The organism is Mesorhizobium muleiense (assembly GCF_900099905.1).
In the GTDB taxonomy this organism is placed as follows: Bacteria; Pseudomonadota; Alphaproteobacteria; order Rhizobiales; family Rhizobiaceae; genus Mesorhizobium; species Mesorhizobium muleiense.
The window spans coordinates 1-45,700 of the sequence record NZ_FNEE01000035.1; the positions used below are offsets into that span (position 1 = coordinate 1).

Annotated in this window: 41 protein-coding genes, 2 tRNA genes and 2 rRNA genes; 26 read left to right on the forward strand and 19 right to left on the reverse strand. The window is 62.7% G+C overall.

The window, feature by feature from the left end; genetic code table 11:
* The 3 genes from BLT09_RS31495 to BLT09_RS31505 form a co-directional block, all read left to right on the forward strand.
* Positions 1-268 (forward strand): 23S ribosomal RNA (locus tag BLT09_RS31495); the annotation flags it as partial.
* Between the two features lie 76 nt (positions 269-344).
* A 5S ribosomal RNA gene (rrf, locus tag BLT09_RS31500) occupies positions 345-459 on the forward strand.
* A 242-nt stretch (positions 460-701) separates the two neighbouring features.
* Positions 702-778, forward strand: a tRNA-Met gene (locus BLT09_RS31505).
* Between the two features lie 164 nt (positions 779-942).
* On the opposite strand, the gene BLT09_RS31510 is transcribed toward BLT09_RS31505, so the two are convergent.
* Together BLT09_RS31510 and BLT09_RS31515 are read right to left on the reverse strand one after the other, a co-directional pair.
* Positions 943-2,496, reverse strand: a complete 1,554-nt coding sequence (locus BLT09_RS31510; protein ID WP_091600393.1) for a Fic family protein — start codon at positions 2,494-2,496, stop codon at positions 943-945.
* A 182-nt stretch (positions 2,497-2,678) separates the two neighbouring features.
* Positions 2,679-3,506, reverse strand: coding sequence for a MurR/RpiR family transcriptional regulator (locus BLT09_RS31515; RefSeq protein ID WP_091600422.1), 828 nt, complete (start codon positions 3,504-3,506; stop codon positions 2,679-2,681).
* Positions 3,507-3,658: 152 nt separating this feature from the next.
* On the opposite strand from BLT09_RS31515, the gene BLT09_RS31520 reads away from it, so the two are divergent.
* From BLT09_RS31520 to BLT09_RS31585, 14 genes are all read left to right on the forward strand, one after another.
* Complete coding sequence (locus BLT09_RS31520) at positions 3,659-4,480, forward strand: N-formylglutamate amidohydrolase (protein WP_091600394.1); 822 nt, start codon at positions 3,659-3,661, stop codon at positions 4,478-4,480.
* Between the two features lie 21 nt (positions 4,481-4,501).
* Entirely contained in the window at positions 4,502-6,016 is a 1,515-nt protein-coding gene (locus BLT09_RS31525; RefSeq protein ID WP_091600395.1) for an amino acid permease, read from the forward strand.
* 93 nt (positions 6,017-6,109) lie between these two features.
* The gene (locus BLT09_RS31530) at positions 6,110-7,480 is read left to right on the forward strand and encodes a glutamine synthetase family protein (protein ID WP_091600396.1); all 1,371 of its coding nucleotides are present in this window, start codon (positions 6,110-6,112) and stop codon (positions 7,478-7,480) included.
* Between the two features lie 60 nt (positions 7,481-7,540).
* Positions 7,541-7,984 (forward strand): DUF7662 domain-containing protein, encoded by a 444-nt coding sequence (locus tag BLT09_RS31535; RefSeq protein WP_091600397.1) that lies wholly within the window; start codon positions 7,541-7,543, stop codon positions 7,982-7,984.
* The gene (locus tag BLT09_RS31540; protein ID WP_091600398.1) at positions 7,981-8,397 is read left to right on the forward strand and encodes a type II toxin-antitoxin system VapC family toxin; all 417 of its coding nucleotides are present in this window, start codon (positions 7,981-7,983) and stop codon (positions 8,395-8,397) included. Before BLT09_RS31535 ends, BLT09_RS31540 begins: the two co-directional genes overlap by 4 nt.
* Positions 8,375-9,814: an aldehyde dehydrogenase family protein gene (locus tag BLT09_RS31545; RefSeq protein WP_091600423.1), complete on the forward strand. Its 1,440-nt coding sequence runs from the start codon at positions 8,375-8,377 to the stop codon at positions 9,812-9,814. The genes BLT09_RS31540 and BLT09_RS31545 overlap by 23 nt, the downstream gene beginning before the upstream one ends.
* Before the next feature lie 18 nt (positions 9,815-9,832).
* Complete coding sequence (locus tag BLT09_RS31550; protein WP_091600399.1) at positions 9,833-11,005, forward strand: iron-containing alcohol dehydrogenase; 1,173 nt, start codon at positions 9,833-9,835, stop codon at positions 11,003-11,005.
* A 243-nt stretch (positions 11,006-11,248) separates the two neighbouring features.
* Positions 11,249-12,355 carry an ABC transporter substrate-binding protein gene (locus BLT09_RS31555; protein WP_091600400.1) on the forward strand — a complete coding sequence of 369 codons (1,107 nt, stop codon included), beginning with the start codon at positions 11,249-11,251 and terminating at the stop codon, positions 12,353-12,355.
* Positions 12,356-12,512: 157 nt separating this feature from the next.
* Positions 12,513-13,502, forward strand: coding sequence for an ABC transporter permease (locus BLT09_RS31560; protein WP_027153284.1), 990 nt, complete (start codon positions 12,513-12,515; stop codon positions 13,500-13,502).
* Complete coding sequence (locus tag BLT09_RS31565) at positions 13,499-14,290, forward strand: ABC transporter permease (protein ID WP_091600401.1); 792 nt, start codon at positions 13,499-13,501, stop codon at positions 14,288-14,290. Before BLT09_RS31560 ends, BLT09_RS31565 begins: the two co-directional genes overlap by 4 nt.
* A gap of 31 nt (positions 14,291-14,321) precedes the next feature.
* The gene (locus tag BLT09_RS31570; RefSeq protein WP_091600424.1) at positions 14,322-15,386 is read left to right on the forward strand and encodes an ABC transporter ATP-binding protein; all 1,065 of its coding nucleotides are present in this window, start codon (positions 14,322-14,324) and stop codon (positions 15,384-15,386) included.
* Positions 15,387-15,595: 209 nt separating this feature from the next.
* Positions 15,596-17,146: a cation:proton antiporter gene (locus tag BLT09_RS31575; protein ID WP_091600402.1), complete on the forward strand. Its 1,551-nt coding sequence runs from the start codon at positions 15,596-15,598 to the stop codon at positions 17,144-17,146.
* A gap of 95 nt (positions 17,147-17,241) precedes the next feature.
* Positions 17,242-18,156: an endonuclease/exonuclease/phosphatase family protein gene (locus BLT09_RS31580; protein WP_091600403.1), complete on the forward strand. Its 915-nt coding sequence runs from the start codon at positions 17,242-17,244 to the stop codon at positions 18,154-18,156.
* Between the two features lie 7 nt (positions 18,157-18,163).
* A complete protein-coding gene (locus BLT09_RS31585) occupies positions 18,164-19,009 on the forward strand; it encodes an EamA family transporter (RefSeq protein WP_091600404.1) in 846 nt (281 codons plus the stop codon).
* Positions 19,010-19,139: 130 nt separating this feature from the next.
* Here the strand turns inward: BLT09_RS31585 and BLT09_RS31590 are convergent, their stop codons facing one another.
* The 13 genes from BLT09_RS31590 to BLT09_RS31655 all read right to left on the reverse strand — a co-directional run bounded on the left by BLT09_RS31590 (position 19,140) and on the right by BLT09_RS31655 (position 34,041).
* Positions 19,140-19,454, reverse strand: coding sequence for a Dabb family protein (locus BLT09_RS31590; RefSeq protein ID WP_091600405.1), 315 nt, complete (start codon positions 19,452-19,454; stop codon positions 19,140-19,142).
* 10 nt (positions 19,455-19,464) lie between these two features.
* A complete protein-coding gene (locus BLT09_RS31595) occupies positions 19,465-21,093 on the reverse strand; it encodes a GMC family oxidoreductase (RefSeq protein WP_091600406.1) in 1,629 nt (542 codons plus the stop codon).
* Positions 21,094-21,105: 12 nt separating this feature from the next.
* Positions 21,106-21,867, reverse strand: a complete 762-nt coding sequence (locus BLT09_RS31600) for a 3-ketoacyl-ACP reductase (RefSeq protein WP_091600407.1) — start codon at positions 21,865-21,867, stop codon at positions 21,106-21,108.
* A gap of 208 nt (positions 21,868-22,075) precedes the next feature.
* Positions 22,076-23,578 carry a GMC oxidoreductase gene (locus BLT09_RS31610; protein ID WP_091600408.1) on the reverse strand — a complete coding sequence of 501 codons (1,503 nt, stop codon included), beginning with the start codon at positions 23,576-23,578 and terminating at the stop codon, positions 22,076-22,078.
* 5 nt (positions 23,579-23,583) lie between these two features.
* Positions 23,584-24,699 carry an ABC transporter ATP-binding protein gene (locus tag BLT09_RS31615; protein WP_091600409.1) on the reverse strand — a complete coding sequence of 372 codons (1,116 nt, stop codon included), beginning with the start codon at positions 24,697-24,699 and terminating at the stop codon, positions 23,584-23,586.
* Between the two features lie 4 nt (positions 24,700-24,703).
* Positions 24,704-25,648 (reverse strand): carbohydrate ABC transporter permease, encoded by a 945-nt coding sequence (locus BLT09_RS31620; protein WP_091600410.1) that lies wholly within the window; start codon positions 25,646-25,648, stop codon positions 24,704-24,706.
* Positions 25,645-26,601, reverse strand: a complete 957-nt coding sequence (locus tag BLT09_RS31625) for a carbohydrate ABC transporter permease (protein ID WP_091600425.1) — start codon at positions 26,599-26,601, stop codon at positions 25,645-25,647. Before BLT09_RS31625 ends, BLT09_RS31620 begins: the two co-directional genes overlap by 4 nt.
* 165 nt (positions 26,602-26,766) lie before the next feature.
* Positions 26,767-28,020: an ABC transporter substrate-binding protein gene (locus BLT09_RS31630; RefSeq protein ID WP_091600411.1), complete on the reverse strand. Its 1,254-nt coding sequence runs from the start codon at positions 28,018-28,020 to the stop codon at positions 26,767-26,769.
* A 59-nt stretch (positions 28,021-28,079) separates the two neighbouring features.
* A complete protein-coding gene (locus BLT09_RS31635) occupies positions 28,080-29,591 on the reverse strand; it encodes an aldehyde dehydrogenase family protein (protein ID WP_091600412.1) in 1,512 nt (503 codons plus the stop codon).
* Between the two features lie 26 nt (positions 29,592-29,617).
* Positions 29,618-30,394 (reverse strand): enoyl-CoA hydratase/isomerase family protein, encoded by a 777-nt coding sequence (locus BLT09_RS31640; protein WP_091600426.1) that lies wholly within the window; start codon positions 30,392-30,394, stop codon positions 29,618-29,620.
* On the reverse strand, positions 30,387-31,988 hold the full coding sequence (locus BLT09_RS31645; protein ID WP_091600413.1) for an acyl CoA:acetate/3-ketoacid CoA transferase: 1,602 nt from the start codon (positions 31,986-31,988) through the stop codon (positions 30,387-30,389). The genes BLT09_RS31640 and BLT09_RS31645 overlap by 8 nt, the downstream gene beginning before the upstream one ends.
* Positions 31,985-33,001, reverse strand: coding sequence for a Gfo/Idh/MocA family protein (locus tag BLT09_RS31650; RefSeq protein ID WP_091600414.1), 1,017 nt, complete (start codon positions 32,999-33,001; stop codon positions 31,985-31,987). Before BLT09_RS31650 ends, BLT09_RS31645 begins: the two co-directional genes overlap by 4 nt.
* Positions 32,998-34,041, reverse strand: coding sequence for a LacI family DNA-binding transcriptional regulator (locus BLT09_RS31655; RefSeq protein ID WP_023798089.1), 1,044 nt, complete (start codon positions 34,039-34,041; stop codon positions 32,998-33,000). The genes BLT09_RS31650 and BLT09_RS31655 overlap by 4 nt, the downstream gene beginning before the upstream one ends.
* Before the next feature lie 239 nt (positions 34,042-34,280).
* On the opposite strand from BLT09_RS31655, the gene BLT09_RS31660 reads away from it, so the two are divergent.
* From BLT09_RS31660 to BLT09_RS31675, 4 genes are all read left to right on the forward strand, one after another.
* Entirely contained in the window at positions 34,281-35,435 is a 1,155-nt protein-coding gene (locus BLT09_RS31660) for a dihydrodipicolinate synthase family protein (protein ID WP_091600415.1), read from the forward strand.
* A 143-nt stretch (positions 35,436-35,578) separates the two neighbouring features.
* Positions 35,579-36,541, forward strand: coding sequence for a GDP-L-fucose synthase (fcl, locus tag BLT09_RS31665; protein WP_091600427.1), 963 nt, complete (start codon positions 35,579-35,581; stop codon positions 36,539-36,541).
* Between the two features lie 518 nt (positions 36,542-37,059).
* Entirely contained in the window at positions 37,060-37,221 is a 162-nt protein-coding gene (locus BLT09_RS35320; protein ID WP_167366593.1) for a type I restriction-modification system subunit M N-terminal domain-containing protein, read from the forward strand.
* Positions 37,218-37,733: a hypothetical protein gene (locus tag BLT09_RS31675; protein WP_091600416.1), complete on the forward strand. Its 516-nt coding sequence runs from the start codon at positions 37,218-37,220 to the stop codon at positions 37,731-37,733. The genes BLT09_RS35320 and BLT09_RS31675 overlap by 4 nt, the downstream gene beginning before the upstream one ends.
* A gap of 296 nt (positions 37,734-38,029) precedes the next feature.
* Here the strand turns inward: BLT09_RS31675 and BLT09_RS31680 are convergent.
* Positions 38,030-38,104: transfer RNA gene (locus BLT09_RS31680), tRNA-Val, on the reverse strand.
* A gap of 118 nt (positions 38,105-38,222) precedes the next feature.
* A complete protein-coding gene (gene cpdR, locus BLT09_RS31685) occupies positions 38,223-38,585 on the reverse strand; it encodes a cell cycle two-component system response regulator CpdR (RefSeq protein WP_006199474.1) in 363 nt (120 codons plus the stop codon).
* Positions 38,586-38,732: 147 nt separating this feature from the next.
* Between cpdR and BLT09_RS31690 the strand changes: the two genes are divergently transcribed.
* From BLT09_RS31690 to BLT09_RS31700, 3 genes are all read left to right on the forward strand, one after another.
* Positions 38,733-39,689, forward strand: coding sequence for an N-formylglutamate amidohydrolase (locus tag BLT09_RS31690; protein ID WP_091600417.1), 957 nt, complete (start codon positions 38,733-38,735; stop codon positions 39,687-39,689).
* Between the two features lie 468 nt (positions 39,690-40,157).
* Positions 40,158-40,931 carry a histidinol-phosphatase gene (hisN, locus tag BLT09_RS31695; RefSeq protein ID WP_091600418.1) on the forward strand — a complete coding sequence of 258 codons (774 nt, stop codon included), beginning with the start codon at positions 40,158-40,160 and terminating at the stop codon, positions 40,929-40,931.
* A 121-nt stretch (positions 40,932-41,052) separates the two neighbouring features.
* Positions 41,053-41,595, forward strand: coding sequence for a DUF1579 domain-containing protein (locus BLT09_RS31700; RefSeq protein ID WP_236473628.1), 543 nt, complete (start codon positions 41,053-41,055; stop codon positions 41,593-41,595).
* Positions 41,596-41,726: 131 nt separating this feature from the next.
* Here BLT09_RS31700 and BLT09_RS31705 read toward each other — a convergent pair whose 3' ends face one another.
* Positions 41,727-42,701, reverse strand: a complete 975-nt coding sequence (locus BLT09_RS31705; protein ID WP_091600419.1) for an alpha/beta fold hydrolase — start codon at positions 42,699-42,701, stop codon at positions 41,727-41,729.
* Between the two features lie 561 nt (positions 42,702-43,262).
* Between BLT09_RS31705 and BLT09_RS31710 the strand changes: the two genes are divergently transcribed.
* A complete protein-coding gene (locus tag BLT09_RS31710) occupies positions 43,263-43,727 on the forward strand; it encodes an Hsp20 family protein (protein ID WP_023798077.1) in 465 nt (154 codons plus the stop codon).
* Between the two features lie 70 nt (positions 43,728-43,797).
* Here the strand turns inward: BLT09_RS31710 and BLT09_RS31715 are convergent, their stop codons facing one another.
* Entirely contained in the window at positions 43,798-44,850 is a 1,053-nt protein-coding gene (locus tag BLT09_RS31715) for a threonine aldolase family protein (protein ID WP_091600420.1), read from the reverse strand.
* 575 nt (positions 44,851-45,425) lie between these two features.
* On the opposite strand from BLT09_RS31715, the gene BLT09_RS31725 reads away from it, so the two are divergent.
* A partial coding sequence (locus BLT09_RS31725; protein ID WP_139172723.1) for a hypothetical protein occupies positions 45,426-45,700 on the forward strand: 275 nt, incomplete at its 3' end.

Here is a 45,700-nt window from a genome sequence, read left to right on the forward strand (position 1 = left end):
CCGTGGGTGTAGGAATATTGAAAGGATCTGTCCCTAGTACGAGAGGACCGGGATGGACGGATCTCTGGTGGACCTGTTGTGGCGCCAGCCGCATAGCAGGGTAGCTATATCCGGACGGGATAACCGCTGAAGGCATCTAAGCGGGAAACCCACCTTAAAACGAGTATTCCCTGAGAACCGTGGAAGACGACCACGTTGATAGGCCGGGTGTGGAAGAGCGGCAACGCTTGAAGCTTACCGGTACTAATAGTTCGATCGGCTTGATCGTTCTCATTCCCTATGCCCATCGTGAAAACGATGGTTGGCACAGAAAACAGCTTCTCGAGCAACGTGCGCTTTGCCGACCTGGTGGTTATGGCGGAGCGGCTGCACCCGATCCCATTCCGAACTCGGCCGTGAAACGCTCCAGCGCTGATGGTACTTCGTCTCAAGACGCGGGAGAGTAGGTCGCTGCCAGGTCTGCAAAACGCACGTTGCAAAAATCCAGTCTTCTCCTTACAAAACAGGCCCGCCAATCGGGAACTCGGGCCGCGCAAGCGGCCCTTTCAGTTGGCGAAAGCTTGATTCCAGTGAGCCAAGGCTTACTTCTGACGTTGACGCGGGGTGGAGCAGCGCCCCGTCCGCCCGCAAAGGCCGAAGGCCTCGAGGACGGACAAAACAAAAAGTCCGGGCTGCCCGGCCGGCATTCGCCGTCTGGTTGACGCGGGGTGGAGCAGCCCGGTAGCTCGTCAGGCTCATAACCTGAAGGTCACAGGTTCAAATCCTGTCCCCGCAACCAAACAAAAACGGCCCGCATCACGCGGGCCGTTTTGCGTTTGCAGCCTGGCGCGCACGCCTTCTCCGGCGCGGAAGCGATCAGGCGGTCGAGTTGAGGTCGCCAACGGAGCGGTTCGATTGCCGGAAGTGACGAAAGCGCCGCGATAGATGTTACCCATGGAACAATCATGCCTGCAGGCCGGGTCCGAAGGTTTGGTGGTAGATCGCCTCGATCCGCTCCGCCTCGTCATCCGTTAGAGCGGCGAATTCCCTTTCACGGGCGCGGTTCGAAAGGCGGCCGCCGTTCTGATGAAGCAAGCGAAAGAGCAGATCGGTTAGACGCTCGGGCATGTCGATGAAGGCATCGACCTGCTGCCGGAACTGATCGTAGCGGCGCAGGAAGGCGGTCTCGTCGGGAATATCCTTTTCTATCGTCCGCCGGACGCAGGCGTAGAGAAATTCGGCGTGGGGCGTCGCGTCGAAGAAGCGGTAGAAATCCCCAGTGTCGTTCAGGACGCGGACATTGAATTGCGGCGTCGGCTGCCATTCGATCAGCGGCAGCAGGCGCTGCGAATAACTCTCAAGCACGCCCCGGTACTCGTCGATTTTCTCCAGTATCGCGGCCGAAACAGGGGACACTAATCCTCGCGGGTTCAAGCCGCGCGCGGCAAGGACATGATGGATCAGGTAGCGGTGAATGCGGCCGTTTCCATCTTCGAACGGGTGGATGTAGACGAAGCCGAATGCGAGGATCGCCGCGACGATGACCGCATCGAGGCTTTGGGCGGGGCCGCGGTCGAACGCGACCATGCCGTCGATCAACGATTCCAGGTCCTCGGGCCGGGCGCTGATGTGATCGGGCAGCGGCATGCGGTTGTCGCGGTCATGCCCGCCGACGAAGCCGCCCTCCTGCCGGAAGCCGAGCTTCACGAAGCGGGCATCGCCGAGCACGATCCTTTGCAGGCGCAGCAGTTCATCGCGGTCAAGCGGCTGACGACCGGCCTCGCCGATGGCGCGGCCCCAGCGCTGGATGCGGTCCTGCGGCGGACGCTCGCCCTCTATCGCATAGCTTGATCGCGAGTCCTTGAGCAGAAGGAAAGCGGCCGTCCGAGCAAGCAGGTCGCGCGGCACGTTCGCGACGATCGCCTGCGCACGCCGAGGCAGGTCGAGGCCGATGAATTCTTCAAGGGCTTTGGTGCGGAACACGAGCGGGCAGAAATACGGCGTGCCGGGCAGGTTGTCCTTCACGCGGTAGCGCGGAGCGGTCTTGCCCCGCGCCGCCCATTGCAGTTCGGGGTCGACAACAGGAACATAGCGTCCGGCGGTCGCGTCGGGGAGATCGAGGCGCGTGTCCGTCAGCCACTCATAGAGAAACCAGATCCGGCGGGCGTAGCTGCCGGTCGGGCTTTTGCGAACAAGCGCTTCAATCGGTGCGGTTCCGGTCGCCAGAAATAGCTGCTTGAGGATTGCCAGGTCCAGTCCTTCGTATTTGAGAGCGAAGGTCAGGTGGCCTTCAAGGGTTGAATGCGGCGCATGCCGGGGCGTCATGATGCGCCAGCCGTCCCGCTCGGTGATGCGGTGATGCTCGCCGGTGGCGGAGAGAGTCCGCGGCAGAGGCACGGCAAGCCCATAGGCCCCGATCAGCGCGCTGTAGCCGGCAAGAGTCGCGGTTTCAGGAAGGCGCAGTTCCTGAAAAACGTTCACCGGCCCTGAAAATTGATGCTCCTGCGGAGCAGCCATGAAAACCGTACCTCGCGTTCGAATTTTGGTACGATCCACCAAAATCCCTGAAAAATGATTCTAACTTATGAGAAATGATGCGTCAAATGCGTATCTCGCGAAAAGTGATTCTGAGGGTAGCTGAAAAACTGCTTGAAAATACTTTTTGCTGCTGGTCGGGTTCGTCTGTTCAGCCCGCGCCTCTACCGCAGGCTTTCCAACTCGCGGATGCGTTTGGCGCCGTCGGCCTCGAGCTGCCGGGTGACGGCGCCGATCAGCGTTTCGGCCACGACGAAAAGGGCTGCCGAAGAATCCCAGGCCGAGGGCACGGCGGTGCGCCCGGCGATGACATGGCGGGCAAAGCGGGCGATTGGCGACAGCCACTGGTCAGTGAACAGCACGATCTGCACGCCGCGCTGGTGTGCCGTCTCGGCGAAGCGGACCAGGCTGTCCTGGTAGCGCCTGATGTCGAAGATCACCAGCACGTCGCGCTTGCCCATGTCGATCAGCCGATCGCGCCAGACGCTTTCCTGTCCGGCGAGGTGAAAGATGTTGGGCTGGATGATGGCGAGGTGGGCGGCCATGTAGCGCGCCAGCGGATCGGTGAAGCGGCCGCCGATCAGGAAGGTTTTGCCGCGTCGGTCGGCAAGCTTTGCGACGATGTCGGCAAGCTGCTTGTCGGACAGGTGCCTGAACGTTTCGCGCATGTTGTCGAGCGTCGCCTCCAGCATCGGCGACACCGCGCCGCCGTTCGGCGATGGCGGGTTGAGAGTGCGCGATGCCGGCGACTGCAGTTGCGCCGCGAGTTCGTCCTGCAGCGCCGACTGGAATTCCGGGTAGTTCTGGAAGCCGAGGCGGGCGACGAAACGCAGGATCGTCGGCGAGGAGACGCCAGCGGCAGCTGAGAATTCGGCGACCGTCTTCAGGCCGATCAGCGGATAGCTCGCGATCAGCGTCTGCGCTGCGCGGCGCTCGCCCGCCGGCATCGTGCCGATGCGGTCCGAGATCAGTTCGGCAATGCTCGAAATCATCTTTTCCCCATGCCCGGCCGTTTTGCCGAAATCGCATTTGACCCGAAATCGCGTTTGACAAAGCCGGACAAACTGTATGAAATCATCCACAGGGACGCAATGAGGCAAAATACGTAACATACGATACAGCGCTCCCCGGGGACGACAGGATAATGGAGACAGCACGGCCCGCCAGCCTTGCATCGCCTGAAGCCGTAGGGGTGACGAACCCCGGCGGATCGAGCCCTTTCGTGCTGACCTGCGACCACGCCTCCAATTTCCTGCCGCCGGAATTCGGAACGCTCGGCCTTGCTGCCAAAGAGCTTTCCCGCCACATCGCCTGGGATCCCGGCGCGTTGCCGGTGGCCCGCCGCATGGCCGCGGCGCTTGACGCGACGCTGGTCGAGACCCGCATTTCGCGGCTTGTCATCGACTGCAACCGCCCGCTCGAGGCACCCGATCTGGTGCCGCCGGTCAGCGAGACTACAACCATTCCGGGCAATACCGGCCTGTCGCAAAAGCAGCGCGCCGCGCGCATCGCCCTGTCCTGGCAACCTTTTCACGATGCGGTCGCTGACATCATCAACACAAGGCTGGCGCGCGGGCTCGAGACGCGGCTGGTTTCAATCCATTCCTTCAACCCGGTCTACAACGGCAAGAGCCGGCCCTGGCACATCGGCATCATCCATGACGAGGATCGTCGGCTGGCAGCGCCGCTTGTCGCCGCGCTGCAGCGGCTCGCCGGCGTCACAGTCGGCATCAACGAACCCTATTCGCCGGCCGACCGTGTCTATTTCACGCTGGAACGGCACGCGCGCCCGCGGGAGCTACCCTGCGCGATGATCGAAATCCGCAACGACGAAATATCCGACGAAGCCGGGCAGCGAAAATGGGCGGATCTGCTCACGGGGATTTTTTCCGATCTCGAGCCGTCATCCGGATCCCAGGGATCTGGCCGGCGCGGGCTCGGCCATCCGGTGGAACCGGTCAACTGACAAGAAGAAGGGGACTTTCAAATGGCAGGCGGTAATACGAAGCAAGTTGGCAGCGTCGCATACGCGAAGCGCGACAAATCTTATTTCGAGGACCGGCAACTGGTGCGTCACGCCAATGTCTGGCATCTGTGGGCGCTCGGCGTCGGCGCCGTCATATCCGGGCATTTTTCGGGCTGGAATTTCGGATTCGGGACAGGCGGCTGGGGCGGCATGCTGGTGGCCGGCATCATCATCGCCATCATGTATGTCGGCCTCGTCTTCTCGATCGCCGAGATGAGCCCGGCTTTGCCGCACACCGGCGCTGCCTACTCCTTCGCCCGGACGGCGATGGGGCCGTGGGGCGGCTTCATCACCGGGCTTTGCGAAAACGTCGAGTATGTGGTGACGCCCGCCGTCATCGCCTTCTTCATCGGCTCCTATATGGGAGGCATCTGGTCGGTCGCCTTTCCCGACTCCAGCGTCTGGCCACCACTCTGGTGGCTGGTGACCTATGGGCTGTTCCTGGCGTTGAATATTTTCGGCGTCGCGCTGTCCTTCCGCGTCACGCTGATCGTCACGCTGCTGTCGCTGGCCGTGCTGATTGTGTTCTGGATCAGCGCTATCCCGAGTATGGACTTTTCGCGCTGGGCGCTGAACATCGGCGTCGGCCCGGACGGAGCGGCGATGGAGCTTCCCGAAGGCAATGGCTCGATGTTCCCGTTCGGCTTGTCGGGCGTGCTGGCAACGTTGCCTTTTGCGGTGTGGCTGTTCCTGGCGATCGAGCAGCTACCGTTGGCGGCGGAAGAATCGGTCGACCCCAAGCGCGACATGCCGCGCGGCATTATCGCCGGCATGCTGACGCTGATGGTCTCGGCCTTCATGATCGTGCTGCTCAACCCGTCGGTCGTCGGCGTTGGTTCGTTCAAGCTCGCGACTTCCGGCGAGCCTTTGCTTGACGGCTTCCGGGCGATTTATGGCGACTCGGGCGCAGTGCTGCTTGGCGTCATCGCGCTGATTGGATTGATAGCAAGCTTCCACACCATCATCTTCGCCATGGGCCGCCAGGTCTATTCGCTGAGCCGCGCCGGCTATTTCCCGTCGGCGCTGTCGGTCACCCACAAATCGTACAAGACGCCGTATGTGGCGATGTTTGCGGGCGCCATCGTCGGCTTCGGCATCATGCTGATCATGTGGTTCGCGCTTGGCGGCGCTACGGCCGGTTCGCTCATCGGCTCGGTGTTGCTGAACATGGCGGTGTTCGGCGCGATGTTCTCCTACATCCTGCAGGCGGTGTCCTTCATCCTGCTGCGCCAGAACCAGCCAAACATGGAACGTCCCTATCGCAGCCCGCTCGGCGTCCCGGGCGCCGTGCTGACGATCATCATCGGCGTGGTCACCCTGCTCTACCAGATTCAGGACGCGAACTTCACCAAGGGCGTGGTCTGGGTGGCGCTGTGGTTCGCCATCGCGATCGTCTATTTCGGGCTGGTCGGCCGTCACAAGCTGATCCTGTCGCCGGAAGAAGAGTTCGCGCTGGAGCACGCGCAGAAAGCCTGACCTGTCTCGGTATCTCAACTACCCGGCCGCTTCCTGCGGCCGGGTCCAGATTTGAACTCTCGAAGCGCCACAAAGGCGGCGGAGCTTGCAAGAATGGCCGGAAATTTCTCGTTCGATCAGTTGAAAAAGGCGGTCTCCAGCGGTGAGGTCGACACCGTGCTGGCGTGCATTGTCGACATGCAGGGGCGGCTGGCGGGAAAGCGGTTCCTGGCACAGTATTTCGTCGATTCCGCCCATGACGAGACGCATGGCTGCAACTATCTCCTGGCCGCCGACATCGATATGGAACCGGTGCCCGGCTACAGGGCGGCGAGCTGGTCGAAAGGCTATGGCGACTTCGTCATGAAGCCGGATCTGTCGACGCTGCGGCGCATTCCATGGCTGGAAAAGACGGCGCTGGTGATCTGCGACGTGCTCGACCACCACACCCATGACGACCTGCCGCATTCGCCGCGCGCCATCCTGAAGAAGCAGGTCAGGCGGCTGACCGAGCGTGGCTATCTCGGCTATTTCGCCTCCGAGCTCGAATTCTATCTGTTCAGCGAAACCTACGATTCCGCCCGCAAGAAGCACTGGCAGGGCCTCGACACAGCCTCGCCCTATATCGGCGACTACCAGATCGGCATCACCACCAAGGAAGAAGGCGTCATGCGCCGGCTGCGCAACGAGATGCAGGCGGCCGGCATTCCGATCGAGAACTCCAAGGGCGAGTGGGGTCCGGGCCAGGAAGAAATCAATGTCCGCTATGCCGAGGCGCTCGAGATGGCCGACCGCCACGTCATCCTGAAGAACGGCGCCAAGGAAATCGCCGAGTCCGAAGGCAAGGCGGTCTCGTTCATGGCCAAGTACAATTACGGGCTGGCCGGCAATTCCAGCCATATCCACAATTCGCTGTGGAGCGCCGACGGCGAGACGCCGCTTTTTTACGACAGAAAGGCCGAATGGACACTGTCGACGCTCGGCCAGCAATGGGCGGCGGGCCAGCTCAAATATGCCAGGGAATTCACCTGGTTCCTGGCGCCCTACGTCAACTCCTACAAGCGCTTCCAGGCCGGCACCTTCGCGCCGACCAAGATCATGTGGAGCGAGGACAACCGCACCGCCGGTTTTCGCCTGTGCGGCGAGGGCACCAAGGGCATCCGCATGGAGTGCCGCATCGGCGGCGCCGACCTAAACCCCTATCTCGCCTTCGCCGCGCTGATCGCGGCCGGCCTTGCCGGCATCGATGAAAAGCTTGAACTGCAAAAACCCTTCGTCGGCGATGCCTATCAGGCCTCGCAGCTGCCGGAAATTCCGAAGACCCTGCGTGACGCCACCGAGACGCTTGCGAAATCGGAGATGCTGAAGCAGGCGCTCGGCGACGGCGTGCTCGAGCATTATGTCCATACGGCGCACTGGGAGCAGTTCGAATACGACCGCCGCATTACCGATTGGGAACTGCACAGGGGGTTCGAGCGTTATTAGAAAGATAGTAAGATACTATCAATACCTTGACCGAAAATGCGGCTTGAGCTAGGTTGTGCGATGACCGAAGGAACCAAATACCATCCGCTTTTCGAGCATCTCCTGTTCTCGGGCCAGGGCCAGATGTCGATGAGCTTCGCAGAGATCGAGCAAGTTATCGGTGGCCGCTTGCCGCCGTCGGCACGACAGCGGGAGGAATGGTGGGCGAACAGCCCGAGCGGGCACAGCCAGGCGCGCGCCTGGTTGCGAGCAAACTACCGGGCGTCTCGTGTCGATCTTGCGAACGAGCGGGTGGATTTCAAACTGGAGGGATGGCCCGAAGGTTATCGAAAGCCGAATATGGCTACCACAGACAAGACTCGTTCGGGAATGGCGGAACCAGCGCAGGCCAGCTACGAACTTCCGCTGGGAAATACCGACCATCCTCTTTTCGGCATATGGACAGGCAAGGTCACGCTTCTCAAAGGACATGATTACACGAGGCCGGCCTTTGAGCTGCCGTGACGCACAGGCTGTTGCTCGACACTTGCGCGATCATATGGATAGCGCTGAACGAGCCAATCACGCCGGAAGCCAAGATTGCCATCAACGGCGCCGCGGCTGTTGACGAGAAGGTCCGGGTTTCCCCCATTTCGGCCTGGGAGTTGGGCCTGCTGAGCGCCAAGGGCCGGCTGGCGGCAGCAAAGTCGCCAGCAAGCATTTTTGGGGAAGTGATCGCCACGCCAGGCATCAAGGTCGAGGCTCTTTCGCCGGAATTGTTGATTGAATCGTCTTTCTTGCCTGGATCGCTCCACGGCGATCCGGCGGATAGGATATTGATCGCGACAGCGCGGGCGTTCGATTTGACGCTCGTGACCCGCGATCAGTCAATACTGGATTATGCAAGAGCCGGGCATGTTCGCGCCCTTGCCTGCTGACGCTTTGCCTTCGATATATGGAGACGCCCACTTGGAAACCGTAAAACTCAAATCCCCCGTCGATGGTTCGATCTATGCCGAACGGCCCATCGCCACGGACCAGGCGATCAATGCGGCGGTCGAGCGTGCCAAGGCGGCGCAGGAGAAATGGGCCGAGACGCCGATCGTCGAGCGCGGCAAGTACATGCTCGCCATGCTGGAAGCGCTGGTCGCCGTGACCGACGAGATCGTGCCGGAGATCGCCTGGCAGATGGGCCGCCCGGTGCGCTATGGCGGCGAGTTCGGCGGCGTCAGGGAACGCACCAGCTACATGGTCGAGATTGCGGAAGCGGCACTCAAGCCGGTGATGGCCTCCAATCCCAAGGATGGGTTTCGCCGCTATGTGAAGAAGGTGCCGCTCGGCGTGGTCCTGGTGATCGCGCCGTGGAACTATCCCTATCTCACCGCCGTCAACACGATCGTGCCGGCGCTGATGGCCGGCAGCGCCGTCATCCTCAAGCATGCGGCGCAGACGCTGCTGGTCGGCGAACGCTTTCAACAGGCGTTCGACAAGGCAGGCCTGCCCAAGGGTCTGTTCCAGAACCTCGTCATGAACCATGCGCAGACCGAAACACTGCTCGGCTCGGGCAAGATCGACCATGTCAATTTCACCGGCTCGGTCGCCGGCGGCCGCGCCATCGAAAAGGCCGCAGCGGGCACCTTCATGACGCTCGGCCTTGAACTCGGCGGCAAGGATCCGGCCTATGTCCTGGCCGACGCAAAGATCGACCATGCCGTCGCCAACCTGGTCGACGGCGCCTTCTACAATTCCGGCCAGTGCTGCTGCGGCATCGAGCGCGTCTATGTCCACGAGAAGGTCTATGACGAATTCGTCGAAGGCTTCATCGCCGAAACCAGGAACTATGTCGTCGGCAATCCGCTCGACCAGGCGACGACAATGGGGCCGATGGCACAGGCGCGCTTTGCCGACCTGATCCGCGAGCAGAAGGCCGAGGCGCTGCGCAAGGGCGCCAAAGCGCATATCAACATGAGGGTGGCCAACGACGAGCAGGGCTCGCCCTATCTGGCGCCGGAAGTGCTGACCGAAGTCGATCACCAGATGAGCGTCATGCGCGAGGAGAGCTTTGGGCCGATCGTCGGCATCATGAAGGTGCGCAACGACGAGGACGCGATCGCGCTGATGAACGACAGCCCCTACGGTCTGACGGCCTCGATTTGGACCAGCGACACCGAGCATGCGGCGGCGATCGGTGATCGCGTCGAGACCGGCACCGTGTTCATGAACCGCTGCGACTATCTCGATCCGGCGCTGGTCTGGACCGGCGTCAAGGACACCGGCAAGGGCGCGGCGCTGTCGGCCATCGGCTACGACAATCTGACGAGGCCGAAGTCATATCATCTGCGTGAAGCCATCTGATTTTTTTGAAAGACGGAAATGACAAAATTGATTTCCAAATGGAACTATCCGACGACCGTGCGCTTCGGCGCGGGGCGCATTAAGGAATTGCCTGATGTGCTTGAAGCCACCGGCATCAAGCGGCCGCTGTTCGTCACCGATCCGGGGCTGGCCAAACTTCCGGTCGTCGCTTCGACGTTGAAGATCCTCGACGATGCCAAGGTACCCTATGGCGTATTTTCCGAGGTCAAGCCGAACCCGGTGGACTCCAACCTGACCGCCGGCATTGCCGTGTTCAAGAAGGGCAGGCATGACGGCGTCATCGCCTTCGGCGGCGGCTCGGCGCTCGACCTCGGCAAGCTGATCGCCTTCCAGGCCGGCCAGACGCGGCCGGTCTGGGATTTCGAGGATATCGGCGACTGGTGGACGCGCGCCAACTCCGACGCGATCGCACCGATCATTGCCGTGCCGACCACGGCCGGCACCGGCTCGGAGGTCGGCCGCGCCGGCGTCATCACCAATGAAGCGACCCACACCAAGAAGGTGATCTTCCATCCGAAACTTTTGCCGGCCATCGTCATCGCCGATCCGGAACTGTCGGTCGGCATGCCCGGCTTCATCACCGCCGGCACCGGCATGGATGCGCTCGCCCATTGCCTCGAAGCCTATTGCGCGCCGGGCTATCATCCGATGGCCGACGGCATCGCCGTCGAAGGCGTGCGGCTCGTCTTCGAAAACTTGCCGAAGGCCTTCGCCAATGGCAAGGATCTGGTCGCCCGCGCCCACATGATGAGTGCGGCCGCGATGGGCGCTGCCGCCTTCCAGAAAGGGCTGGGCGCCATCCACTCGCTGTCGCATCCGATCGGCGCGCTCTACGACACGCATCACGGCATGACCAACGCCGTGTTCATGCCTTATGTGCTGGCCTTCAACCGCGACGCCATCGAGGTGCGCATCGCCCGGCTCGCGGCCTATTGCGGGATCAAGGGCGGCTTCGACGGTTTCGCCAAGGCCGTCATCAAGCTGCGCAAGGAATTGAAGGTGCCGCACGCGCTGCCGGGCCTGATCAAGGGGCTCGACATGGACAAGAAGCGCAAGGGCCTGATCGCCGACATGGCGGTGGTCGATCCGACCGCCGGCGGCAACCCGGTCAAGCTGACCAGGAAGGCGGCGCTGACGCTGCTCGAAAACGCCATTGCCGGCACCGCCTGACACAGTATTCGCGCCGGAAACTGATCCGGGAAACTAGGGGCAAAGAAAGGGGGAAAGATGAAAGGTATGACGGAAACTCGTTAGCCGGAAAAATAATCGCGGAGCGATTGCTACAGCCGGTTAAAAAGAGTTTAATTTTTCCTACTGCAGGGCATCGCTTTCACAAAGCATTCATCGGGCTGTCACACGAAAACGATACCGCATCGCAGGCGTCCAACGGCGTCAGTTCAACGGAGAGAACACATGTTCAAATTCACGGGAAAAGTACTTTCCCTTACGGCCGTCGCCCTGATGGCGACCTCTGCCATCTCGTCGGCGCAGTCAATGGATGAACTGGTCGCCGCCGCCAAGGCGGAAGGCCAGCTCACCACCATCGCGCTGCCGCATGACTGGTGCGGCTATGGCGCGGTGATCGCCGGCTTCAAGGCGAAATATCCGGAAATCACCGTCAACGAGCTCAACCCCGATGCCGGCTCCGGAGACGAGATCGAGGCGATCAAGGCCAACAAGGACAATAAGGGCCCGCAGGCGCCCGACGTCATCGACGTCGGCCTGTCCTTCGGCCCGACCGCCAAGGCCGACGGCCTGATCCAACCCTACAAGGTGTCGACCTGGGACACGATCCCCGACAGCGCCAAGGATCCCGAAGGCTACTGGACCGGCGACTATTACGGCGTGCTGGCGATGATGGTGAACAAGGATCTGGTCAAGGAAGTGCCGGCTGATTGGGCCGATCTTCTTAAGCCGGAATACGCCAACGCCGTCGCGCTCGCCGGTGATCCACGCGCCTCGAATCAGGCAATCCAGGCGGTCTACGCCGCTGGTCTTTCAAGCGGCGCCGCGGCCGGTGAAGCCGCAGGTACTGCCGGCCTCGAGTTCTTCAAGAAGCTCAATGCCGCCGGCAATTTCGTGCCGGTCATCGGCAAGCCGGCGACGCTTGCACAGGGTCAGACACCGATCCTGATCAACTGGGACTACAACGCGCTTGCCGGCCGCGACACGCTGAAAGGCAATCCGCCGGTCGACGTCGTCGTGCCGAAGACCGGTGTCGTCGCCGGCGTCTACGTGCAGGCGATCAGCGCCTACGCGCCGCATCCGAACGCTGCCAAGCTCTGGCTGGAATATCTCTATTCCGACGAAGGCCAGATCGGCTGGCTGAAGGGCTATTGCCACCCGATCCGCTTCAACGATCTCGCCAAGAACGGCAAAATCCCGGAGGACGTGATGGCCAAGCTGCCGCCGGCCGCATCCTATGAGGCCGCGGTGTTCCCGTCGCTCGATGAGCAGGGCAAGGCCAAGGAAGTCATCACCAAGAACTGGGACGCCGTCGTCGGCGCCAACGTTCAGTAAGGTTGAAAGCCGGGCGGCTTCACCGCCGCCCGGTATTCCCGCTAGAGCGACGTGCGTCAGACGCGCAAAGTACGCTCTAGAACTCAAATTTCCGCATCGTGCTTTCCGAAAATCGAGTTCGATTTTCGGGCCGATGCGATAAGACGGTAGCCGGCGCATGACCGATCTCTCGCTTTCCGATCACGCGATTGCCGGGAAGACGGCGCCGCCCAGCGAGGCGCGCGCGTTTCGGCTGCCGACGCAATGGCTGGGCGTGGCGCCGTTCTTCATCTTCGCCATCATGTTCCTGGTCCTGCCCACACTCTATCTGGTGCTTGGCGCCTTCCAGAACGCTGCCGGCACGTTCACCTTCGACAACATTGTCGGTATCTTCGACCCACCCAATCTGTCGAACTACATACAGTGCCAATATGATTCCTGGATCTCCTGGGTCGACGGAAACTGCAGGCTGCCCACGATCCTTGCCGCCTACTGGATCTCGATCAAGATCAGCCTCGCTTCGTCGCTCATCGGGGCATTTGCCGGTCTGGCCATTGCCATTGCCATCGTGCGCGGCGGCCTGCCGAACTGGATACGTTCGGCGACGCTGACCTTTTCCGGCGTGGCTTCGAATTTCGCCGGCGTGCCGCTAGCCTTTGCGTTCCTCGCTACGCTCGGCCGGCTCGGCCTCGCGACGGTGATCCTGAACACCGTGTTCGGCCTCAACATCTACGCCCACGGCTTCAACATCCTGTCGTTCTGGGGCCTGACGCTGACCTATGTCTATTTCCAGATCCCGCTGATGGTGGTCATCATCACGCCGGCGATCGACGGACTGAAGAAGGAATGGGGCGAGGCGGCCGCGACGCTTGGCGCCACCACGGCGCAATACTGGCGCATGGTCGTCATCCCAGTGATATGGCCGAGTTTTCTCGGCACCGTCATCCTGCTGTTTGCCAACGCCTTTGGCGCTATCGCCACCGCCTATGCGCTGACCGGCTCGTCGCTCAACATCATTCCCATCGTGCTTTACGCACAGATCCGCGGCGACGTGCTGCACAACCCGCATCTCGGCTATGCCATTGCCTTCGGCATGATCGTCATCACCGGCCTCGCCAACGTCTTCTACATCTGGTTCCGGACGCGCAGCGAAAGGTGGCTCAAATGAAGAGCGGACGTTTCTGGGCCTGGGTCGTCTTCGCGCTGGGTGCGGCCTATTTCTTCATTCCGCTGATCGCGACCGTGGAATTCTCGATGCGCATGCGGCGCGGGGTCTATTCCTTCGATGCCTACGAGGTCGTGCTTGGCGATCCCCGCTTCCAGGCGACCTTCGGCTATTCGGTGCTTGCCGCCATCTTCACCATCATCCTCGGCGTGCTCATTGTTGTGCCCACCGCCTACTGGATCCGGCTACGGCTGCCGCAACTGAGACCGGTCGTCGAGTTCATCACTCTGCTGCCGCTGGTCATCCCCGCCATCGTCATCGTCTTCGGCTACATCAGAATGTACGGATCGAACTCGCCGCTGCCGTTCCTGGCGAGCGACACGGGCACCAACGCCTTGCTGGTCATCGGCTATGCGACGCTGGCGCTGCCCTATATGTACCGCGCCGTCGACACCGGGCTTCGCACTATCGACGTGCGCACGCTGACGGAAGCGGCGCAGATCCTCGGCGCCGGCTGGTGCACGATCATCGCCCGTGTCATTCTGCCCAATGTGCTGATCGCGGTATTGTCGGGCGCCTTCCTTACCTTCGCTATCGTCCTCGGCGAATTCACCATGGCCAGCCTGCTCAATCGGCCGGCCTTCGGTCCCTACCTGCAGAACATCGGCGCCAATCGCGCCTATGAGCCGGCGGCACTTGCCATCATCGCCTTCGCCATTACCTGGGCGTGCATGTCGCTGATCCAGATCCTGTCGCGTTTTGCGCCGCGATCGGCGAACCGGCCAAACTGACCGAAAAGTACTGACCGAAAGAAAAAAAGCCATGGCCGAGCCATTCCTCTCCATCCAGCATGTGCGAAAATCCTTCGGCGCCACCACCGTGGTCCAGGATTTCAACCTCGACGTCGAGCCGGGCGAATTCGTCTCCTTCCTCGGGCCATCGGGCTGCGGCAAGACGACGGTGCTGCGTATGGTCGCCGGCTTCGAGGAGCCGAGCGCCGGCAAGATCGTCGTCGCCGGCAAGGACATCACCCGGCTCAAGCCCAACCAGCGCAATGTCGGCATGGTGTTCCAGGCCTATGCGCTGTTTCCCAACCTGACGGTGGCGCAAAACATCGGCTTCGGGCTGAAGGTCGCGGGCATGCCCAAGGCCGATGCCGACAGGCGCGTTGCCGAGATGCTCGACCTCATCAAGCTGCCGCAGATGGGCGACCGCTATCCTTATCAGCTCTCCGGCGGCCAGCAGCAGCGCATCGCGCTGGCGCGGGCTATTGCGCCGAAGCCGAAGCTCCTGCTGCTCGACGAGCCGCTGTCGGCGCTCGACGCCAAGGTGCGCGTGTCGCTGCGCGAGGAAATCCGCTCGATCCAGAAGAGGCTCGGCATCACCACCATCTTCGTCACCCACGACCAGGAAGAGGCGCTGTCGATCTCCGACCGCATCGCCGTCATGTATGGCGGCAAGGCCGAGCAGGTCGGCACGCCGTTCGAGATCTACAACCGGCCGGCAACCAAGTTCGTCGCCAATTTCGTCGGCACGCTGAACGTGCTCGAAGGCACCGTCACCGATGCAGCCTCGGGCAAGGTGCGCGTCAATTCGCAAGAGGTCTCGCTGCAGGGAAAGCTAAACGGCTCAAAGTCCGGCGACACGCTGTCGCTGGCGCTGCGGCCCGAGGCGATTTCGCTCGGCCGCCATCCCGGCCGCGACTCCAGTCTTTCGGGCGAGATCACCGAAGTGCACTTCCTCGGCTCGGTCATCCGGGTTCGCGTCGGCATCGGCGGCAGCACGGTGTCGCTCGACACGTTCAACAGCCCGGCCGCGCCGCCGCCCGCTGTCGGCGAAAAGGCCGAGATTTCGTTCTCGTCGGGTGACATGCTGGTGCTGCATTAGGGGAAGAGTGAATGGTGAATAGTGAATAGTGAATAGCAAGAAGGCGCTTTACGCGCCGAGATTTCTCTGCAAGCGACCATTCACCATTCACCATTCACCATTCACCATTCACCATTCACCATTCACCATTCACCATTCACCATTCACCAGCCAAACTCGTCGCCGTTTTTTTGCCTGCCAATCGCCCGGCTTCGCCGCTACGATGAGGCATGGCGCTTTTCGAGCTGACCCTTATTCTCCTGCTGATCGCCGTCGCGCTGACGGCGTTGTCGCGGCGTCTCCAGGTTCCCTATCCGTCGTTGCTGGCGTTGGCAGGCGCGGGCATCGCCTTCCTGCCGTTTGCGCCGACCATCGAGATCGATCCCGAACTGGCGCTTGCCTTGTTCATCGCGCCGGTGCTTCTTGACGCGGCCTACGACACGTCGCTGCGCGATCTCAATCGCTACAGACTGCCGCTTTTCTTGCTGGCGCTTGGCGCCGTCGTTTTCACCACCGCTGCCGTGGCGCTCGTTGGATGGACGATGGCAGGCCTGCCGATCGCTGCGGCCATTGCGCTGGGCGCGATCGTGGCGCCGCCCGATGCCGTGGCGGCGTCGGCCGTGCTTGGACAGTTCAAGGTGCCGCACCGCGTCACCGCGATCCTGCAAGGCGAAAGCCTGCTCAACGATGCCACGGCACTGCTGATCTACCGCATGGCGGTTTCCGCAGCCGCCGGCTCCATCCTGCTGAGCAGCGCGGTTCCGATGATCTTGCTGTCGACGGTCGGCAGCCTTGCCGCTGGTTACGTGCTCGGCCGATTGTCTCTCGTCACCCTCAGCCGCATCAGAGATCCGGCAAGCGGCACGGTGGTGCAATTTGCCGGGACGTTCGGCGTCTGGATCCTGGCCGACAGGATCGGGCTCTCCGCCATCATAACGATCGTCGTCTATGCCATGACCATCGCACGTACCGCGCCGCGCCACATGCCGGCCAGAAATCGCATCAGCTCCTACTCGGTCTGGGAGACGGCGGTGTTCGTGCTCAACGTGCTTGCCTTCGTCCTGATGGGACTTCAGGCACGGTCGATCGTCGGCCGGCTTGCCGAGCAGGGGCAGGTCGAAGCGTTTGTCTTTGCCGCAGCCGTGCTGGCTGTCGTCATCGTCTCGCGTCTCGTCTGGGTGCTGGGATGCGGCGCGATCATGAGGTGGCTCGCCAGCTTCGGTGACGCGGAACGGCAGGCCGAGGCCCCGTCATTTCGCGGCGGCGTACTGATCGGCTGGTGCGGCATGCGCGGCCTTGTCACGCTTGCAGCAGCATTTGCCTTGCCGGCCGACTTTCCCGGCCGCGACCCGATCGTGCTCGCCGCTTTCTCGGTCGTGCTCGGCACCCTGGTGCTGCAAGGCATCAGCCTGAAGCCGCTGCTGCGCCTGCTTCGTCTCGATCCGGACGGAACTGTCGACCGCGAGGTCGCGCAGGCACGCGTCGCCATCATGCAGGCCGCGCTGGAGGTGTTGAGCGGCAAGACATCGAATGCCGCGGCCGTGGTCCGCGAGCAATTTGCCGCGCAGCGCACGATCGCTGAAAACCCTGACGACGCCCAGGCAGCGACCGAGTACGACAGGTTGCGCCTCTATGCCATCAAGAGCCAGCGTGACGCGCTGGAGCAATTGCGTATCGACGGGACGATCGGCGACGAAGCGTATCATCGCCTGGAGGAGGAAATCGACTGGTCGGAACTGGCCGCCTCTCCGCCGGGACGATTCCAGCCGCTGACGACTTAGCTGCGCTATCTGGCCCAAGCTCTCTGCATCCGGCTGCACATTGCAACCAATCCGCCAAACCGCTACTGCCATCACGAAATTGAGCCGGTTAAGCAATGAAGCTGGTCAGCTACAACATCCAATACGGTTTCGGCAGCGACGGCCGCTACGATCTCGCGCGTTCCGCCGAGGTTGTCGCTGGCGCAGACATCATCGCGTTGCAGGAAGTGGAACGGCACTGGCTGCGCAGCAACGAGGACGACCAGCCGGAACTTCTCTCGCGACTGCTGCCCGAACATTATTGGGTTTATGGGCCGGCCTTCGACATGGACGCCAGCGAGCGGCGTGACGGCCGCATCGTCAACCGGCGGCGGCAATTCGGCACCATGGTCCTGTCCAAGCTGCCGATCGTCTGGTCGCGCCTGCACACGCTGCCGCTGCGCCGCACCGTGCGTCCGCTCAACACCCGCAACGCAGCGCTGGAATGCATGATCCACACCCCTGCCGGTCCGGTGCGGGTGCTGTCGCTGCATCTGGCGCATATCGCCGCCGAAGAGCGGCTGGAGCAGATCGACTATCTGCTCGCCGAGCATCGCCGCGCGCCGTCCGACGGCGGCCCGTGGAGCGGCGCCGACGATGAGCCCGTGCGCAACTGGAGCAATGGCGAGCCGGAGCCGGAAAACCCGCTGGCGGCGATCTGGATGGGCGATTTCAACATGGAGCCGGGCAGTGCCGAGTACCGGCGCATCGTTGGCAGCACGCCGTACCATCGCGGTGCTGCCTATCTCAACGGTTTTGTCGATGCCGCCGCCGTCGCCAGCGACCCGACGGCGGAGTTCCATACCCATGTGAAGACCATCGACGGCAGGCTGGCAAAGCGACGGCTCGACCATTGCTTCGTCGGCGGGATGTTGGCGGGACGGGTCCGCTCGGCCAGTGCCGATATCGACGAAATCGCCTCGGACCATTTTCCGCTGCGGGTCGAGATCGACCTGGAAACGCCGTTCGGGACGGGGGCCGAAGGCGCATGAGCCGCCGATGACCTTGTTCGTCTTCTTCGCGGTGCTTGCTGCCGCCGCCATGCACGCGATCTGGAACGCGCTGGTCAAGGTTCATCTCGACCGCTTTTTGTCGATCACGCTGATGACGCTCGGCATGGGCGCCGTGGCGCTTCTGGCGCTGCCTTTCGTCGAGGTGCCGAAAGCGGACGTGTGGCCCTATATCATCGCCTCGGTAATCTTCCACATGGGCTACAGGACGTTCCTGATCGCCGCCTACAGGGCCGGCGATTTCGCCCAGACCTATCCGCTGGCGCGCGGCACCGCACCGCTGCTGGCTGCACTTGGCGGCATCGTGGTGGTCGCCGAAGTCCCGGCGCCGCTCGCCATCCTCGGCATTGTTCTCTTGTCGGCCGGGACGCTGGTGCTGTCGTTTCGCGGCGGCGCGCATCTGGAAAGGCTGAACCTGCGCGCCGTCGGCTTTGCGCTGGGCACCTCGATCTTCATCGCCGGCTATACGCTGTCCGACGGCAGCGGCGCGCGGCTGGCCGCGACGGCGTCGAGCTATGCCGCATGGCTGTTCGTCTGCGATGCGCTGTGGGCGCTGGTGCTGTGCCTGATCTTTCGCGGACCAAAAGCGCTGCCGGTGCTGGCGCGCGACTGGAAGGCGGGCGTGTACACCGGCGTGCTCAGCGGCGCCGCCTACTGGATCGTGATGTGGGCGATGACCAAGGCGCCGATCGCCTCGGTTGCGGCGCTGCGCGAAACCTCGATCCTGTTCGCCATGATGATCTCGGTGTTTGCGCTCGGCGAGAAGATGACCGCCTGGCGGGGTGCCGCCGTGCTCAGCATCGTTGCCGGCGTCGTCGCGCTGAGGCTTGGATAGGCTAAAGCGCGTCGCGTTCGACCGACCTCACGCGACGCGCTTTGGATTGTTGTTTTATGCATGTCGTTAACGCAAAACCGCTGCACACCCTCGGGTCAGTGCCCGAGGGCATGCTTTTGCGCGACATGCATTAAGCGCCTATCTCGAGGTCGAACACCATCAGCCCGTCGGTTCCGCCTTCAAGCGCCGCGACCAGCCGAGCGCCGGCTCGGCTGTGAGCCTCATGCACCAGGTAGGCGTCGCGTGCGGCGGCATCGCTGAAGTCGATGGTGAAGCCGTGCGTGAAGCCGCGCGCGAACGGTTCTGGGCTGACATTGGCGCTGAATTCGACCTTGGCCATGCCGTCGATCACCGACCGCAGCGCCTCAAGATCGGCATGGATTGCCGCGCGCTCGTCGTCGGTGACGTCATTGCGGAATCGAACGAAAACACAGTGCCTGATCATTCTTGGAATCTCATGCCGCTTGGTTGGTGGAAAACACGGCCGGCGGCAGTGGTTCGCGGCCAAGGATCAGATCGGCGCCCTTTTCGCCGACCATGATCGTCGGCGCATTGGTGTTGGAGGAGGGGATGCGCGGCATCACCGAGGCGTCGCAGACGCGCAGGCCCTCGATGCCACGCAGCCTGAGATCGGGCGTAACCACGCTCATCGCATCATGGCCCATGCGGCAGGTGCCGACAGGGTGGTGGTCGGTCTTGGAACTGCGGCAGGCATAGTCGAACAGCTCGTCGTCGCTGGTGAGTGCCGGTCCCGGCAGCACCTCGCGCAGCACGTAGGGGGCTAGCGCTTTCTGCCGCATGATCTCGCGTGCCAGCCTGAGCCCCTTGATCGACATGTCACGATCGTAGGGATCGGACCAGTAGTTCGGGTCGATCAGCGGGTGGTCGGCGGGGTCGGCGCTGTTCAGCCGCACCGTGCCGCGCGAACGCGGGCGCAGGAAGGCCGAGTTCAGCGTCACGCCCGGATTTTTCAGTTTTTCGACACCGGCCTCGATGCCGGAGCCGAGGCCGAGATGGAGCTGGATGTCGGGCGAGGCGGCGGTCGGGTCAGCGTACCAGAAGCCGCCGGTCTCGAACAGGCTGGAGGCAACCGGGCCTTTTTTCAACAGCAGGTATTGCAGGCCGGCCCATACCGTCCGGTGCAGCTTGGCGTAGTTGTCGTAGGTGTGGTCGCCGGTGCATTCGGCAATGACGAACAGGTCGAGATGATCCTGCAGGTTGGAACCGACGCCGGGCAGATCGTGCACCGGCGTCACGCCGACCGACTTCAGATGGTCGGCCGGGCCGATGCCCGACTGCATCAAGAGCTTCGGCGAGCCGATGGCGCCGGACGAGACGATGACTTCGCGTTCGGCACGCAAGGTCGTCGGCTGGCCGCCCGGCCTGTCGACGATCTCGACACCGACGGCGCGGCCCTTGTCGATGACAATGCGCGTCACCAGCACATCGGTCCTGACGGTCAGGTTGTTTCGCGCGCGGATCGGCCTGAGATAGGCGACCGAGGCGGAGGAGCGTCTCGCGTTCTTCTGCGTCAATTGGTAATAGCCGACGCCTTCCTGGGCTACCCCGTTGAAGTCGGGATTGAAGGGAATGCCCATCTCCTGCCCAGCGCGGAAATAAGCCTCGCAGATCGGCAGCGGCGCAATCGGGTTCGACACGCCGAGCGGACCCTGGTCGCCGTGAAAATCGTTGGCGTAGCGCTGGTTGTTCTCGGCCCGCTTGAAATAGGGCAGCAGGTCGCGATAGCCCCAGCCGGCAAGGCCTTCTTCCTTCTCCCAGGCGTCGTAGTCGCGGGCATTGCCGCGTGTGTAGATCTGGGCGTTGATGGAGGAGCCGCCGCCGATCACCTTGGCCTGCGTGTATCGGAAGACGCGGTCCTTCATGTGCTTTTGCGGCACGGTCGACCAGCCCCAGGCGGCGATGCCCTTGGTCATCTTGGCGAAACCGGCCGGCATGTGGATCAGCGGGTGCCAGTCCTTGCCGCCCGCTTCGAGCAGCAGCACTGAATTCGATGGCTCTTCGCTCAGCCGGTTGGCCAGCACGCAGCCGGCCGGGCCGGCGCCGACGATGATGTAGTCGGTCATGGCGTCACCTTTTCACAGCCTCGGCACCGACAGCGCGCCGTCGACATTGATGATCGAGCCGGTCGAAAAGCCGAGTTTGCCGCCGGCGAGTGCCACTACGGCGGCGCCGACATCGGCGGCTTCGCCCCAGCGCCTTGCCGGCACCAGCCCGCCGTCGATCAGCGCATCGTATTTGGCGGTTACCCCCGCGGTCATGTCGGTGTGGATGATGCCCGGCCGCAGCTCGAATACACCAATGTTTTCGGCGGCGAGGCGTAGCGCCAAGGTTTTCACCCACATCGAAAGTCCGGCCTTGGAGATGCAGTAGTCGGCACGTTCCGGCGAGGCCATTTCGGCGCTGACCGAGGTGATGGTGATGATCGATTTCGGGTGGTCACCCGGCGCCGCAAGCATCGCCCTGGCAACGGCCTGGCTGAGGAAGACGGTGCCGCGCAGGTTGATGGCGAGGATCCGGTCGAAGTTTTCCGGTTTCAATTCCAGCAGGTCACCGCGTACCACGGCGCCGATGCCGGCATTGTTGACCAGGCAGTCGATGCGGCCGAAGGCGCTCGTCGCGGCATCGACCAATGCGGCATGGTCGTCGAGGTCGGCAATGTCGCCGCAATGGTAGGCGAATTTCGCGCCGCGGGCGGTGATGTCAGCGGCAACCCCGTCGCCGGCCTTTTCGGCAAGGTCCACGACAAGGATATCGAAGCCGGCATCGGCCAGCGCCTCGGCGCAGGCAAGGCCGATGCCGCGCGCGCCGCCGGTGATGATGGCTGCCGGACGGCTCATGTGAAGATGTTCCTTTGGACGTCAGCGCCGCCCCTCATCGCCCTGCCGGGCACTTCTCCCCGTATAGTGACGGGGACAAGGACGCCTTCATCGCCTGCTTCGCCAATCGCCAGCGTTGCAAAAAAGGCGCCGGGGTTGCGGCCAGCGGGCTTCTCCCCGTTCACGGGGAGAAGGTGCCGGCAGGCGGATGAGGGGCGGCGCAGACCGATCATAGGACAAGCTCGCTCTTGCGGATGTGGTCGGCAACGCGCAGCGCTTGTGCGGCGATCGACAGCGCCGGATTGACCGCGGCCGAGTTCGGCAGGAAGCCAGCGTCGACGACAAACAGGTTCTTGTGGTCGAACGAGCGGCAGAACGGGTCGAGCGGCGAGGTCGCCGGATCGTCGCCCATCTTGACCGTGCCGCACTGGTGCGACGGCGTGCGCTTGTCGAAAGGCCGCGACAGGACGATCGGATAGCCGCAGGCGCGGAAGTTCTCGCGCATCACCCTGGTCAGCCCGTCGAGCGACTGCATGTTGGAGCGCCGCCACTGCATGACGATGTCCTTGCCGTCGACCATGATGCGGCTTTCGGGGTCCGGCAGGTCCTCGCACATCAGATACCAGTCGACGGCGTGGCCGGCCATGAAGTCCAGCGCGAATTTGGGCGCAAGCTTGACGTTGGCCCTCAGCATATGACCGTCGATCTTGCCGAGAAGCTGGACATTGCCGAGCGGCTTGCCGCCCTTGCCGTCGGATAGATAGTAGTCGTTGAGCATCAGCGTCTTCTGGTAGACGGAGGTGTTCCTGCGGCGCGGATCGATCGCCAGCATGGCGCTCGAATTGTGGTTCATGAAGTTGCGGCCGACCTGGTCGGAGCGGTTGGCAAGGCCGTTTCCGTTCGGGGACGGCGAACGCAGCAGGATGGCGGCGGAATTGACCGCGCCGGCCGAGAGGATGACCAGTTTCGACGTCACTTTCTTCAGCCTGCCACCCTGGCGATAGTGAACGGCGGCGATCGTCCTGGCATCCGATGAGGCTTCGAGGTATTCGACATGAGCACCGGTCTCGAGCCTGATGTTCCGGTCGGCAAGTGCCGCTGTCAGCGGCCCCGATTGGGCGTCGACCTTACCGGTCCCGGTGTTGGGAAACGCGTCCCAGCCTGTCTTGCCGTCCTTTAGCCAGGCATCGATGTCGACTCCGAGCGGCAGCGATGCCGGATGCAGGCCGAGGCCCATGAGTTCGGCGCGGGCGCGGGCGATCGGCGGCTCGTCCGGCACCGGCCCGAAGGGGTAGGGGATCGAGTGGAACGGTTCGGTCGGGTCTTCGCCGAGTGCGCCGCGCACGCGAAAAAGCTGCTCGGCCCTGGAATACCAGGGCTCGAATTCCTCATAGGAGAACGGCCAGGCCGGCGAGACGCCGCCATAGTGCTCCATGACAGAAAAGTCTTGCCTGCGGTAGCGGATCAGCACCGCGCCATAGAATTTCGAATTGCCGCCGACATAGTAATAATTGCCGGGATTGAACGCAGCACCCCCGGCCTCGCGCCACATCTCCTTCGGCCGGTAGTGGCCGTCGACGAAGATGGCGCGCGTGTCGCGCGTGTGCGGCGTCGCCGGCAATAGTTCGCCGCGCTCCAGCATCAGGATCGAGGCGCCACTGCCGGCAAGGCCGGAAGCGATCGTGGCGCCGCCGATGCCGGAGCCGATGATGACGATGTCCGGGTTTGTCATGGCTGTCAGAGGATGCGGTTCTCGGTCGCCGGATCGAAGAACACCGCCTTGGTCAGGTTGAAGGCGAGCGGCGTGCTGGTGCCAGGCTGGATGTTGGCGTCGGCGCGCAGACGCGCCACCACCGCCTTGCCGCCGAGATTGGTGACGGCGAAGGTGTCGGAGCCGGCCGGCTCCACGACCTCGATGTGACAATCGGCGGTGGCGATGTTCGATGCGTTGCGTTCGGCTCCTTCAGGATCGGTCAGGGCCTCGGGACGGACGCCAAAAATGATCGGCTTGTCGTGGAATGCCGACAGACCAGTCGGCGCATCGGCCAGCGGCAGCGAGATCGGCTCGCGCGCCTCGCGCTGCAGCACCACGGAAAGCGCGTTGCCATTGCCGCCGATCGTCGCCGGGATCAGGTTCATCGCCGGCGAGCCCATGAAGTCGGCGACGAACAGGTTGGTCGGGTTGTTGTAGATTTCGGCAGGCGTGCCGAACTGCTGCACCTCGCCGTCGCGCATCACCGCGATCTTGGTGGCCAGCGTCATCGCCTCGATCTGGTCGTGGGTGACGTAGACGATCGTGGTGCCGGTGGTTGCGTGCAGCCGCTTGATCTCGATGCGCATGTCGACGCGCAGCTTGGCGTCGAGATTGGAGAGCGGCTCGTCGAAGAGAAACAGCTTGGGGTCGCGCACCAGCGCCCGGCCCATGGCGACGCGCTGGCGCTGGCCGCCGGAAAGCTGGCTCGGCTTGCGCTGCAGGAGGTGGCCGATTTGCAGCACCTTCGCCACCTTGTCGATCGCCTTCTGGCGCTCGTGGGCCGGCACGCCGCGCATCTCCATGCCGAAGGCAATGTTTCCCGCGACGGTCATGTTCGGATAGAGCGCGTAGCTCTGGAACACCATGGCGATGTCGCGCTTCGAAGGGTGGAGATCGTTGATCGTGCGGCCGTCGACGCGGATTTCGCCTTCAGTGATGCTTTCCAGGCCGGCGATGGTGTTGAGCAAGGTCGACTTGCCGCAGCCGGACGGGCCGACCAGCACGAGGAAGCCGCCCTTTTCGAGATCAACGTCGATGCCCTTCAGGATCTCGACCGATCCGAACCGCTTCCTCAGCCCATCAATTTCGAGAAAAGCCATTCGATTATCCTTTGACGGCGCCGGCCATCAGGCCGCGCACGAAATAGCGGCCAGCGACCACATAGACGAGAAGGGTCGGCAGTGCGGCGATCATCGCCGCCGCCATGTTGACGTTGTATTCGACGACACCGGTCGAGGTGTTGACGACGTTGTTCAGCGCTACGGTCATCGGCATCGCGTCACCGGTGCCGGCATAGGCCGAGGCGAACAGAAAATCGTTCCAGATGTTGGTGAACTGGTAGATGACGGTGACGACGAAGATCGGCATCGAATTCGGCAGCATGATGCGCCGGAAAATCTGGAAGAAGCTGGCTCCGTCGACCTGTGCCGCCTTGACCAGTTCGGTCGGGAACGCCTCGTAATAATTGCGGAAGAACAAAGTGGTGAAGCCAAGCCCGTAGACGACGTGGACAAAGACCAGATTGACCGTCGGATTGCCCAAGCCGAATGAAAATCCCGTTGCGTTTCGCAGCGTCACGCCGAAGCGGCCGAGGCTGCCGAGGATCGTCGCCATCGGCAACAGCACCGACTGGAACGGAATGAAGCAGGCAAACAGCATCAGCCCGAAAACCAGCGTGTGGCCGCGGAAGCGCCATTTGGTCAGCACATAGCCGTTGAGCGCGCCGAGCAGCGTCGAGATCAGCACCGCTGGAACCACCATCTTGATGGAATTCCAGAAATAGCCCTTGATGCCGGCGCAGGTCAGGCCGACGCAGGTCTCGCCCCACGCCTTCAGCCACGGCTCGAAGGTCGGCGCCTGCGGCAGCGCCAGCATGTTGCCGTTCTGAATCTCGTCCATTGTCTTGAACGAGGTCACCAGCATGACGAACAGCGGCATCAGGTAGAACAGCGCGAACAGCGCCAGCAGGCCGTAGATGACGATGCGGTTGACGGTCCTGGCGCTGATGCCGCCAGTGCTCTGGCGAGTGGGCGTGGCAATGACGCTCATCGCGGTCGCTCCCTGAGCTCGGAATAGAGATAGGGCACGATGATCGCGGTGATGGTCATCAGCATGATCACGGCGCTGGCCGAGCCGACGGCCATTTCGTTGCGCTTGAAAGTGTACTCGTACATGAAGTTCGACGGCAGCCAGGCCGAGCCGCCCGGCCCGCCGCTGGTCAGTGCTACGACCAGGTCGTAGGACTTGATGGCGAGGTGGGCGAGCACGATGAAGGCCGAAAGGAACACCGGCCGCAGCAGCGGGATGACGATGCGGCGATAGAGCTGGACCGTGGTTGCGCCGTCGATCTGCGCCGCCTTCATGATCTCCCCGTCGATGCCGCGCAGGCCGGCCAGGAACATCGCCATGATGAAACCCGAGGCCTGCCAGACGCCGGCGATCACCACGGTGTAGATGACGAAATCCTTGTTCTTGATCCAGTCGAAATGGAAGCTCGTCCAGCCCCATTGATGCAGCGTCTGCTCGAGGCCAAGGCCGGGATCGAGGAACCATTTCCAGGCGACGCCGGTGACGATGAAGGACAGTGCCATCGGGTAGAGATAGATCGGCCGCAACATGCCTTCGCCACGGATCTTCTGGTCGAGCAGGATCGCCAGGAAAAGGCCGAGCGCCAGGCAGATGAAGATGTAGAGAAAGCCGAAAATGCCCATATTGGTGATCGACGTGTACCAGCTCGACGGCGGGTCGCTCTCGAAGGTCCAGCGCCATAGCCTCTGATAGGCACGCGGCCCAGTCAGCGCATAGGACGGGAAGGTCTTGGAGTTGGTGAAGGACAGATAGACCGTCCACAGGATGAAGCCGTAGACGAAGACGATGGTGATCGCAAAGCTAGGCGCCAGCACGATCTTCGGCAGCGCGTCCTGCAGGCGCGAACGCACCGACGCGCCCGGGCGCGCATTATGCTCCGGCGTCAGCTTGATCTGGGTCGCGACCGTTGTCATGGGCTCCTCCCTCGCGGGTCCCTTCACCGCCGGGCGGGGAAGGATAGCCCCGTCGAGACGGGGCGTGTTGGTTGATCGCCGGCGCCATTCCGACCAGAAGCCGACCATCCTGGCTTGGTGGAACCTTCCCCACCGGAGCGGGGAAGGTCCTTTCATGCCTGGTTCTTATTTGGCGTCTTCGATTGCGTTGACCAACTGGGTCACGGCCTCGTCCGAGGTCTTGATCTGGCCGTGGACGAATTTCGAGACGACGTCCTTGTAGGCATTGGCGACGGCCGGCGGCGCGCCATAGCCCTGCGCCAGCGAACCGAACAGCGTGCCGCCTTCGTTGGCGGCCTTCAGGTCGGCCATGCCCTTCTTGCCGCAAGCGTCGAAGTCGGTGTCGGGCACGTCGGTACGGGCCGGGACCGAGCCCTTGACGACGTTGAAAGCCGACTGGAAGCTCTTCGACAAAGTGGCGGTGGCCAAGGCGGCCTGCGCGGCCTTGCGATCCTCCGGAACGTCGAACATGCCGAACATGTCGGAGTTGTAGACCACGCTGCCGTCGGTGCCCGGGAAGCGATAGCACAGGAAGTCGGTGCCCGGCGTCTTCTTGGCGGCGTTGAATTCGCCCTTGGCCCAGTCGCCCATCACCTGCACCAGAGCATCGCCCTTGATGACCATGGCGGTGGCGAGGTTCCAGTCGCGGCCGGAGAAGTTCGGGTCGACATAGGTGACGAGCTTGGCGAGGTTGTCGAACGACTTCTTCATCGTGTCGGACTTCAGCTGCTCCTCGTCGAGGTCGTTGAAGGCCTTCTTGTAGAACTCAGGTCCGCCGGTCGACAGCACGACCGAATCGAACATGGTGGCTTCCTGCCAGTTCTGGCCGCCAAGCGCGAGCGGGATGACGCCCGCCGCCTTGGCCTTGTCGAGCAGCGCGATGAATTCGTCGAAGGTCTTGGGCTCGGTGCCGCCGATCTTGTCCATCACCGCCTTGTTGATCCACAGCCAGTTGACGGAGTGGACGTTGACCGGAGCCGCGACCCACTTGCCGTCATAGACCGAGAATTTCTGCAGGGCGGCCGGCACGGATTTGTCCCAGCCTTCCTTTACCGCCGTCTCGGTCAGGTCGCCCATTACGCCGGCAGCCGCGTAATCGAGCACGGTATAGCCGAGCATCTGCGAGGCAGTCGGGTAGTTGCCGGCCGCGACCATCGCCTTCAGCGCGGTCATGGCGGCGTCGCCGCCGCCGCCGGCCACAGGCACGTCCTTCCAGGCAAAGCCTTGCTTGGCCAAATCCTCCTTGAGCACGTTCAAGGCAGCCGCTTCGCCGCCAGACGTCCACCAATGCAGCATCTCGACTTCTTTGACGTCCTGGGCATGGGCCGCGAACGCAAGACCCGAGCCGAGAGCCGTTCCGATAAGCAGTTTGCGCAACATGTACTTCCTCCCTTGTTGCAGCTACACGACCGGCGGCTGTCCGCCGGGTTCTTCACAGCTCAGCCGACCCACCATCCGGTGCGCTGGCCGCGATGAAACTGGATTGTCTTTTCCTCGGTATAATCCTCGACGGCGCGCTTGCCGAGTTCGCGTCCGAGACCGGATTGCTTGTAGCCTCCGAAAGGCAGCTCGGGATAACCTTCCATGAACGTGTTCACCCAAACGGTTCCCGAACGCACACTCCGCGCCACCGACATGCAGGTGTCGATGCTGGCGCTCCACACACCCGCCGATAGACCATAGGGCGTGTTGTTGGCGATGCGCAACGCCTCTTCAATCGATCCAAACGTCAGCACCGACAGCACCGGGCCGAACACTTCCTCACGTGCAATGGCCATGTCTTCGGTGACGCCGCGAAGGATGGTCGGATCGAGATACTGACCGGCACTGGAGGCGATCTGCTTGCCGCCGCTATAGACGCTGCTGCCGTCGTTTGCCGCCGCCGCCACGTAGCCGGTGACCTTGGCCAGGTGCTCGGAAGAGATCATCGCGCCGACCTTGGTGCTGTCGTCGAGCGGATCGCCGACGGTGACCCTGGCGGTAAGCGCCTTCACTGCGCCGAGCAAGTCGTCGGCGATCGCCTCATGGACGATCAGCCGGCTGCCGGCGTTGCAGCATTCGCCGGCGTTGAAGAAGCCGCCGAACACTGCCGCGTCGGCGGCGGCTTCGAGGTCGGCATCTGGAAAGACGATCTGGCCGTTTTTGCCGCCGAGCTCCATCGAGACCTTCTTCAGCGCGTTTGCAGCCGATGCCATGGTCACCTTGCCGACCCGGGTGGAGCCGGTGAACGACACCATCTCGACCAGCGGGTGGGCGACCATCGGCGCGCCGACATCGGCGCCCAGTCCAGCGAGGATGTTGACAACGCCATCCGGCAAGCCGGCCTGCATCAGGATGTCGCCGAGCACGAAGGTCGAGGCCGAGGTCATCTCGCTCGGCTTGACCACCGCCGTGCAGCCGGCGGCGAGCGCGAACGGCAGTTTCTGACTGACGATGAGGAACGGAAAATTCCACGGCGTGATGATCGAGACGACGCCGATCGGTTCACGCAGCACGACGCCCAGCATGGCGTCGCCGAGATTGGCGTAGGTCTCGCCATGCAGCGTTCGGGCAAGCGCCGCGGCATAGCGCCAGATGTCGACGGCGCCGCCGATCTCGCCGCGCGCCTGGGCGATCGGCTTGCCGGATTCCAGCGCGTCGAGCCGGGCAATCTCTTCGAGCCGCGCCTCGATCAGGTCTGCCGCCTTGAGCAGGATCGCGGCGCGCTCGCCGGCCTTCATGCGCGGCCAGGGGCCGGTCTCGAAGGCCTTGTGCGCGGCCTGTACCGCCGCCCCGACTTCCGCCGCGCCGGCTTGCGCATAGTGCGAAACGGTGAAGCCGTGGCCAGGGCTGTTGCGCTCCAGCGTCCGGCCGTCGCGGGCATCGACGAACTTGCCGTCGATCAGCAGCCGGTAGGTCTTCGGTGCTGCGGATGCCTCGGCGGGCATGGCGATGGTGAGGGGCAAGTTCATGTGAGTTCTGGGTTCCGCTTGCATTCTCATGATCTTGAAAACGCTGGTTTCTGCTTGGCCTTGAAGGCGTCGACACCGGCCTTGAGATCGCCGGTCAGCGCGATGAAGCCGCTGGCCAGCGCCTCTGTCGCGGCAGCACTTTCCTCGCCCTCGGCGACCGCGATCATCAGCTTGGCTGCTTCGGTTGCCAGCGGGCCGCGCTCGGCGATCTTGCCGGCCCAGGCCCTGGCCTCGCTGAATGCGTTGCCGGTTTCGACCACCCGGTCGACGATGCCCAGAACGAGTGCTTCGGCAGCCACGAACAGTTCTCCGCCAAGCGCCATGCGCCGCACCGTCTGGGCGCCGAAGCGGCGCACCGCGCGCTGCGTGCCGGACCAGCCGGGCACCACGCCGATCGAGGTTTCCGGAAAACCCAATTTGACCTGCGCCTCGGCGACGCGGAAGTCTGTAGCCGCCGCCAGTTCCAGCCCGCCACCCAGTGCATGGCCGGACAGAACGGCGATCGTCGGCTGCCGCAACCGCGCCAGCCGATCGAAGACGCGGTGGCCGTAGCGAACCCATTGCACCTGGAAATCGGCGGCGCTCATTTGCGACCAGGCTTCGACGTCGCCGCCGGCGCAAAAGCCCTTGCCTTCGCCGCACAGCAGCACGACACGAACGCTGTCCGCAGCTTCCGCCGTATCGAGCGCGGCTTCCAGCGCGCGCAGCATCGGGATGTCGAGCGCGTTGAATTTCTCCGGCCGGCGCAGCGTGACGATGCCGAGGTCGCCGTCTGTTTCAAAGCTGACGAGACGCTCAGACATGCGCGCCTCCAAGCGAGGCGCCGCCATTGAGCGACAGCCCGATCGGCCGGTCACGGTAGAGCGCGTCCGGCGTGACCTTCAGGTCGTTGGCGACGGCGAGCGGGATCTCGGCCTGCGCCAGCACGTCGCGCTCGAGGTCGATGCCCGGTGCCAACTCAGTCACCATCAGCCCATCCGGCGTCAGCTTCATCACGCAGCGCTCGGTGACATAGGTGATGTCTTGTCCTTGCGCGACAGCGCGCTTGCCGGAGAAGGAGATGTGCTCGACCTCGCCGACCACCTTCTTGACCTTGCCTTCCCCGTCGATGCGGATGCCGCCATCGGCAAGCGACAGTTTGGCGCCGGCATTGAAGAAACCGGAAAAGACGATCTTCTTGGCCCGCGCGGTGATGTCGACAAAACCGCCGGCGCCGGCGGTGACATGCGGCCGCGCCGAAAGCTTCGACACGTTGACCGAGCCGTGGCGGTCGATCTGCAGGAAGGACAACAGCGACGCGTCGAAACCGCCGCCCTGGAAGTAGATGAACTGGTGTGGCGAAGGCATGAACGCGTCGGCGTTCGACGAGCAGCCGAACTTGAAATCGAGCAGCGGCACGCCGCCGACCGCGCCCTGTTCGATCACCCAGGTGACCTTGCCGTGCTGGCCCTCCTCGATAAGGATGCGCGGCACGTTGGCCGAGATGCCGAAACCGATGTTGACGGCCATGCCGTCGGCAAGCTCCATGGCGACGCGTCGCGCGATGACCTTCTGGACGCTCATCTCGGCGTTGCGGAAAGTCGACAGCGGGCGGAAGATCTCGCCGGAGATGGCCGGGTCGTAGGGTGTCAGCGTCGTCTGCAACTGGTCGGGCGCCGCCACGATATGGTCGACCAGCACACCGGGCACGCGCACGTCATGCGGCTTCAGCGTGCCGTTCTCGACGACGCGCTTGACCTGCGCGATGACGATACCGCCATTGTTGCGGGCGGCGAGCGCCTGCTCCAGCCCGCCGAGATAGGCGCCCTCGTGCTCGTAGGTGAGGTTGCCGCGCTCATCGGCGGTGGTGGCGCGGATGATGGAGACATCAGGCACGATCGAGCGGAAATAGAGCCATTCCTCGCCGTCGAACTGCTGCACCGAAACGATCGGCTCGCTGGCCGCCGCATTCATGGCGCAGCCCTGATGACGCGGGTCGGCGAAGGTGTCGAGGCCGACCTTGGTCAGCACGCCGGGGCGCTTGGCGGCGGCCTCGCGATGCATGTCGAACAATATGCCTGAGGGCACGTTGTAGGCGGCGACCGAATTGTCACCGATCATCTTCCAGATCTGCGGCGGTTCAGAGGATGAAGGGCCGGACGGATAGGAGCCGCACAGCGTGCGCTTCAACAGGCCGGGCTTGGCCAGATGGTCGATACCCCTGATGCCGTACATGTCGCCGGCGGCGATCGGGTGCAGCGTTGTGATGTCCTTCGGATGGCCTTCCGCGTCGAAGCGCTCGCCGATCGCGGCGAGCACCGCATCCGGGCAGCCGAGGCCGCTCGACGACGACACCGAAACGACCATGCCGTCGCCGATCAGGCTGGCGGCTTGCGCTGCGGAGACGAGTTTGCTCACCCTGCGCTCCCGAGTGTCGGATCGATCGCGACCGATTTGCCGGACTTGGCTGATTGCAACGCCGCTTCGGCTGATGTCAGCGACCAGACGCCGTCCTCACCGGTGGCCGACGGCTGGCCTTCGCCACCGATCGCCGCATGGAACTGGCGCAGGGAACGGACATAGAGATCTTCGCGGTCGAAGCTCAATTCCTCCTCGCCCTTTGCCGTGCGCAGCAGCACGGAGCCGATCGGCTTCTGCGTCATCACATCTTTCGCGATCAGGGAGCCTTCGCTGCCATGCACCTCGAAGCCGGTGCCGGCGAATTTGGTGGTGAAGCCTTCATGCGACTGGGCGATGATGCCCGATTTGAAGCGCCAGATGCACATGGCGCCGTCTTCCAGCCCGCCGCTGGCCATGCCTGCGGCCTGGGTGAACGCCGAAACCTCGAGCGGATCGTCGCCGAGCACGAAGCGCAGCGTGTCGGCATCGTGCACGGTGATATCGAGCACCACGCCGCCACCGGCTTCCGGCCTGGTGATCCGCCAGCCCTGCAGATTTTCGGGCAGATAGACCGAGTGGAAGACGCGCGCAGCAATCGGCTTGCCTATGCGGCCGGCGGCAATGGCTTCGCGCATCGCCCGGTGCGAGCCGGCATTGCGCAGATGATGGTTGGTGCCGAGCACGAGACCGGCCGCCTTGGCGGCGGCGACCATTTTCCGCGCATCGGCGCTGGTCAGCGCCAGCGGCTTTTCGCACAGCACATGTTTTCCCGCGGTGATGGCGGCCAGTGCCTGTTCGAGATGCAGTTCGTTGGTGGTCGAGATGTAGACGGCGTCGATGCCGGAGCCGAGCAATGCATCGAGCGTCGAGACGGCGAGCGCAATGCCGTTCTCCTTGGCATAGGCAGCGGCGCGCTCCGGGCTGGAACTCATCACTGCCGTGATCTCGCTGTTCGGTTGCGCGCGGATGGCGTTGATCACGAATTGCCTGGCGATCGTGCTTGCGCCGATCAGTCCCCATCTGACGGTCATGCCGCGTCTCCCATTCCGGCACGGCGATCAGGACCGCAACTGTCCCTGACGACGAGGTTGACGGCGCCGATATGGTCCTCGGCGCGGGTGGTGCGCGACTGGATCATCTTCAGCATGACATGGGCGGCGCGCTCGCCGAGGCCTGCCGAATCCACCGCGACACTGGTCAGCGCCGGCATGTAGTGCTGGGCTTCGATCACGTCGTCGAAGCCGACAACTGCGAAATCCGCGCCGGGCTCGAGTCCCCGCTTGCGCAGCGCCAGCATGACGCCGAAGGCGACCGCATCGTTGAAGCACAGCGCCGCGGTCGGCGGCTCGGCCATGGCGAGGGCCGTCTCCAGGCAGGCAATGCCGCCCTTGCGGCTGGTTTCGCCTTCGACGACCAGTGTATCGCGCTTGGCGATGCCGAGCCCCTCGCAGGCCTCGCGAAAACCGCCCAGCCGCTCGTGATAGACCACCAGATCCGATGAGCCGCCGAAGAACGCCAGCCGGCGATGCCCTTTGCCGATCAGATGGGCGGTGGCGAGCCAGGCGCCGCGATGATTGTCGGGCGCTATCACCGGGATGCGGCTTTCAGGAAGGCGGCGCATGGTGAAGACGATCGGAAGGCCCGCCATCTCGATGCGACGGAAAGCACCAGGGGTCGTGCCGCGCGCCGGCGACACGATCAGCCCGGCGACACCTTGCTCCATCAGCGATTTCAGCACCTCTTCCTGGCGCACCGGGTTTTCCGCCGTGTTGGCGATGAACGGCACGATGCCCGCCGACTGGAACACACGCTCCATGCCGACCGCCATTTCGGCGAAGAACGGGTTGGTAAGGTCGTTGATGACCATGCCGATGACGTTGGAATGGGCCTTGCGCAGATTGGCGGCGCCGCGGTTGTAGACATAGCCGACATCCTCGATCGCCTTGCGAACCTTTAGCGCAGTCTCAGGTCGGATCAGTCCGCTGCCCTGCAGCACCAGCGACACCGTCGACTTGGACACGCCCGCCTCACGGGCAATGTCGAGTATCGTCGCCTTGGGCCTGCTGGCCATTCAGATACGTCCTCCGGTGTTTTCAGGCCGAATTTATTGGAACGTTCTAATTCTGGGCTGGATTCGAGTCAATCAGGATTTTTCCAGAATTCGAAAAATCCGGCAGTCGGCGCTTAAATGCCGCTCTTAAACGGCTTTCTTCGCTACGACGCAGCATTCTGGGGCATAGATCGAGAATCCACAAAGGTCCTTGATTTGTTGGAACGTTCCATTTAATAGCGCGACCAAGGGAGAGATCGATGGACATTGCCTTGCCCGGGGAGGGCGGTCGCAGCACTCGCTACCGCCTTGTCGGCCAGCCGGCACAGCCGGTGATCGGCGCGCGGTTTTCGCGTATCGCCTATGCCGCCGCCCATGTCGTTGCCGATCCCCTCGCGATGGCCGATCCGTGGTCTCATCCTGCGGTCGACTGGGAGCGCACGATGGCGTTCCGCCATCATCTGTGGCGGCTCGGCTTCCGCATCGCCGAGGCGATGGATACTTCGCAGCGCGGCATGGGTTTCGACTGGGCAAACGCCAGGGAATTGGTCCGCCGCTCGATCGCCGAGGCGCGCACCATCGAGGGCGCCGATCTCGCCTCAGGCGCCGGGACAGACCATCTGGCGCCAGGCGCCGCCAGGACGCTCGACGATGTCATCGCGGCCTATGAAGAGCAGTTCGGTTTCATCGAAGGCCTCGGCGGCAAGGCGATCATGATGGCCAGCCGCGCGCTGGCAGCTGTCGCCAAGGGTCCCGACGATTATTTCAGCGTCTATGACCGCATCCTGTCCCAGGCATCCGGCAAGGTCATCCTGCACTGGCTGGGCGACATGTTCGATCCGGCGCTGAAGGATTACTGGGGCAGCCATGATTTCGACACTGCGCTCGATGCGGTCGTCGCCATCATCGAACGCCACGCCGGCAAGGTCGAGGGGATCAAGATATCGCTGCTCGATGCCGGCAAAGAGGTTGCCCTGCGCAACCGGCTGCCGGAAGGGGTGGTCATGTTCACCGGCGACGATTTCAACTATCCCGAGCTGATCGCCGGCGATGGCGAAAGACACTCGCATGCGCTGCTCGGGATTTTCGACGCTATCGCGCCGGTCGCCAATGCCGCGCTGGCTAGGCTGGCCGACGGCGACCGCGCCGGTTATGACGCGCTGATGGCGCCGACAGTGCCTTTGTCGCGAAAGATCTTCGAGGTGCCGACCGAATACTACAAGGCCGGTATCGTCCTCATGGCTTGGCTGAACGGCCACCAGGACCATTTTTCGATGGTCGGCGGCATGCAGTCGGCACGCGGCATTTGCCACTATGCCGATGTGTTCCGCCTTGCCGACCAGGCCGGATTGCTGGCCGACCCGGAGCTTGCCATCGCCAGAATGGAGAACCTGTGCGCCGTGGCGGGTGTCTGACCGCCATACCACAAGAAGAGCTCGCCCGAATCTCCGATTTGGCTTGTCTCGGCAAATCTGTATGCGCTATGCGTCCGACGCAGGACCATCCGGCACGCCGACGCAAGATGGTCATAGCGGCCGTTCTGCATAGGGATACGCCAATGGATTTCGACCTAAGGGGCAAGCGCGTTTTCGTGGCCGGGCATCGCGGCATGGTCGGCTCGGCCATATTGCGAAGGCTGGCGGACGAGGACTGCGAGGTCCTGACCGCATCACGCGATGAACTCGACCTGATGGACCAGGCCGGTGTGCGGCGCTGGATGGCTGGCCACAGGCCGGACGCGGTGGTGATGGCGGCGGCCAAGGTCGGCGGTATCCTGGCAAACAACAGGTTGCCGGTCGATTTTCTGCAGGACAATCTCATCATGCAGACCAATGTCATCGAGAGCGCCTTCCGCAACGAAGTGCAGAAATTGCTGTTTCTCGGTTCGTCCTGCATCTATCCGAAGTTTGCGGCGCAGCCGATCGCCGAGGATGCCTTGCTGACCGGTCCGCTCGAACCGACCAACGAATGGTACGCGATCGCCAAGATCGCTGGGCTGAAACTGTGCCAGGCCTATCGGCGCCAATATGGTGTCGAGTACATCTCGGCGATGCCGACCAACCTCTATGGCCCCGGCGACAATTTCGACCTCTCCACCAGCCATGTCGTGCCAGCCCTGATGCGCAAGGCGCACAAGGCCAAGCGCGCCGGCGACAAAACCCTGGAGGTCTGGGGATCGGGCACGCCGATGCGCGAGTTCCTGCATGTCGACGACGCCGCGGACGCTCTGGTCTGGCTGCTGAAAAACTATGCCGGCGACAGCCACGTCAATGTCGGCTCGGGCGAAGACATCACCATTGCCGAACTGGCCCGCACCATGCTCTCCGTCGTCGGCGCCGAGGCGGCGCTCACATTCGATGCGACGAAGCCGGACGGCACGCCGCGCAAGCTGATGGACGTGTCGCGCCTGCTTGCCACGGGCTGGCGCCCGCGGTACTCGCTTCAGAGCGGATTGGAGCAGACCTATGCGTGGTTTCTCCAGCATATCGAGACGGGCGATCTCCGCCTCGGCGCGGCTTGATCGTCGACGCTGATTGATGCCAGCAAGGCCTCCCGTGTTGGACACCGTCCCACAACGGCATTCGTCCTGTCGTCCTGCATTCGTCGGCTTCTTCGCCAGTACTGATGCGTATGACCTTCACGGAATCACCTCGGCGGTCGCTTTTGGCCATGGGGACCTCTAGGCACGTCGAATCACCTTCTTGCTGTTCTTGCAAATCGAGCAGATGCCGTACTCCTGGACAAAGTCGTTGGTGGTCGCAAAAGCGCCGGTCACTTGCGCCGGGTGCGCCGTGTCGTTGGATAGGCCAACGCCGACCGCGATGCATTTGTTGCACACCGGCTGCGGACGATGCTGCGTAATGAAGTCGTTGATTTTCTGCGGAACCGACCTGCGACCCTCCCTTGCCGCGAAGCGTAGAGGAAGATGTGTCGGATCGCGACAGGCGAGGCATCAAATTTCAAGCTGAAGCACTACCCAATCGTTGCCATTTGTTGACCTCTGGTCTTTAGTTTCCGGCCACAGGTGATTTTGGGGGAATGTCGGGTTTGAACCAGCAGCAGCTTTCGTCGTTCATCTGGTCCGTCGCGGACCTGCTCAGGGGGGACTACAAGCAAACCGACTACGGCAAAGTCATCCTGCCCTTCACAGGCAAGATCGATGTCCGTGAAATCGCGAGCGTAGAACTGGAGCCCGCATGAGCCTCGACAAGATCATTGCATCGATCCCCGGCATGGACGCCAAACGTCGCGCTGAAACGCGGAGCAATGCGGAAAGGAAGCTCGACGATGCGCGTATGGGCGCAGACGCTCGTCGGGTGATTGAGGAATTGGACGCTCAGGAGGCAAGAGAAGCGGCTGCGTTCTCCGATCGCGTGTCGAACCTGCCGGTCGCGAAGCGGGTGGTCGAAGCGTTTTCGTCCATGACTGAAAACGAGCGCAACATCGTCCAGGTGCTGCTCGACCATCCTGGCGAAACGTCTACGGGCCTGAGTAGTGCCTTAGGATGGGGTGGACAGACTTGGCACATGCACTTTGGAGAGATGTGCAAGAAGCGGGAAACGCGTCTGTGGCCTGCTGAGCCGGCGGTAGTCCGCGACGCAAACTTCTACTGCGGTATCCTTGCCAATCTCTCAGCCGACAACCGCTGGACCATCAAGCCGGAAGTGGCGGAAGGCTTCACGGCACTTGGGTTGCGGGCGAACAAGAAATGACTGGGCGGCGGCCGTCTCTTGGCGATGGCCAATGCAAACTCGCTCACCGACATGTTGGATACCGTTTCGGATTCACTTGGAAGAGCGATCCCCCGGGACATCTAAATTCATATCGTCTCGTCGATAAGGCCGAAAAAAAGCTTTGCCGACTTCAATGAGAAGCATTGGCTGGGGCCAAAAAATCAAGCGGCCCCGATTTGGCGTTCTCGAGAATACGGCATTCACACGGTCCAACCAGAAGTGCGCCCGTAAGACGAGGAAATCCGCGGGGCACGAGTGGCGGCGGATTGTCTGGATGGTGGGCGTGACAGGGATTGAACCTGTGACCCCTGCAATGTCAATGCAGTGCTCTCCCGCTGAGCTACACGCCCATCCGAAGCCGCGCATACACCATTTTTGCCACGGCGCGTCAATAGCAGGAAAAGGGAAAGAAAGCTTCGTCTTGCCGCACCGTCGAAGGCGCGCCGGAAGCCGGCGGCGGAAAACGTGTCAGGCTGCCTGCAGCATCTTTTCGACCTCGTTGACGAGGTCGCGCAAATGGAACGGCTTCGACAGCACCTTGGCGTCTTTCGGCGCCTTGGAATCCGGATTGAGCGCAACGGCGGCGAAGCCGGTGATGAACATGACCTTGAGGTCGGGATCGATCTCGGTGGCGCGGCGGGCGAGTTCGATGCCGTCCATCTCCGGCATAACGATATCGGTCAACAGCAGCGAGAAAGGCTCTTCGCGCAGCCGCTCATAGGCGCTGGCGCCATTGTCGAAATCGCTGACCTGGTAGCCGGCACGCTCCAGCGCCTTGACGAGGAACCGGCGCATGTCATCGTCGTCTTCCGCCAGTAGAATGCGTGCCATCTTATCCCGTCCGAATCACCCGCCCGAGACTGCCGTGGGGCAGCCCGTTAACCATCCTGTATATGAGGAGGTGAGGGTAAACATCAAGTGAACGATAAAGGCCCGATCCGGCTTTGACAAAGCGGTCCGGACGCCGAAACGCTGGACATGCGGCCGGCGAGGTGGCACCTTTCAAACCATGATGCATTGGTGTTTCCGGGTACGTTCAAATTGAAAACGGCAGCCGAGGATTTTTCGGTCGTTCCCCCCTTCGAAATCCGGTCGGGCGCCGAACAGCGTGTTCCCTTCCTCTTCAACTCGCCGCATAGCGGCCGTCACTATCCGGACCGGTTCCTGGCCATGGCAAGGCTGGACCGAAACGCCATCCGCCGCTCCGAAGATTGCTATGTCGACGAATTGTTCGGTGGCGCTGTTGCGCTCGGCGCGCCGATGCTGGCGGCAAATTTCCCGCGCGCCTATCTCGACGTCAACCGGGAGCCCTGGGAACTCGATCCGCGCATGTTCGCCGAACCGGTGCCGTCGTTCTGCAACATCCGTTCGGCGCGCGTCGCCGGCGGGCTTGGCACCGTGCCCAAGCTGGTGGGAGAAGGGCTCGACATCTATGCCGGCCGCTTGCCGCTGGCGGAAGCCGTCGCGCGTATCGAGGCCGTCTACAAGCCTTATCACGAGACACTGAAACGGCTTTTGACCAGGACCCATGCGCGGTTCGGCTTTGCCGTGCTGATCGATTGCCATTCGATGCCGGCGAGCATCAGGGTCGGCGACAGCGGTGTCAGGCCCGACTTCATCGTCGGCGACCGTTTCGGCATGTCCGCTGCGGCAGCGTTGACCGAGACGGCGATCGGCCTGCTCATCGGCATGGGCTATACCGTCGCCCATAACAAGCCCTACGCCGGAGGCTTCATCACCGAGCACTATGGCCGCCCCGTGCGCCATCTCCATGCGCTGCAGATCGAGGTCAATCGCGGGCTCTACATGAACGAGCGGACGTTCCAGAAATCCGCCGGCTTCGATGCGCTCGCCGACGATCTGGCGCAATTCTCGGCCGACCTGATGGCAATGCCCGACCACAATTTTATCGATCTGCCGCTTGCCGCCGAATGATTGCCGAAAATCGAAACGAGATCTTGCGCCGGATAAAGGCATCGGCGTGCGGGTCGGGACGCGCAATCGGCTGAGTGCCACGCCGAAAAAAAGACCGCATCGTTTGCACGACACGGTCGAAGTCTAGGGAGGAAACGCCCAAGGAGGGCATGGACAGGAGAACCTGTCCGAGAACAAATCTATTGTGCGATGCACAAATGTCAAGCCGCCGTGCGGCGTTTTTAATTCACTATGATGTGGAAACTGCGTTTCGAGGGCGCCAGCGTTGCATTCGAGCAACAGTCGTCGATGCGCAAAAGTCCCGCACGCCCTTGTTTTGGCGGAAATCCACAGGCAGACGATGGTTCCAGCACGCTAAAGCGCCTCGCGTTTGACCGGACGACGCGCTTTAGGTTGTTGTTTTATGCATGTCGTTATCGCAAAACCGCTGCACACTTTTGCGCGACATGCATTACGCGGGAGAATCAGTTGGACATCAGCATCGATTTCATGCGGCGCATTGCGGATGCCGCCGCAGCCGAAACCTTGCCGCGCTTCCGCAGCCAGGGCGCAGTCGCCAACAAGGAGCAAGGCAGCTTCGACCCGGTCACCGAGGCGGACCGCGAGGCCGAGCGGGTCATCCGGGCGCTTATTTCAGCGGAATATCCCGATCACGGCATCCTCGGCGAGGAGCATGGCAGCGAGAACATTTCCAGCAGGCATGTCTGGGTGATCGATCCGATCGACGGCACCCGTGCCTTCATTTCCGGCCTGCCGGTGTGGGGAACTTTGGTCGGGCTGACGGTCGACGGCGATGCCGTCGCCGGCATGATGTCGCAGCCCTTCACCGGCGAGCTTTTCTACGCCAACGCGTCCGGCGCCCATTATGAAGGCCCGGGCGGACCGCGTAGGCTGACGACACGCAAGACGACAAGCCTCGCCGAGGCGACGCTGTTCACCACCACGCCAGCACTGTTCAAGGGAGACGCGCGCCTGCGCTACGACCTGTTCGAGCGGCAGGTCCAACTCGCCCGCTACGGTACCGACTGCTATGCCTTCGCCATGGTCGCGGCGGGAAGCGTCGACATCGTCGCCGACCCCGGTTTGAAACCCTACGATATCGTCGCGCTGATCCCGATCATCGAGAAGGCCGGCGGCGTCGTCACCACCTTCGAAGGCGGACCGGCGGAAAGGGGCGGCGACATCCTGGCTGCGGCGACGCCGGAGCTTCATGCTGCCGCGATGGCGGCGTTGCGCGGCTGAACCGGCTGGGCAGGTGGCCATTGCCGGACTGAGGGGCTCACGGCGACGACAACCCAATGCTCCTGACGGCAGGGTGTCAGCAGCTCTCTGGTATGGCGATGATGCCAGGGGAGGGAGCCTCATGCCGACGCAGTCAACGACCAGCCGTTCCGAAGATGCTCCAGTGGAAAATGCGCCGGCAGAAAACGCCCTGGGAGATGGGCGGGCCGATTTCGATTTCTTCTTCGGACGCTGGAACGTCAGCCATCGAAGGTTGCAGAAGCGCCTGCAGGGCGACACGAACTGGGACGTGTTTGGCGGGACATGCGAGGTGCGCCCGATCCTTGGCGGGCTCGGCAATGTCGACGACAATGTGATTGAATTGCCCGGCGGCGCCTATCGCGCCGCCACGCTGCGGACGTTCGATCCGGCGACGAGACAATGGTCGATCTGGTGGATCGACGGCCGCAACCCGGCGACCATCGAAATTCCGATGCGCGGCGCCTTCGAAGCAGGCGTCGGCACGTTCCTGTGTGAAGACGTTTTCGACGGACGCGCTATCCAGGTTCGCTTCCTGTGGTCGCGGATCACTGAAAAATCGGCGCGCTGGGAGCAGGCTTTTTCAGCGGATGGCGGCAAGACCTGGGAGACCAATTGGATCATGGATTTCGCCCGGCAAGTGTAGGCCGACGATCGACCTGGAAGGCATTTTTTCAAGCCAGGTTCGTTTCCAGGCCAAGTCATTCTTCAAGCCAAGTCATGGATTTCAATGATTTGGAGCGGTCTTTTGCGCGTCCGGAGGAGCACGGCACTCAATCAGGCGTTGTCGTCGCTTCCCGGGATGAAGGCATCGAAGGCGGCAAAGAACTGCTCGCGATAGAAGTCGGTTTCCTGCAATATTTCATGGCGCGCGCCATCGATCACCAGCAGCGAACCGAGACGCAGGCCTCTGGTGTAGGTTTCCACCGCTTTCGTCGAGACGACCTGGTCGGCGCCGGCGGCGACCACCAGCAAGGGAACCCGGATCCTGGCCATGAAGTCGGGATCGCTGATGACCTCGGAGGCCTGCGCCGCCGCTTTCAGCCAGCGGATCGTCGGGCCGCCGAGCGCCAGTTGCGGATAGGTTTCGTAGAGCAGCGTGTTGCGCCGATACCGCTCCGGATCCGAAGTCACCTTGTTGACGGCAAAGGGTATGGTTTTTCTAGGCCGCGGACCCCAGGCGGCGTAAAGCTTGCCAAGGCCCAGCAGACAGAACAGCGAGCAGAGGCGGCGAACGGTGGTTGTCGAGACCGGCAGGTCGGGCACTGCCAGGAAGGGCGCGATCAGCACCATGCGCCGTACGCGGTTCACCATCGACGGCCCGGCAAGCAGCGTGATCACCGCCCCGGCCGAATGGGCCAATATGTAATACGGCCCCCGGCAGTCGGGCAGCACGATCTCCTCGAAGAACTGTTCCAGGTCGCCGGTGTAGTCGAAGAAACTGCGGACATAGCCGCGCTCGCGATCGCTGATCAGCCGGTCGGAACCGCCCTGGCCGCGCCAGTCAAAGGTGGCGACGCCAAAGCCGCGGTCGGCGAGATTGCGGATGGTCTCGAAATACTTTTCGATGCACTCGTTGCGGCCGGTCAAGAGGACCACGGTGCCCTTCATCGGGCGGGCAACGGCGGCAAAGAGGCCATAACGGATCTTCTTGCCGTCGCGCGCGGTGAAGAAACCACCGGCCGCATTTTCCGGCAGCGGATTGCCCGGAATTTCGCGGAAGAGGGGAATTTTGTCGAGGAGGTCCGTCATTCGGCGCTGCGTTTTATGTGTCGCTGCCTGCATGGCGCAAGCTGTGGTAGGCATAGACGCCCCATGCAGCAAAAGCAAAGGGCAGCAAAAGCAAAGGAATTCCGGACGCGTTGGAAAGGCTGAACGAGCCAGCCGGCGAGTGAGGCCGAAAGCAGCTTGCGGCATGCTTCCGGCCCCCCGTCGATCCGGGAGGAAGGGACGTTACACCCGGTCGGCCCCGTTGCGGCATCTCGCGCATAACCGCGAAAACCGCAGCCGATTTCGCCGTGAATCATGCGCAATCAAAGTGTTACAGCTTCCTTTTGCATGTCCGAGAGGACGCGCGACGCCGTAACCGCCGCCTGTTCCTTGATCCTGGAAGCAGTCTAGCGCGACTTAGCTGAACGTCCGCCGAAGCCGCGGTTCATCTGCCGTTCATCGAGGCGGCAGAATCTTGAAATGCCTTCTCGTGCTCCCCAAATGTCTGCTGCGGCCGCCAATGTCGGGGCCGCTGGCCCATCCGGAACGCCGTCACGGGTTTCGCACCGGCCATACGTTTGTTGCTCAACAGGAGAACACACTATGCGTCACGTTGATTTTTCCCCGCTCTATCGTTCGACCGTCGGTTTCGACCGGCTGTTCACCATGCTCGATTCGCTTGCGCAGCCGGAAGGTGCACAGACCTATCCGCCATACAACATCGAGCGCACCGGTGAGGATTCCTATCGCATCTCGATGGCGGTCGCCGGCTTCTCGGACGATGAGCTCTCGATCGAGGCTCACCGCAACGTTCTGACAGTCAAGGGTGAGCGCAAGGAGGGCAATGGCGAAGGCTCCGAACTGCTCTATCGCGGTATCGCCAGCAGGGCCTTTGAGCGCCGCTTCCAGCTTGCCGACCATGTTGATGTCGTCGGCGCCTCGCTGAAGAACGGCCTGCTCTTCGTCGACCTCAAGCGCAATATTCCCGAGGAACTGAAGCCGCGGAAGATCGCGATCACCGCGTCTTCGGCGAAGGCCAAGCAGATCGAGGCCAAGACCACCGCGTAAGCTGCGTCACAAAGACGACCTAACAGACGAGGGCGGCGCCTGGCGCCGCCCTTTTGATGGATAGGTGCCGCTATCCAGCAATTAGCTCGCCAAAGCGGTCGACCTCTTCGGCCGTGGTCGCAAAGCTGGTGACGAAACGATAGAGCGCTTCGTCCTCGCCGATATGGCCATCAAAGTCGTGCGGCTTGTGCCAGTCGTAGAAGGCGGCACCGGCCAAATGCACCCGTTCAGCCTTGGCCTTTTTCATCACTGCGAACACTTCGTTGGCTTGCGGCAGCCAGGCCAGACGCGCCGACGCGGAATCCTCGATCAGTGCTGCGAGGCGTGCTGCCATGGCGTTGGCATGCCGCGCCGTGTCGAGCCACAGGTGGTCCTTGAAATAGGCTTCGAACTGCGCTGCGATGAAGCGCGATTTCGAGAACAATTGCGCCGCGCGCTTGCGCAGGAAGGCCAGTTCCCTGGCGCGGTCGAGGTCGAACAGCACGATAGCCTCGGCGCACCAGCAGCCGTTCTTGGTGCCGCCGAAAGAGAGGATGTCGACGCCGCCCTTCCAGGTCATCTCCGCCGGTGTTGTTTCGAGCGCGACCAGCGCATTGGCGAAGCGGGCGCCATCCATGTGCAGGGGCAGTTTGTGATGCTTGGCGATCGCCGAAATCCTGGCAATTTCGTTCAGTGTGTAGATGGTGCCGACCTCGGTCGACTGGGTGATCGACACCGCCATCGGGCGCCCGGAATGGACGATTTCTGGCGCGAACCGGCCGACCGCCCTGTCCAGCCTATTCGGATCGATCTTGCCCAGCGCACCGTCGACGGCATGGAGCCGTGAGCCGCCGGTAAAGTATTCCGGGGCGCCGCATTCGTCCTCGATGACATGCGACTCTCGATGGCAGAAGGAAATGCCGCCCGATTTGTTGTAGGCGGTCAGCGACAGGGAATTGGCGGCGGTGCCGGTGGCCACGAAAAACACCGCGACCTCGCGCTCGAAGATTTTGTTGAAGCGCTCGTATGCGGCCTCGTCGAGGGCGCCGTCGCCATAGGCGGTGGAAAAGCCGCCGGCATGGGCCGACAGGCCCGCGGCGATGCTGGGATGGGCGCCTGCCCAATTGTCGGAAGCGAAATTCATGCGTTTGCCTGTGCTGGGAAAATCAAGGTGACCTTGGCCGCTTTCGCATGCCGCTCGCAAGTGCCAAGTGCCGGAAAAGCGGTAAAGCCAGCGAGAGGCCGGGGACCTAAAGCGCGTCGCGTTCGGCCGGCCTCATGCGACGCGCTTTAGGTTGTTGTTTTCATGCATGTCGTTATCGCAAAACCGCTGCACACTTTTGCGCGACATGCATTAAGGCGGACGACTGAAGGTTGCGTTTTGGCGGAGTGGCGCGTAATTTTCTGTCTCTAGATGCCCATGATTGTTGTGAATCGGTCTTGTGCGCATCCGCAATTTCTGTCATAAAAATTTAGGACAGTAGTGCTGTCTTATTTTGTCGCACAAAACAGGCTGGATTGGCGTATCATTGGGCCTCTCCGGCCATTGCCGCGAGCGACAGGTAGACAGCCCGGCTCTGGCCTGTACGATTGCCGGATGCGAACCAGGCCGCCTGGTTCTGCAAGGATTTCGCAAGACGTGCCGCAAGGATGAGAGGGAAGCTCATGCGCTTCCCAACGGAAACCAGCGCCCGAAGGGCTGGCATGGAGGACAGGACGATGACGGAAGTGACGCCATCTGCGACGAACGGCCCGGCCGCGCAGACGAAAGCGCCAGCCGTCAAAAATCCGTCCATCGCCACTGGCCTGACCAAGATCGGGCGGACCCCTACCGGGTTCGCCGCCCACGGCCTCTACGATCCGCGCAACGAGCACGATGCCTGCGGCGTCGGCTTCATCGTCAATATGAAGGGCGTCAAGTCGCATCAGATCGTCACGGACGGCCTGGCGGTGCTCGAAAATCTGACGCATCGCGGCGCCGTCGGCGCCGACCC

Bases quoted from the DNA above. Each gene is read 5' to 3' on its own strand.
- BLT09_RS31575 (WP_091600402.1), top strand. From the start codon at position 15,596: ATGGCGCTTTTCGAGCTGACCCTTATTCTCCTGCTGATCGCCGTCGCG.
- BLT09_RS31560 (WP_027153284.1), top strand. From the start codon at position 12,513: ATGACCGATCTCTCGCTTTCCGATCACGCGATTGCCGGGAAGACGGCG.
- BLT09_RS31610 (WP_091600408.1), bottom strand. From the start codon at position 23,578: ATGACAAACCCGGACATCGTCATCATCGGCTCCGGCATCGGCGGCGCC.
- BLT09_RS31700 (WP_236473628.1), top strand. From the start codon at position 41,053: ATGCCGACGCAGTCAACGACCAGCCGTTCCGAAGATGCTCCAGTGGAA.
- BLT09_RS31590 (WP_091600405.1), bottom strand. From the start codon at position 19,454: ATGATCAGGCACTGTGTTTTCGTTCGATTCCGCAATGACGTCACCGAC.
- BLT09_RS31650 (WP_091600414.1), bottom strand. From the start codon at position 33,001: ATGACCGTCAGATGGGGACTGATCGGCGCAAGCACGATCGCCAGGCAA.
- BLT09_RS31515 (WP_091600422.1), bottom strand. From the start codon at position 3,506: ATGATTTCGAGCATTGCCGAACTGATCTCGGACCGCATCGGCACGATG.
- cpdR (WP_006199474.1), bottom strand. From the start codon at position 38,585: ATGGCACGCATTCTACTGGCGGAAGACGACGATGACATGCGCCGGTTC.
- BLT09_RS31615 (WP_091600409.1), bottom strand. From the start codon at position 24,699: ATGGCTTTTCTCGAAATTGATGGGCTGAGGAAGCGGTTCGGATCGGTC.
- BLT09_RS31655 (WP_023798089.1), bottom strand. From the start codon at position 34,041: ATGGCCAGCAGGCCCAAGGCGACGATACTCGACATTGCCCGTGAGGCG.
- BLT09_RS31520 (WP_091600394.1), top strand. From the start codon at position 3,659: ATGGAGACAGCACGGCCCGCCAGCCTTGCATCGCCTGAAGCCGTAGGG.
- BLT09_RS31580 (WP_091600403.1), top strand. From the start codon at position 17,242: ATGAAGCTGGTCAGCTACAACATCCAATACGGTTTCGGCAGCGACGGC.
- BLT09_RS31600 (WP_091600407.1), bottom strand. From the start codon at position 21,867: ATGAGCCGTCCGGCAGCCATCATCACCGGCGGCGCGCGCGGCATCGGC.
- BLT09_RS31555 (WP_091600400.1), top strand. From the start codon at position 11,249: ATGTTCAAATTCACGGGAAAAGTACTTTCCCTTACGGCCGTCGCCCTG.
- fcl (WP_091600427.1), top strand. From the start codon at position 35,579: ATGGATTTCGACCTAAGGGGCAAGCGCGTTTTCGTGGCCGGGCATCGC.
- BLT09_RS31550 (WP_091600399.1), top strand. From the start codon at position 9,833: ATGACAAAATTGATTTCCAAATGGAACTATCCGACGACCGTGCGCTTC.
- BLT09_RS31660 (WP_091600415.1), top strand. From the start codon at position 34,281: ATGGACATTGCCTTGCCCGGGGAGGGCGGTCGCAGCACTCGCTACCGC.
- BLT09_RS31635 (WP_091600412.1), bottom strand. From the start codon at position 29,591: ATGAACTTGCCCCTCACCATCGCCATGCCCGCCGAGGCATCCGCAGCA.
- BLT09_RS31525 (WP_091600395.1), top strand. From the start codon at position 4,502: ATGGCAGGCGGTAATACGAAGCAAGTTGGCAGCGTCGCATACGCGAAG.
- BLT09_RS31620 (WP_091600410.1), bottom strand. From the start codon at position 25,648: ATGAGCGTCATTGCCACGCCCACTCGCCAGAGCACTGGCGGCATCAGC.
- BLT09_RS31570 (WP_091600424.1), top strand. From the start codon at position 14,322: ATGGCCGAGCCATTCCTCTCCATCCAGCATGTGCGAAAATCCTTCGGC.
- BLT09_RS31565 (WP_091600401.1), top strand. From the start codon at position 13,499: ATGAAGAGCGGACGTTTCTGGGCCTGGGTCGTCTTCGCGCTGGGTGCG.
- BLT09_RS31585 (WP_091600404.1), top strand. From the start codon at position 18,164: ATGACCTTGTTCGTCTTCTTCGCGGTGCTTGCTGCCGCCGCCATGCAC.
- BLT09_RS31705 (WP_091600419.1), bottom strand. From the start codon at position 42,701: ATGACGGACCTCCTCGACAAAATTCCCCTCTTCCGCGAAATTCCGGGC.
- BLT09_RS31710 (WP_023798077.1), top strand. From the start codon at position 43,263: ATGCGTCACGTTGATTTTTCCCCGCTCTATCGTTCGACCGTCGGTTTC.
- BLT09_RS31595 (WP_091600406.1), bottom strand. From the start codon at position 21,093: ATGACCGACTACATCATCGTCGGCGCCGGCCCGGCCGGCTGCGTGCTG.
- BLT09_RS31545 (WP_091600423.1), top strand. From the start codon at position 8,375: ATGTTCGCGCCCTTGCCTGCTGACGCTTTGCCTTCGATATATGGAGAC.
- BLT09_RS31530 (WP_091600396.1), top strand. From the start codon at position 6,110: ATGGCCGGAAATTTCTCGTTCGATCAGTTGAAAAAGGCGGTCTCCAGC.
- BLT09_RS35320 (WP_167366593.1), top strand. From the start codon at position 37,060: ATGTCGGGTTTGAACCAGCAGCAGCTTTCGTCGTTCATCTGGTCCGTC.
- BLT09_RS31690 (WP_091600417.1), top strand. From the start codon at position 38,733: ATGCGGCCGGCGAGGTGGCACCTTTCAAACCATGATGCATTGGTGTTT.
- BLT09_RS31630 (WP_091600411.1), bottom strand. From the start codon at position 28,020: ATGTTGCGCAAACTGCTTATCGGAACGGCTCTCGGCTCGGGTCTTGCG.
- BLT09_RS31640 (WP_091600426.1), bottom strand. From the start codon at position 30,394: ATGTCTGAGCGTCTCGTCAGCTTTGAAACAGACGGCGACCTCGGCATC.
- BLT09_RS31625 (WP_091600425.1), bottom strand. From the start codon at position 26,601: ATGACAACGGTCGCGACCCAGATCAAGCTGACGCCGGAGCATAATGCG.
- BLT09_RS31510 (WP_091600393.1), bottom strand. From the start codon at position 2,496: ATGGCTGCTCCGCAGGAGCATCAATTTTCAGGGCCGGTGAACGTTTTT.
- BLT09_RS31535 (WP_091600397.1), top strand. From the start codon at position 7,541: ATGACCGAAGGAACCAAATACCATCCGCTTTTCGAGCATCTCCTGTTC.
- BLT09_RS31715 (WP_091600420.1), bottom strand. From the start codon at position 44,850: ATGAATTTCGCTTCCGACAATTGGGCAGGCGCCCATCCCAGCATCGCC.
- BLT09_RS31675 (WP_091600416.1), top strand. From the start codon at position 37,218: ATGAGCCTCGACAAGATCATTGCATCGATCCCCGGCATGGACGCCAAA.